At 36.8% G+C, this 57671-nt stretch carries 50 protein-coding genes (2 of these 50 only partly in view); 27 read left to right on the top strand and 23 right to left on the bottom strand.

The window, feature by feature from the left end:
• The 4 genes from PHU20_RS04750 to PHU20_RS04765 all read right to left on the bottom strand — a co-directional run.
• Positions 1 to 519 carry the 5' portion of a sensor histidine kinase gene (locus tag PHU20_RS04750; RefSeq protein WP_274824196.1) on the bottom strand. 513 nt of this gene lie to the left of the window's left edge, so only the first 519 of its 1032 coding nucleotides appear in the window; its start codon is at positions 517 to 519; the stop codon falls past the left edge of the window.
• 14 nt (positions 520 to 533) lie between these two features.
• A complete protein-coding gene (locus PHU20_RS04755; RefSeq protein ID WP_274824197.1) occupies positions 534 to 878 on the bottom strand; it encodes a DUF4907 domain-containing protein in 345 nt (114 codons plus the stop codon).
• A gap of 485 nt (positions 879 to 1363) precedes the next feature.
• The gene (locus tag PHU20_RS04760; RefSeq protein WP_274824198.1) at positions 1364 to 2380 is read right to left on the bottom strand and encodes a Kelch repeat-containing protein; all 1017 of its coding nucleotides are present in this window, start codon (positions 2378 to 2380) and stop codon (positions 1364 to 1366) included.
• 11 nt (positions 2381 to 2391) lie between these two features.
• Positions 2392 to 3291: a hypothetical protein gene (locus PHU20_RS04765; RefSeq protein ID WP_274824199.1), complete on the bottom strand. Its 900-nt coding sequence runs from the start codon at positions 3289 to 3291 to the stop codon at positions 2392 to 2394.
• Between the two features lie 273 nt (positions 3292 to 3564).
• Here PHU20_RS04765 and PHU20_RS04770 point away from each other — a divergent pair, with 273 nt between their 5' ends.
• Together PHU20_RS04770 and bamG are read left to right on the top strand one after the other, a co-directional pair.
• Positions 3565 to 4809 (top strand): DUF4270 family protein, encoded by a 1245-nt coding sequence (locus tag PHU20_RS04770; protein ID WP_274824200.1) that lies wholly within the window; start codon positions 3565 to 3567, stop codon positions 4807 to 4809.
• On the top strand, positions 4796 to 6040 hold the full coding sequence (bamG, locus tag PHU20_RS04775; RefSeq protein ID WP_274824201.1) for a BamG family beta-barrel-assembly machinery protein: 1245 nt from the start codon (positions 4796 to 4798) through the stop codon (positions 6038 to 6040). Before PHU20_RS04770 ends, bamG begins: the two co-directional genes overlap by 14 nt.
• Positions 6041 to 6147: 107 nt before the next feature.
• Here the strand turns inward: bamG and PHU20_RS04780 are convergent, their stop codons facing one another.
• On the bottom strand, positions 6148 to 6468 hold the full coding sequence (locus PHU20_RS04780) for a helix-turn-helix domain-containing protein (protein ID WP_274824202.1): 321 nt from the start codon (positions 6466 to 6468) through the stop codon (positions 6148 to 6150).
• A 702-nt stretch (positions 6469 to 7170) separates the two neighbouring features.
• On the opposite strand from PHU20_RS04780, the gene PHU20_RS04785 reads away from it, so the two are divergent.
• From PHU20_RS04785 to PHU20_RS04795, 3 genes are all read left to right on the top strand, one after another.
• Positions 7171 to 10227 carry a SusC/RagA family TonB-linked outer membrane protein gene (locus PHU20_RS04785; protein WP_274824203.1) on the top strand — a complete coding sequence of 1019 codons (3057 nt, stop codon included), beginning with the start codon at positions 7171 to 7173 and terminating at the stop codon, positions 10225 to 10227.
• Between the two features lie 88 nt (positions 10228 to 10315).
• Positions 10316 to 11677 carry a RagB/SusD family nutrient uptake outer membrane protein gene (locus tag PHU20_RS04790; protein WP_274824204.1) on the top strand — a complete coding sequence of 454 codons (1362 nt, stop codon included), beginning with the start codon at positions 10316 to 10318 and terminating at the stop codon, positions 11675 to 11677.
• A 71-nt stretch (positions 11678 to 11748) separates the two neighbouring features.
• Positions 11749 to 14064, top strand: coding sequence for a zinc-dependent metalloprotease (locus PHU20_RS04795; RefSeq protein ID WP_274824205.1), 2316 nt, complete (start codon positions 11749 to 11751; stop codon positions 14062 to 14064).
• 156 nt (positions 14065 to 14220) lie between these two features.
• Here the strand turns inward: PHU20_RS04795 and PHU20_RS04800 are convergent, their stop codons facing one another.
• The 4 genes from PHU20_RS04800 to PHU20_RS04815 form a co-directional block, all read right to left on the bottom strand.
• Positions 14221 to 14463 carry a DUF6520 family protein gene (locus PHU20_RS04800; protein ID WP_274824206.1) on the bottom strand — a complete coding sequence of 81 codons (243 nt, stop codon included), beginning with the start codon at positions 14461 to 14463 and terminating at the stop codon, positions 14221 to 14223.
• A 77-nt stretch (positions 14464 to 14540) separates the two neighbouring features.
• Entirely contained in the window at positions 14541 to 14972 is a 432-nt protein-coding gene (locus PHU20_RS04805) for a MauE/DoxX family redox-associated membrane protein (RefSeq protein ID WP_274824207.1), read from the bottom strand.
• Positions 14973 to 15066: 94 nt separating this feature from the next.
• On the bottom strand, positions 15067 to 16044 hold the full coding sequence (locus tag PHU20_RS04810; protein WP_274824208.1) for a helix-turn-helix domain-containing protein: 978 nt from the start codon (positions 16042 to 16044) through the stop codon (positions 15067 to 15069).
• 58 nt (positions 16045 to 16102) lie between these two features.
• The gene (locus PHU20_RS04815; RefSeq protein ID WP_274824209.1) at positions 16103 to 16474 is read right to left on the bottom strand and encodes a DUF7793 family protein; all 372 of its coding nucleotides are present in this window, start codon (positions 16472 to 16474) and stop codon (positions 16103 to 16105) included.
• A gap of 204 nt (positions 16475 to 16678) precedes the next feature.
• On the opposite strand from PHU20_RS04815, the gene PHU20_RS04820 reads away from it, so the two are divergent.
• The 5 genes from PHU20_RS04820 to PHU20_RS04840 all read left to right on the top strand — a co-directional run bounded on the left by PHU20_RS04820 (position 16679) and on the right by PHU20_RS04840 (position 21887).
• Entirely contained in the window at positions 16679 to 19081 is a 2403-nt protein-coding gene (locus PHU20_RS04820) for a bifunctional aminotransferase class I/II-fold pyridoxal phosphate-dependent enzyme/GNAT family N-acetyltransferase (RefSeq protein WP_274824210.1), read from the top strand.
• Between the two features lie 15 nt (positions 19082 to 19096).
• On the top strand, positions 19097 to 19936 hold the full coding sequence (locus PHU20_RS04825) for an RteC domain-containing protein (RefSeq protein ID WP_274824211.1): 840 nt from the start codon (positions 19097 to 19099) through the stop codon (positions 19934 to 19936).
• 273 nt (positions 19937 to 20209) lie between these two features.
• A complete protein-coding gene (locus PHU20_RS04830) occupies positions 20210 to 20494 on the top strand; it encodes a helix-turn-helix domain-containing protein (protein WP_274824212.1) in 285 nt (94 codons plus the stop codon).
• A 3-nt stretch (positions 20495 to 20497) separates the two neighbouring features.
• Positions 20498 to 21241: a hypothetical protein gene (locus tag PHU20_RS04835; protein ID WP_274824213.1), complete on the top strand. Its 744-nt coding sequence runs from the start codon at positions 20498 to 20500 to the stop codon at positions 21239 to 21241.
• Positions 21225 to 21887 (top strand): P-loop NTPase family protein, encoded by a 663-nt coding sequence (locus tag PHU20_RS04840; protein ID WP_274824214.1) that lies wholly within the window; start codon positions 21225 to 21227, stop codon positions 21885 to 21887. Before PHU20_RS04835 ends, PHU20_RS04840 begins: the two co-directional genes overlap by 17 nt.
• 110 nt (positions 21888 to 21997) lie before the next feature.
• Here the strand turns inward: PHU20_RS04840 and PHU20_RS04845 are convergent, their stop codons facing one another.
• Together PHU20_RS04845 and PHU20_RS04850 are read right to left on the bottom strand one after the other, a co-directional pair.
• Positions 21998 to 22207, bottom strand: coding sequence for a hypothetical protein (locus PHU20_RS04845; protein ID WP_274824215.1), 210 nt, complete (start codon positions 22205 to 22207; stop codon positions 21998 to 22000).
• 1066 nt (positions 22208 to 23273) lie between these two features.
• The gene (locus PHU20_RS04850) at positions 23274 to 23882 is read right to left on the bottom strand and encodes an RNA polymerase sigma factor (RefSeq protein WP_274824216.1); all 609 of its coding nucleotides are present in this window, start codon (positions 23880 to 23882) and stop codon (positions 23274 to 23276) included.
• A gap of 110 nt (positions 23883 to 23992) precedes the next feature.
• Between PHU20_RS04850 and PHU20_RS04855 the strand changes: the two genes are divergently transcribed.
• From PHU20_RS04855 to PHU20_RS04875, 5 genes are all read left to right on the top strand, one after another.
• Positions 23993 to 25162 carry a FecR family protein gene (locus tag PHU20_RS04855; RefSeq protein ID WP_274824217.1) on the top strand — a complete coding sequence of 390 codons (1170 nt, stop codon included), beginning with the start codon at positions 23993 to 23995 and terminating at the stop codon, positions 25160 to 25162.
• A 96-nt stretch (positions 25163 to 25258) separates the two neighbouring features.
• Positions 25259 to 28759: a SusC/RagA family TonB-linked outer membrane protein gene (locus tag PHU20_RS04860; protein ID WP_274824218.1), complete on the top strand. Its 3501-nt coding sequence runs from the start codon at positions 25259 to 25261 to the stop codon at positions 28757 to 28759.
• Between the two features lie 12 nt (positions 28760 to 28771).
• Complete coding sequence (locus PHU20_RS04865) at positions 28772 to 30304, top strand: SusD/RagB family nutrient-binding outer membrane lipoprotein (protein ID WP_274824219.1); 1533 nt, start codon at positions 28772 to 28774, stop codon at positions 30302 to 30304.
• Positions 30305 to 30432: 128 nt separating this feature from the next.
• Positions 30433 to 32010, top strand: a complete 1578-nt coding sequence (locus PHU20_RS04870) for a family 16 glycosylhydrolase (protein WP_274824220.1) — start codon at positions 30433 to 30435, stop codon at positions 32008 to 32010.
• Positions 32011 to 32012: 2 nt separating this feature from the next.
• Complete coding sequence (locus PHU20_RS04875; protein WP_274824221.1) at positions 32013 to 32828, top strand: metallophosphoesterase; 816 nt, start codon at positions 32013 to 32015, stop codon at positions 32826 to 32828.
• Between the two features lie 611 nt (positions 32829 to 33439).
• On the opposite strand, the gene PHU20_RS04880 is transcribed toward PHU20_RS04875, so the two are convergent.
• The 6 genes from PHU20_RS04880 to PHU20_RS04905 form a co-directional block, all read right to left on the bottom strand.
• Positions 33440 to 34051: a GNAT family N-acetyltransferase gene (locus PHU20_RS04880; protein ID WP_274824222.1), complete on the bottom strand. Its 612-nt coding sequence runs from the start codon at positions 34049 to 34051 to the stop codon at positions 33440 to 33442.
• 9 nt (positions 34052 to 34060) lie between these two features.
• A complete protein-coding gene (locus PHU20_RS04885; protein ID WP_274824223.1) occupies positions 34061 to 34216 on the bottom strand; it encodes a hypothetical protein in 156 nt (51 codons plus the stop codon).
• A gap of 1315 nt (positions 34217 to 35531) precedes the next feature.
• A complete protein-coding gene (locus PHU20_RS04890) occupies positions 35532 to 35672 on the bottom strand; it encodes a hypothetical protein (protein WP_165453867.1) in 141 nt (46 codons plus the stop codon).
• Between the two features lie 12 nt (positions 35673 to 35684).
• Positions 35685 to 36095, bottom strand: coding sequence for a ubiquitination-like system serine protease family protein (locus PHU20_RS04895; protein ID WP_274824224.1), 411 nt, complete (start codon positions 36093 to 36095; stop codon positions 35685 to 35687).
• Positions 36082 to 37257: a ThiF family adenylyltransferase gene (locus tag PHU20_RS04900; protein ID WP_274824225.1), complete on the bottom strand. Its 1176-nt coding sequence runs from the start codon at positions 37255 to 37257 to the stop codon at positions 36082 to 36084. Before PHU20_RS04900 ends, PHU20_RS04895 begins: the two co-directional genes overlap by 14 nt.
• Before the next feature lie 6 nt (positions 37258 to 37263).
• A complete protein-coding gene (locus PHU20_RS04905; protein ID WP_274824226.1) occupies positions 37264 to 37524 on the bottom strand; it encodes a multiubiquitin domain-containing protein in 261 nt (86 codons plus the stop codon).
• A gap of 134 nt (positions 37525 to 37658) precedes the next feature.
• Here PHU20_RS04905 and PHU20_RS04910 point away from each other — a divergent pair, with 134 nt between their 5' ends.
• Genes PHU20_RS04910 through PHU20_RS04920 form a run of 3 tightly spaced genes read left to right on the top strand, consistent with a single transcriptional unit; the run spans position 37659 to position 39815 of the window.
• A complete protein-coding gene (locus tag PHU20_RS04910) occupies positions 37659 to 37994 on the top strand; it encodes a helix-turn-helix domain-containing protein (protein WP_274824227.1) in 336 nt (111 codons plus the stop codon).
• Position 37995: 1 nt separating this feature from the next.
• On the top strand, positions 37996 to 38583 hold the full coding sequence (locus PHU20_RS04915) for an ImmA/IrrE family metallo-endopeptidase (RefSeq protein WP_274824228.1): 588 nt from the start codon (positions 37996 to 37998) through the stop codon (positions 38581 to 38583).
• A gap of 2 nt (positions 38584 to 38585) precedes the next feature.
• A complete protein-coding gene (locus PHU20_RS04920; RefSeq protein WP_274824229.1) occupies positions 38586 to 39815 on the top strand; it encodes a reverse transcriptase domain-containing protein in 1230 nt (409 codons plus the stop codon).
• A gap of 522 nt (positions 39816 to 40337) precedes the next feature.
• On the opposite strand, the gene PHU20_RS04925 is transcribed toward PHU20_RS04920, so the two are convergent.
• Both PHU20_RS04925 and PHU20_RS04930 read right to left on the bottom strand, forming a co-directional pair.
• The gene (locus PHU20_RS04925; protein ID WP_274824230.1) at positions 40338 to 41543 is read right to left on the bottom strand and encodes a hypothetical protein; all 1206 of its coding nucleotides are present in this window, start codon (positions 41541 to 41543) and stop codon (positions 40338 to 40340) included.
• Between the two features lie 580 nt (positions 41544 to 42123).
• A complete protein-coding gene (locus PHU20_RS04930; RefSeq protein WP_274824231.1) occupies positions 42124 to 42819 on the bottom strand; it encodes an N-acetylmuramoyl-L-alanine amidase family protein in 696 nt (231 codons plus the stop codon).
• A gap of 165 nt (positions 42820 to 42984) precedes the next feature.
• Between PHU20_RS04930 and PHU20_RS04935 the strand changes: the two genes are divergently transcribed.
• The 9 genes from PHU20_RS04935 (at position 42985) to PHU20_RS04975 (ending at position 50219) form a co-directional block, all read left to right on the top strand.
• Positions 42985 to 43272, top strand: a complete 288-nt coding sequence (locus PHU20_RS04935; RefSeq protein ID WP_274824232.1) for a hypothetical protein — start codon at positions 42985 to 42987, stop codon at positions 43270 to 43272.
• Positions 43273 to 43277: 5 nt separating this feature from the next.
• Positions 43278 to 43562 (top strand): hypothetical protein, encoded by a 285-nt coding sequence (locus PHU20_RS04940; protein WP_274824233.1) that lies wholly within the window; start codon positions 43278 to 43280, stop codon positions 43560 to 43562.
• A complete protein-coding gene (locus tag PHU20_RS04945; RefSeq protein ID WP_274824234.1) occupies positions 43549 to 45951 on the top strand; it encodes a TraG family conjugative transposon ATPase in 2403 nt (800 codons plus the stop codon). The genes PHU20_RS04940 and PHU20_RS04945 overlap by 14 nt, the downstream gene beginning before the upstream one ends.
• A gap of 35 nt (positions 45952 to 45986) precedes the next feature.
• On the top strand, positions 45987 to 46568 hold the full coding sequence (locus PHU20_RS04950) for a conjugal transfer protein (RefSeq protein WP_274824235.1): 582 nt from the start codon (positions 45987 to 45989) through the stop codon (positions 46566 to 46568).
• A 5-nt stretch (positions 46569 to 46573) separates the two neighbouring features.
• Positions 46574 to 47407, top strand: coding sequence for a hypothetical protein (locus tag PHU20_RS04955; protein WP_274824236.1), 834 nt, complete (start codon positions 46574 to 46576; stop codon positions 47405 to 47407).
• Between the two features lie 40 nt (positions 47408 to 47447).
• On the top strand, positions 47448 to 48065 hold the full coding sequence (locus PHU20_RS04960; protein ID WP_274824462.1) for a conjugal transfer protein TraK: 618 nt from the start codon (positions 47448 to 47450) through the stop codon (positions 48063 to 48065).
• A gap of 22 nt (positions 48066 to 48087) precedes the next feature.
• The gene (gene traM, locus PHU20_RS04965) at positions 48088 to 49026 is read left to right on the top strand and encodes a conjugative transposon protein TraM (RefSeq protein WP_274824237.1); all 939 of its coding nucleotides are present in this window, start codon (positions 48088 to 48090) and stop codon (positions 49024 to 49026) included.
• Positions 49023 to 49853, top strand: coding sequence for a DUF4138 domain-containing protein (locus PHU20_RS04970; RefSeq protein ID WP_274824238.1), 831 nt, complete (start codon positions 49023 to 49025; stop codon positions 49851 to 49853). Before traM ends, PHU20_RS04970 begins: the two co-directional genes overlap by 4 nt.
• A gap of 183 nt (positions 49854 to 50036) precedes the next feature.
• Positions 50037 to 50219, top strand: a complete 183-nt coding sequence (locus PHU20_RS04975) for a hypothetical protein (protein ID WP_274824239.1) — start codon at positions 50037 to 50039, stop codon at positions 50217 to 50219.
• Between the two features lie 3 nt (positions 50220 to 50222).
• Here the strand turns inward: PHU20_RS04975 and PHU20_RS04980 are convergent, their stop codons facing one another.
• The 4 genes from PHU20_RS04980 to PHU20_RS04995 all read right to left on the bottom strand — a co-directional run.
• Positions 50223 to 50369 (bottom strand): hypothetical protein, encoded by a 147-nt coding sequence (locus PHU20_RS04980; protein WP_274824240.1) that lies wholly within the window; start codon positions 50367 to 50369, stop codon positions 50223 to 50225.
• Positions 50370 to 50504: 135 nt separating this feature from the next.
• Entirely contained in the window at positions 50505 to 51272 is a 768-nt protein-coding gene (locus PHU20_RS04985) for a hypothetical protein (RefSeq protein WP_274824241.1), read from the bottom strand.
• Positions 51273 to 51351: 79 nt separating this feature from the next.
• Entirely contained in the window at positions 51352 to 56406 is a 5055-nt protein-coding gene (locus tag PHU20_RS04990) for an nSTAND1 domain-containing NTPase (protein ID WP_274824242.1), read from the bottom strand.
• Positions 56399 to 57671, bottom strand: the 3' portion of a protein-coding gene (locus tag PHU20_RS04995) for a HipA domain-containing protein (RefSeq protein ID WP_338040878.1). Its footprint extends 5 nt past the window's final position; only the last 1273 of its 1278 coding nucleotides appear in the window; the start codon falls outside the window, past its right edge; its stop codon occupies positions 56399 to 56401. The genes PHU20_RS04990 and PHU20_RS04995 overlap by 8 nt, the downstream gene beginning before the upstream one ends.

The raw sequence follows: 57671 nt of genomic DNA on the forward strand, positions 1-57671 counted from the left end.
AGTGTTAAATAAAAAGTGGGGTTTTAATTGTGTTCTTAAAAATTGAAGCTCCATTTCCTTCTGCTCCTTAACCTTTATTTTATCATTTCTTTCACGTCTATAAAAATCATTCGCTAATCCAAAAACACCACCTAACAAGAAAAAAGATAAGGAAAAAACAGTAGGGGCGATATAGCGTATATTGTGTATTTTGAGCAAACCATTTTCCGTTTGTACGGGATGATTTAAAAACCTGAAGAACGAAACACCAAAAATACTGATTATCAAATAGTTAAAAACAAGCAACAACAATATGGAAAAAACAATGTACAACCCGATTCTTTTCTTCAATAATAAATAAGGAACCAGCAAAAGGCTATTGCTATAAAATAAGATGGGATTAAAAATCAACCTTGTAATCATTTCATTGGGCACATCTCCAATTTCAATACTCGCAACACTAATGGAAAACATGGAAAAACAAATCCAAAGTAATACATGCACTAAAACCTTCTTTATATTATTCTCTAAGACCGTCATTATTATCTATTGTCCTAATTTTTATATTCTATCCTATTTTCCTCTAAGTCCTCTGCTGTGATTATTGGTCGCTTATTGTTTTTTAACTTAGTTAAAACCAATAGCCCAATTTTTTTTGCATCCTTTTTTGTTTTAAAATACTGATTTCCAATAACTCCTGGTATTATTTCCTGTATCACTATGATTTTATTGTCTTCTAATATTTCATAGCCCCAACCATGTTCGGTTTCCTTTACGATCAATTCCAAAGAGGAATCGGATTTATTCATTTCTACTTGCCTGTAAAGAAGCATACTAAAATATGTTACAACAATGGTTATCGTAAAAAACACTAATATGTATGTAATTATTCTTTTCATGTTCAACAAAAAAATGGGTCAGGTAAAGAAATTTGTAACCTTATGCTAAACCACGATAACAATATCGATACCTGACCCACACACTAACCAACCAAAATTATTTTAACTACTCAAATATTATCCGCAATCATAGCTTTCACCATATTCAAAATATAAATCCAGTGCGCTTTTGAATTAATAATGGCCCTATCGATCAATCTTTAAAAAAGAGTCTGGTATAGGAAATTATTTTATGACACAACCAATACCAGACTCAACCATCATCATCACTCAACATTAAGCATAAACAACCAAACGACTTTATCCAAGATCATTAATCCAACTATAGAATCACATAACATCATCAAATAGAGCGAGGCATTCACGATGTTAAATTCATATATGGATCCACACCACATTACCCGACTTGTAAATACAACCAAATCATATATTGAAGGGGGTATTTATAAAAACCCAATACTAGTCAGGGACGAGTCGAGCCCTTTTTAATTATCATCTTCATCTTCCCACTCAAATGGGAAAAATTCCATAGTATCATCTAAATACAAGGTACCATTCCTGCCAAGGGATACAAATGCCCGCTCCCCATTACCAAAGGAGATGGCATCCTGCCTTGCATTTCTTTCGAATGATAATTTTTGTTCCCAAGAGTTGTTTTCAGGCCTATATTCCCAAATGGTCTTCATAGCACCAGGTCTTTCCCCACAAGCGATATAGCCTCTTCCAGCCATACTAAACCCTACAGCGCTGGCTCTCATAATATCCAAATAATCATCATCATAATCATCATGGTCCAGATTTTTAAACGAACTCCATTGCTCTGTGTTAACATCAAACACCCAAAAATCTTTTACATAAACACCATTATTCACTCCGGTACACAAGTAAACCTTATCATCTATTTTGAAAGTTGCGGCCTCTCTACGTTTATCTCCCCCAAAACCTAATAATTCAGTCCACGTATCTGTTGCTGGGTCATATTTCCAAAAATCCTTTTTATCCCCATCGCCGTCATATCCAGTCCCAACATACCCATGGCTGTTTGAACTAAACCCTACCGCACCCCTTCTGGGACCACCGCCATAATCTGCTATAGGTATCCAAGTGTTACTACCCGTATCGTACTTGTAAAAGTCACTTAATTCTTCATTTATATCCCCATTATAACCGGCTCCTACAAAACCTTCATTTCCAATTGTAAAAGAAACTGCGGAACTTCTTACCATGCCCGGATAGTCAGCCAACTGCTGCCATGCATCAATATCAAAATCATACTTCCAAAAATCCCCTAGATAATCATCCCCGTCATAACCTGTCCCCATATAACCATTATTGCCAACACTAAACGCCACAGCGTTGCTTCTAGGCTCTTCATTAAAGGAGGAACGTTTCGTCCAGTTACCCAAATCATCATCATCATCATCTGATGAGCAGCTAAAAGTTAGCGATAAAAAACCAATCATTAAAAGAATAACAAGGCTTCTGTCTAATCGTTGTTTCATTATAATGTTTTTTAATTTAGTTTATATTTAACTCCAAAGTTTATGCAAAGAGATTCGGTAGATCCAAAAGAATAGATTTCTGTATCATTGGTATCCAAAATCCTTAATTCAGTATTGGGCAAATAAGAAATTCCGAAACTCACTGCCCAATAATCATCAATTATCGAATTGTAATCCATCCTAATTACCAGCGTTTTAAACTCTAGTTTACTATTTAAGATCGTGTCCGTGCCATTTATAGAAATACCCTCAGAAGTATTTGTGTAATTACCCTCAGGGTAAATCAAAATATCAAAATCATGATATTCATTCAGGCTATACCTTAAACTGCTCAAAGGAAAACCAATAGTATAATCCCAAGATTGATTTATCATATTTGAATAAGAAACAAAAGGAAATAGCTGGGGCTCCCCGAATAAAATATCGTAATAAAGACCAAAAGCCATTTTTGCCTTTCCATTGGAAATTGAAGAGTCCCACTCTTTACCAATTTGTATGTTCCCTGCCAAAATCATATCGTCACTACCCAATTCTCTTTTAAGTGTAGCGTTTAACTGTGGTGTAAAACTCAGACCGACACTCCAATTCCCATTACATTTTTGTGTGTATGTACTTGTTAAACCTATGGAATATGAGTCTTCGAAAGACCCAAACAATCGGTTCTCCCCAATATCATTAAACCTACGATTCCAGTATTCAAGACCCACTCCAAATAGTAGGGTACCTGTAGCATATGTTTTAAATACATCCATACTTATTGATTTCTTAGTCATTTCTACATCACCAACATTAGTATACAATGAATAACCACTAGTTATTGTTGATTCGCTATTTGCTTTATTCAATGGTCCTTGAGCCTTCATAAACAGCATGCTTCCAATAAAATAAAACAAACTAAAAATCCTCTTCATGAAGCAAACCTAAAACCATAAATCCAGTTTATTAAATGAAATATACCAGGGCCTCTTAACAATCTACTAATCCATAATTATGATCTGTTAATTTTTTATAGAGTGTTTTCTGTGTTTCATAGAGCTAAACCACTGCTGTGTATAATTTAATTCTTTGGGTTGCTCCCATACTTTTTATTTGCATCTAATTAATTCTTTATAATGATGAACAAGTGTATACTAATTTCGTTATTACTTTCAATAATAACCAGTTGCTCGTCCAATATGCAAGAGATGCCAACTTTGGTCGTGGGTCAAGAATTCACAAACTCCGAAGTCAGGGTAATCAGCATTGACACCTTTGATGTAGAGTTAACAACCTTTAAGTTCGATAGCATAATTACATCCAATACCAATAGGATTTTAGTAGGACAATACGAAGATGACTATTTTGGGGAAATCAAATCATCAAGCTATTTTGAACTCAATGGTTCTAACTTCAACATCGATGATGAAGCAGTCATAGATAGTGTTGGTCTAATACTAGGTTATGACAAGTATTTTTATAATGATACGACCAGGGTAAGCACAATCAATATTCATGTATTAACGGATTTTCTAGAATCTGATGACCAAGCATTTTATAATACCAGTAACGTACCTTATAGCCAAATACCTACAACAACTTTCGAATATTATCCCGAACCGAATAGTGATTCACTTTATATACCATTGCCAATAAACTTCGGAAATAATATTTTTCAGGCAATAGTTGACGAAATTGATGATAATGATGATTTAATCCAAACATTCAAGGGGATTACCCTACAACCAGGACAACAAGATGATGCTTCCATCACTGGTTTTTCCAAACGCAGTGAAAAAACATATGTCAGGTTTTATTACAAGGTGCCTCAAGAAGATGGTTCTGACGAACGCACGTTCGATCTATACATTAACCCTAACCCCATATCGTGTTTTAATAAAATCAAGAATACGGTTCCCAATCCAGATCTTGAAGATCTTACAAATCAAGAGATAAATATAAATTCAACAGCGACCAATAATATAAGTTATTACCAATCAGGCACAGGGTATACAACACGAATCAGATTCCCTACAATTCGTAATGTATTGGATATCACTGGGGAAGGCACAGTCTTAAGTGCCTTCTTACATTTGAAACCTAAAAAATCCTCGTATTCGGATTTACTTCCAATTATTGACTCACTTTCCTTATATGTAGTTGACCAAAACAATACTATTTCTGACCAAATCACACATTCCTATGGCGGGGCATATGCAATAATAAATTCCAATAATGAAGAATTCAATGAATTGTATTACAACATACCTGTATTGCGTTACATCGACCGAAAACTCTATCAAAGTCCCCTAATCGATGATGCTTTGATTCTAATACCAAAAGACAATAACTCAACCGTTAGTCGAATTCTATTCTCAGACACATATTTAAATGAAGGCTATACAACTAAACTGATAATTACTTATGCACTCTATGAAAATGAAGACGATTAACGCTACGGTAATACTAATTGCAACTTTGGGGTTCACTAACATCCATTCACAAGCAAATAATCTAACCGGTTCCCCATATTCCCTTTTCGGATTAGGGATCGAAACCAATTCCAATGTAGGAAAGAATAGTGGTTTAGGAAAATCCGGGGTTGCTTCCGATATCTACTCCAATATCAATATTCATAATCCCGCTTTATTCGCAACCATTCCTAAAAAGCGATTTTTATTTGATGTAGGTTTCTCTGCGGAAATAGACAAAGTTTCCAATGGCAAGGATAATGAAAACAGAGGTGCAGGTAATTTTTCCAATATAGCCTTGGCATTCAATACGAATGGCAAATATGGTATTGGGCTTACCTTAATGCCTGCAACGGATGTAGGTTATGCCCTAATAGGGGTTGAAACTGAAGTTGAAGGTAGCGAACAAAGCTATATAAGTAATGTTATAGGGTCCGGAGGTCTAAACACTGTACGATTGGATTACGGGACAAGCATTCTTGATAGTTTAAATGTAGGCTTCAACATTTCATACTTATTTGGTAAGATTGATGAAAATGAAACCGTACGAATAAACAATAGTATGCTTAAAATTACCAAAGAAAATTACTATAGAGGTGCCCAATTCGGAGTTGGGTTTCAATTAAAACACAACAATTATAATTGGGGGTTAGTTGTTGATGCCCCCGTAATATTAAAGGCGAGTAAGGATACGGAAATAAATAAAACTTCGGATTCAGATTACATAATCGTTGAAAACGAGTACAATGAATCCATTGATGATTTTATTCTTCCCTTAAAGGTAAAACTAGGGGTAAGCGCAGTTTATAATAAAAGTCTTACACTCAATCTTGACTATAAAAGAAGCTTTTGGGATATGACAGACCAAGAAGATAATATCGGTCGTTTTTCCGATCAAGATGTTATTGCACTTGGGGTAGAATACACAATAGACAAATACGCGTTCAACTATTGGAAACGAATCGATTTTAGGGCCGGATACAACTATGATTCAGGATATTTGAGAATAAATGATAAAAAAATCCAAGCTAATTCACTCTCATTGGGCATTGGTCTACCCATTGGGTTCAAAAACAACAATACAATCAATATTTCATATACGTATGGGAAATGGGGCTCAACAGAAGATATCTTAATTGAGCAAAACTTTAATTCAATAAATTTAAATATATCCCTATCTGATATTTGGTTTATCAAGAGAAAGATAGATTAGTTTTTCATCCAAGATCGGATTTGTAGAAAATTCCCCGGTATCGATTGATTGGACAGCAGCACTTTTCCGGATTTAAAGATTTCAAATATTAACGTATTGCAATTTTTTTATCCAAAATCCTCAGGCTTCCATTCAAACTCAAAATCGAACAGTTCTTTTGGGTGGACTCCCATGCCTGTAGAAAGTTCCAATATTGTAGACATTTGAATATTTCTTTTACCTTTCTCGATTTTACCAATATCACTATAATCAATATTACAACGGGTAGCCAATTGTCGTAAACTTAGATTTTGAGAATTTCTTAACCTTTTCAAGTTGCGACCAAAAAGTAATAAAAACTTTGTACCATGCATATCAATCTCCATATAATCTCTTGAATGTACAATGTCCCCAGTTTTCAATAAAAAAACGTGGGTATAATTACCCACTATTAATTTTTTTATTATATTTACTTATAGTTACATAAATTTGCGATTCTTCGTATAGAACATATTTGAAGCTTTCGCTTAGAGTCTCTGTTAGAAAACTGGTAATTTTTGCACCTGAGATGATAAGCAGATTGCTCACGACCCGGGCGTGGGCTCTCTTATCGGTGCACGGTATACCAGTACCTCTAACAGATAAGTTGAGTTTCACGCCCAACTATTCTTAGCGCTTTTTGAAGATTTGTTTTTAAGGGTTTCGCCAAACCATCAAGGTTGAAATGGAAAATAAATTGATTGTGCTTTTTTTTAGATTAGGGGCAATACAACTGTTCCCATCCAAATATGGGAATGAAGAAACCGTATTTGATCTCCTCTTCAAGAAAAAGCCAAAAAGTCCAATTTAATCCTTGGTAGTAGTTATGGGTTTTCTACCACATTGAATTCCGGTTGACGACATCACTTTTGCCCATAGCTGACGAGAACGAATACTTCATGGTAGCCGGCCATAAAACGCATTAAATACATTTTAACATGTTCCCTATCCAAGCCTTAACAACACTTGGACCGGACAACCTATGGGTGTTATCAAAAGGAAATGCCTTGCCATATCCATTAACCTGTGGGTTCCGAAGGGAAAATCACGTCCGTCAATTCCCTTTTTCGGGACATTGTGGGATACCAATGTCTAACAAAACAACTTGAATAATGAAGAAAAAACAACGTTTAACGAACAGTCTAAGCTTACTGCTTACCGTATATGCTTTACTCTCTCCCCTATTTAGCCTTAAACTCGAGGCCAAGTATACGAATACCCTAAAAAGTATTACGAATCAAAACCGCTTACAAACCACTATTTCCGGATTAATTACCGATACCAATGGACAACCCATTGGAGGCGTGACCATACTAGTGGAACAAACGGACAAAGGGACCATATCGGAAATGGACGGTACATACAGCATTCGTGTAGCAGGCAATGGCCAACTTATCTTTTCGGCAATGGGTTTTAAGACCCTAACGGTTACCATCAATGGCAGGGAAAAAATCAATGTAACCCTACAGGAGGACATCACCCAGTTGGACGAGGTTGTCCTTAATGCCGGGTATTACACGGTCACGGAGAAAGAACGTACCGGTAGTATCACTACGATCAAGGCAATAACCATGGAAAAACAGCCAGTGGGCAATCCTCTGGCCGCCATGCAAGGGCATTTGTCCGGTGTGAACATCATCCAATCGTCAGGGGTACCGGGGGGTGGTTTTAATGTTGAAATACGTGGTCGGAATTTTATCGATGGAGCCTCCGACCCCTTATACCTTGTTGATGGTGTACCGTACAACGCCCAATCCCTTGGTTCATCCAATGTTTCCGGTCAAATCCTTGGGGGAAACATCAGTCCCTTAAATGCCCTGAACCCAAATGACATAGAAAGCATCGAGGTATTAAAGGATGCCGATGCCACCGCAATTTACGGTTCCAGGGCAGCCAATGGAGTGGTGCTCATTACCACTAAAAAAGGAAAAATAGGTAAAACACGGTTCGACGCCCATCTAAGTACTTCCCTGGGGAGGGTATCAAATTTCTTGGACCTAATGGACGCGGAACAGTATCTGGAAATACGAAGGGAAGGAATCACGAACGATGGTTTTGGTCCGTTCTTGGAAGATCCAGCATTCGATTATATTTGGCCGGATATTAAATCTTGGGACAACGACCGTTATACGGATTGGCAAAAAAAGCTTATCGGAGGCACCGCCTATAGAAACAATGCCCAACTCTCCGTCTCCGGAGGATCCTCGGATACTCAGTTTCTGGTCAGTGGGGCCTACAACAAGGAGACCACCGTATTCCTTGGGGATGCCAATTATAAAAAAGCGACCCTTCACAGCAACCTGAACCACAGCTCCAGTAACAAGCGGTTCAAATTCAATCTTTCTACCAGCTACACCAATGAGAAAAACAGGATGCCCAGAACCGATTTTACCAGTAAGGCCTACACATTGGAACCCAATGCCCCGGAACTTTATGATGCTGAAGGTAATATCAATTGGGAAAACAATACTTGGGACAATCCTTTAGCTGCCATGGATGAAAAATTAGAGGTGACCACAAATTCCCTCATCGCCAATGCACTGGTCTCCTATGAAATCATACCCGACTTGGAACTTAAATCCAGTCTGGGTTTTAACAGCTATCGCCTGGATTCCTATAGGACCTTGCCAAGTTCGGCAAGAAACCCCAATCTGGGTTTAACACCCCAAAATTATGCCTCGTTGACCACCAATGGTTCCAAAAGGAACTCTTGGATCGTGGAACCACAGTTGCATTGGAAGAAACAATGGCAAGAGCTCAAGTTGGATTTCCTGGTCGGAACGACCTTCCAAGAGGAAAACACCGAACAGTTTATTCAAAAGGGAACAGGTTTTCCCAATGACGGACTCCTGCGGAACCTGACGGCCGCCAACACCTTGGAAGTGCTTCAGGATGCTGATAGCGAATACAGGTACAATGCCCTATTCGGGCGCCTCAACCTGAAATTTCGGGATAGATATATTCTGAATTTCACCGGACGCAGGGACGGATCCTCCCGATTCGGACCCGGAAAGCAGTTCGGGAATTTTGGTTCGGTAGGCATGGCATGGCTGTTTTCGAAAGAAAACAACCTTCAAGGGAACTCCTTATTAAGCTATGGAAAGCTACGGGGTAGTTTTGGTACCACGGGAAGCGATAACATCGGGGACTATAGGTTTTTGGACACCTATAATGTCACTGGATTCGATTATAATGGTACCACAATTTTGGAGCCAACCGGGATATACAATCCTTTGTTCGGATGGGAAGAGAACAAAAAACTGGAAGCGGCCTTGGAACTCGGTTTTTTTAAAGACCGAATCTTGATCAACAGCTCCTGGTACCGAAACCGTTCGTCGAACCAACTTATCGGAATTCCATTGGCCGCAACGACCGGCTTTTCCGAACTGACCGGGAATTTTGATGCCACCGTGGAAAATTCAGGATTCGAAGTGGATATCCGAACGGTAATTTTTCAAAAAAAGAATTTTACTTGGTCGACCACACTCAATTTGACGGTACCCAAAAATAAACTGGTGGCCTTTGAAGGATTGGAAACGTCCACGTTCGCCAACCGCCTGATCATAGGCGAACCCTTGACCATCGTAAAATTGTACAATGCCTTGGGCGTGGATCCGGAAACAGGGGTCTATCAATTCGAGGATTACAATGGGGATGGGGCGATAAGCAGTTTGGAGGACAAGCAATGGGTGGAAGACTTCGGACCCAATTTTTATGGGGGTCTGGGCAATACCATCACCTTTAACCATGTAACCTTAGACTTTTTCCTTCAGTTTAAAAAACAAAAGGCATTCAATGAAATTGCTTTTGGAGCCACTCCGGGATATAGGGGTAATTCCAGTACAGCCCTATTGGATAGATGGCAACAGCCCGGGGATAAGAATCCCATCCAAAGGGCTTCCGGCGGTCTGGCATTTGGAGAGGATACCGGTGCCCTTCAGAAAAGTAGCAATGCGGCCGTTTCCGATGCCTCTTTTATTCGATTGCGGAATATTTCGATCAATTATAAAGTACCCGATTTAGGGAATGGGCTGGACCTGAACATATACGTACAAGGGCAAAACCTCTTGACCCTAACCAACTATAAGGGACCAGATCCCGAACAACCTTCCAATACCCGATTACCACAGTTGAGACAGATTACGCTCGGACTTCAATTAGGCTTTTAACCATAATCTTGATACTATGCAATACAGGACAATTATAACAATCAGTAGAACACCCGGTACGAAACACTTTTTTAAACAAACAGGTAGGATGCCACGAATTACCCTGCTCCTACTAGTACTGGGACTTTTCAGTTGCTCGGACTTTGTTGAAGTGGGACCCCCTAAAAATATTTTGGTTTCCGAAACGGTCTTCAATGATGCGGCGACAGTGGAGTCCGCTTTGGCGAATATCTATTTTAAGATGCGGGAACAGGGCATGGTTTCCGGTAATTTCGGCCTGACCACAGGGTTGGGCATCTACGGCGACGAATTGGATTATTATGGGTTCGATACCGGATATTCACAATTGTACCTTCATAACGTTTTACCTAGTAATGACGTTATCACGGGTTGGTGGAGCCAGGGGTATAACCTCATATACAGCGCCAATGATGTAATCAAAGGGGTCGAGAACTCAAGTAGGCTGACCGCAATGGAACAAGACCAATACAAGGGACAGGCGCTATTGGTTAGATGTTATATGCACAGCCTTTTAGTATTCCTATTCGGCGATATCCCCTACATCATCACCACCGACTATTTGGACAACAACATTGCGGTACGCAACACCGAGACAACGGTAATGGATAACATCCTATCCGACCTCACTTTGGCCGTGGACCTGTTGGAACGCACCGATAGTACTTCCGAAGAACGGGTGCTACCGGATCAATGGGCTGCCAAGGCCTTGTTGGCCCGGATGCACTTATATGCTGAAAACTGGGAACAAGCAGCATCGATCGCAACCGAACTCATTGACAATTTTATGTTGGAAGCGGACCTGGAGAACGTTTTCCTAAAGGAATCCCCCGAAACCATATGGCAGCTCAAAGACGGGGAGAACCCAAAGAATACCCAAGTGGCCAACCAACTGGTCATCCGATTCATTCCCGGCCAGACCTACAGTTTGACCGATGACCTATCACAGGCCTTTGAAACCGGTGATCTACGACAGACCCATTGGACCGATACCTTATCCGATACGGACAACACCGTTACCCTACGGTTTGCCCATAAATACAAGGCCACCTTGATCGAAACGGAATCCTTGGAATATTCCATTCTGTTCCGATTGGCGGAACAATACCTGATCCGTGCGGAAGCAAGGGCACGATCTGGGGATATTTCGGGTGCACTACAGGACCTGAATTCCATCAGAAATAGGGCTGGATTACCGGATACCACTGTCGGTACGGTAGCGGATGTATTGGACGCCATATTTCAAGAACGGCGTGTCGAACTTTTTACCGAGCAAGGATTACGCTGGTTCGACCTCCAAAGGACGGGTGCTGCTGGAGAAGTCCTCGGGGGTTTGAAGACGAACTGGAAACCAACGGATGTACTGCTTCCTATTCCCGAAACGGAACTGGAAATCAATCCAAATCTTTTACCACAAAACCCCGGATATTAAAATTATCCGATATCATACATACTATACGCTATAGCCTTAAAAAAGGCTACGCACTTTAAATATTCAACACAATGAAAAAAAATATAATCCTTCAACTTTTGTTCCTGTTGATCTTTTGGAATCCATCCCATTCCAGAACGAGGACCATGGACAATTTAGCCGATGCAAAACCCATTAAAAGCCTTTTTTTAAGCTCTTTTATCACGGGGGACCAACTCTACTTGAATATCCCTGAACCTATATTGGACAAACCAATGCTGTTCGTTCGATACGAAGGAAATTACAGACGCAAACACATGCAGGTGGTCTGGTCAAGGCATCAGGATAAAATAGTACTCAAGCCCCAAAGCATAAAATCCACGGCAGGAATCATCATTCCCTTTAAACGAAAAGTTCCCCTAATGGAAAATATCCTCGCCATATTCCCAGTAGAAAATAAAGAAGGTAGCCCGAATAGCTATTGCATCAACATCACTGATCTTGTATTGCACCTTGATATAGAATGGCCCCAATTCCCTGGAGGATTTTCCGGAAATGCCATTCCCCAGATTTCCCTACTTCTTGGAGCTAAGGATTTTGAGGATCAGGTCTTGATCAAGACCAGTCGTGGAACCCTGAAAGATGGGTCAAAGGTCTCCTCCCCTATTTTCTTAAGTTTCTGCGCCTTGGGGGAACCTATGAAAGCCAGACGCCATGATTATCGGATGGGGTATTATAACGAGGAAGTTTTTGGTATCGGTTACGGAATCGATACCGAAGGTACACAAAACGACATTGCCAATATTAGTCGATGGCGCCTTGAAAAGAAATATAAGGACCAAAAAATAAGTGTCCCGGTCAAACCCATCACTTTCTTGTTAGCTCCCGAAATTCCAAAAGTATGGAGACCTTATGTCATAGCTGGAATCAGGGAGTGGCTCCCGGCTTTCGAGGCCGCAGGATTCAAGGATGCCATTGTGGTCAAGGAAACCGATCGTTTAAGTGATTGGGACAGGCATAACATCCATAATAACATTGTATACTGGTCACCCAGAAAATATTTTAGGGGTAACGAAAAAGAGGATGATGCAGGTAAGGCTTCCTTTATCAAAGATTACAGAACCGGAGAAATCCTAAGGAGCGATATTATCTTAGGCGCCGCGCGCCATACCTTCGAGAACTTCTACTTTACCAGAGCCGCACCATTGGATAAAAGAGCACAAAAATTGCCGTTTCCCGACAGCCTATTAGGAGAGCTGTTCCAACAACTGACCGCACACGAAACGGGACATGCCCTAGGGATAATGGACAATAACTATGGGGAGGCCCAGTATCCCGTTAAGAAGATGAACGATATCGCTTGGCTGAAAACCATGGGGTTTACCCCAAGTGTGATGAACTCTACCAGGGCCAACAACATTCCCCAACCCGAGGATAGTATACCTCCTGACTTCCTAATATCAAAAGTGGGACCAACGGATGTATACGCGATTCAATGGGGCTACTCGGAATTTACCGAAGGATTGGATGAGAAAACCGCTTTGGAGCGCATCGTCAGACTTCAGGATTCCATTCCATGGTATCGCTACAATACCAGTCCTCTAGAAGTGGTCGGTCCCGCTAATACCAATGAAGTTGTGGAAACCAATGACCCGATTAGAAGTACACAGTTGGCCATGAAAAATTTAAAAAGGACCATTGCACTATTACCCCAAGCATGCTCCAACACAAAGGACAATGTAAGACTGGAAGACCTTTACAAAAAATGTATGGAATTATGGTATTTACAGATGCGCCAAGTAGTTTCCTTGATAGGTGGCTATGACATCCAGTACAAATCCTTGGACCAACCTGGAAAAATATACACCCCAATGGCACTGAAGTCTCAGAAAGAGGCCCTTGCCTATATCCTCACCAATGCTTTCGACCCTCCAGAATGGTTAACGAATCCGGCTTTTAGCACCAGAATCAACTATAGTAGTTATCCAGATTATATAGTATCGTACCAGCAAAAATTACTGCACGAACTCTTAAGGCCCCAAAGGTTCAAGCGTTTCGAATATTTAGAAACCGTAAATGGCTATCAGAAATCGCTGATCAACTATCTGACAGCACTGCAATCAGGGATATTCAGTGAAATACAGAAAGATCCGGTGCCTATTGGACGTAGAAAGCAGGAAATTCAAATGACCTACTTGGATAAGATAAAGGCTATACTGGAACAAGAACGAATAAACGTTGATCCTGACAGGAAAGCCATGGACTATACCGATTATTCCAAGGGGCTACTGCTACAACAATTGGTTTCCTTAAGGAAGGAAATCGAAAATCACATAAAAAAAAGTGAAAAAGTCCCTTCGTCAGGTCATTGGAAATTAAGCTTGAAAAAAATAAAGGACATATTATAACTAAACTGCCAGGCCTTTGTTCCAGGGCAGTGAAAAGTATCCATGGATCCAGAAACTAAATATTTTCTGACATGGTGATTTGTAATTTTGAATTAGCTAAAAAAGGTGCCTTTTAATGAGGCACCTTTTCTTTTGACATCTGTGTCAAACTAAGGCTCAGTCCTTACGTAATTCAGTGGTCAACGCGGGTTCCGCATACAATTGGTGCCCGTTGAATTGACATGAAATTTCACTGCCTTGCCCACATTCATTCTCAACCATGGTGGACTGCACCCCAAGGATGGGATGGTTGTAATAGGCTATTCGACTAACCGTTTCGGCTTCTGATGCAAAGGCAAAGCCAAGGGCCATGACAATGGCGAGAGCCGGTAACATGAACTTAAAAAATTTAGTTTTCATACGATAATAATTAAAGATTACTGCCTACTCTTTTTTACAGGTTTTCGGCTTATCCTGTCCCTACGTAGTATTTTTGTTTATTCTGATGCTATGTTTTTGGAATAAAAGATTCCAAGCGCTGTAAGTGCCAGTAAAGCAATATTGAATAGGATGTGATCCTTCCATCCCAAAGCGGGAATGACCCCTACACAGGAACAGGGTACAACATCACTAAAATTCAAGATCAATAGGATATAGGTGGTAAAGAGGACTATCAAGCCGAAACTGGCAAAAAGGGCCTGAAGCCTGAATGTTTTAAAGAAAAGTAAGACCGAGACTACAAGTTCGGCTACCGGTACCATCCAGGCCATGATATCTGTATAGCCCCTTAATATAGTAGGTTGGGCCAATTGTAAACTGAATTCCCGATAATTCAAAAGCTTGGTCGTAGCCGCATATAAAAACAGGGTAGCGAGTACCATGCTTATGCTATAAGCAATGGGTTGCTTGAACTTCTCTATGTGAATCATATCGTTTGTATTGATATGATAAAAATAGAGGGTCCTATTTACTCATAAAGGATCGTTTAATATCCGTTAGGTAGTAATTGGAATATTTTACAGATCAAGGGTCTTTTCTAGATATTTTCCGCAATTCACTTGGCGCATAACCATACGTTTTCTTGTAGACCCTTGAAAAATGTGGGATGCTCTTGAACCCTGTTTTATAAGCAATCGTCTTTATGGTGAAATCAGTATACTGAATCAACATTTTGGCTTTTCGAAGCCGCTCCTGTAACAAAAACCGATAGACACTGGTTCCGAAAAGCTCCTTAAAACCATATTTAAGCTTGAATTCATTAGTCCCCAATTGTAGGGCAAAATCCCGTAACGAGGGCAAATCTTTCTCAAGATTGTTAAGGATAAGATTTCTTCCTTCCCTGATTTTTCGAATATCCTCAAAACTCAATTTGGGACGGTTCTTTGTGGTCTTCCGTTCATTGCCTGAACCTGTTGTCTCCTTCTCCTTATAGGATATGATATCTTGCCTTTGAAGCTCGTCCCTTTCTTTCCGATCCTTGGAAAAAAGAACGACAGTAACCCAAATCCCATTATCCTGGTTGTGCTGGCCTTCACAGGAACCAATGTGACAGGTATGCGGCAGTAATAGGCCTTCCCTTGAAACAAACGTAAGTTCCATTGAAGTTTCATAAAACCCTTTCTTACCTATTTTTTTAAGAAATTTGGTCCATCTTTTTTTGGACTTTGCGTTGAGTAATGCATCAAAAGGTTTCTTGAGCAAATCTTCATGTAGGTAGGACAAGGTCAAACAAGTGCTTTTATTCACCCCTTTAATGACGCCTTGCATATCCAACAAAAAATTCAATTGGATCAATTGGTTTACGATACCATTCAAATTTGCATATCCTTGGTGAATCAATATTTCCTGGATTTCTTCGGCCAACATATTCAAAACAAGGATTATGGACTCCAAGCTGTCATGGTTGCCAGTGCGCTCCAATCTATAGAAAAAATTGCCACTGGCCATTTCCATCAACATCCTGTTGATCTTGTTCAGGTCCATTTTTCTCAATTTATCCATGATCGGTTTTCTGTTTTCAATGAAATGTTCACATTCCTAAACCATTTAGTTTACCCTGTCATTTTGTAAGAAGAAATAGTTTGGCAGCTTCAATATCAAAAAAGACCCTTGAAGGTATGGGTGGATTACTGATTCGTAAATAAAACGCTGATAGCGCTTTTGAAATCGTAGGCTCAACAACATAAGCTACAACGATTACCAGGACAGACCCTTCAATGGCCAAATAGTCCCTAGCGGATTTGTCCACTGCATAGAGTCCTCTTATATCACATAGGACTTTATAGGACAGACCTTCTTGTAATTTAAGGCGATCTTCTACTATACGTAGGGCTGCCGGCAAATCGATAGTCACCCCTGATTTATATACGATATACAAGATACCATCTTGAATATGGTAGGAGGCATATTCATTTTCTTTAAAAAAAGACATTGTAATAGAAAACTGGTTAATTGTCTAAAGTTAGTAAATCGTCAACTCTTTAATTGACTATAGTTTTACTATTCGTTGATTAATAAAGAATGAAATCTTATTTGTTAAGGATTAACACTTGACTCTCAAGGATTTTAAAATATCAAAAAAGGATATTTTCCTACAAATACTATTACATTTTACTTCACTTTAAAATTTAGTAGTATGGCAAAGATCAAACATCATAATTTTTTAAACACGGTCCATGAGGTATTTACGGATGCCAAACAAGAAGGCGTCTTACATTTGTACGCAGAAGGTGATTCATTTTCCGGAAGGAAGATAAAGGTCAAAAATCGGGACCTATTCCATTTTGGAACAACTGGATATCTTGGGCTTGAACAAGATCACCGACTCAAAAGAGCCGCTATTCAGGCCATTGAAAATTACGGGACACAGTTTCCTTTATCAAAATCCTATATCTCAAATCCCTTATATAAAGAACTTGAAGAGCTCGTGACGCAAATGTATCAAGCACCGATCATCATTACCAAAAACAGCACGCTTGGCCATCTAGGGGTCATTCCAAGCGCCGTCGATGATGATGACGTCATCATTTTGGACCACCAAGTACATTGGAGCGTACAGAATGCTGCCAAGATGTTAAAGACACGTAGTGTTCCTATCGAAATGATTCGGCATAACAACCTGGAAATGCTTGAGGATAAACTGAAAAAATATACACACTCCAAAAAGCATATATGGTACATGGCCGATGGAATCTATTCCATGTATGGGGACTTTGCCCCGGTCAATGATTTAATGGAACTGGGTAAAAAATATCCACAGTTACGATTCTATTTCGACGATGTCCATGGCATGAGCTGGGTCGGACAAAATGGAACAGGGTATGTTTTGAGCCAATTGGGGGAACTACCACCAAATGTCTTGCTATTTGGAACCTTGAGTAAAACTTTTGGGGCCAGCGGTGCCCTATTGGCATGTTCCGATTCGGAACTATACAAAAAGATCAAGACCTTTGGGGGTCCCTTGACATTTTCGGCCCAATTGGAACCTGCATCCGTAGCTGCAGCAATCGCATCGGCCAAAATCCATTTGTCCGCTGATATATACGTCCTACAAGATGAACTGAAAGAGCGAATCGATTACTTCAACGAATTTCTGGCTAAGACCTATCTACCACTGATAGATCATAATGAATCTCCTGTATTCTACATCGGAACAGGAATGCCAAAAACCGGATACAATTTTGTCAATCGGTTGATGAAGGAAGGATTCTATGTGAACCTAGGGATTTTTCCTGCCGTGCCCGTAAAGAATACGGGTGTCCGAATAACCATATCCAGACATAATCATAAGGAGGAAATCAAAGCATTGGTAGCTGCTATGGAATATCATTATCCTAAAGCACTAGAAGATACCCGAACGACCCCTGAGCGTGTTTTTCATGCTTTTGACCTTCAGCCAAAAGTCCTAAGTGGGAAGGTTGTGAACGTTGACCTTCAAATTGACATGATGGAAACGATCGAAGAAGTCGATAAAAACCAATGGAATAATCTAATGATAGGTAAAGGAGTCTATGACTGGGATGGATTAAAATTTCTTGAAAATGTATTCCAAGGTAATACTCGTAAAGAATTCAATTGGGACTTTCGCTATGTGTTCATCAAAGATGGAAATGACAAAATTATCTTGGCAACCTTTTTGACCCATACCTTGTGGAAAGATGATATGTTGGCCAACGAAAATGTTTCACGGGCGATAGAAGCGGAACGCAATGACGACCCGTATCATTTGACTTCCATGGTAGTCTCGATGGGATCCTTATTTACGGAAGGAGATCATATGTATTGGGACGGGAAACATCCTAAGGCCAACGCCGCTATGGATTCCTTGATCCGACTTTTGGAAGACCTACAGCACGACCTTGGCGCAAAAATGATAGTACTCCGTGATTTTGAAAGGGGAACACCCTGGCATCGAAACCTTCAGGGGAATGGCTTTGTCCGGGTCCAAATGCCAAATTCCTGTGTCGTGGACCTAAAGGGCGTAGTAAACCTCAAGGATTATCTTGCCAAGTTATCCAGTCGAAACCGAAAGCATTATCGTAAGGACATTAGGCCTAATTTGGATAAGGTTAAAGTAAATATAGCTAAGAAGGCTACTCCCTCAGAAATAGCACAGATCAAGAAGTTGTACGGCAACGTGCACAGGAACAACCAAGGACTCAATACGTTCTCATTCCCGGAAAAACTCTTTGACCATATGGACGAACATCCGCAGTGGGAATTTATTATGATACGTCCTTCTGACCAACCCGAAACTGTAATCGGCGTAATGCTTTGTTATAAGAATCCAGGACAGGTCTACGTACCTGCATTCATTGGAATGGACTACGACTACCTTACTGAATTCAGTACCTACAGACTACTGTTATTAATGACCATTGAACAGGCCATTGCGTTAGGGTACTCCAAAATTGATATGGGTATGACGGCTTCGTTCGAAAAAAAGAAATTGGGAGCCCAGGTCATCGAAAAATATGCATACTTACAGACCGCTGACAATTACAACTTGGAACTACTTGGAATAATGGAAGGTCAGTGAGAAATCCGACGACACATGAAATACCAAAAACTGCTAACGGAATTCGAGGCCCAACTGGATAAATTGGAAAATGGACAAGGGGATATACTATTCAAGGCTGAAACAGGTATTGTACAAGTAGAAAAATACATCAGAAAACTACATATGGGGATTGAGAAAAAAACTTTCACGACCCAAGAGGATGAGATCTATTTCTTTAAACATGTAAAACCCCAAATTTTTAGCAAACTCATTTATTACGGTAAGCTATTTACCATTGAAAGCAAGAGACCGAGAGGCAATAATACATCCCAGATCAAGTATTTGAAACATCAAATAGACAAGCTCCAGATATTCTTTAATGATAATCTGGAGTTTTACAATTACTACCGTCGCGGTGCCATGTCGTTAGATGAGCATTATTTCATTCGAGGCAACCGAGATTTAAGACTTCCCCTTGAATCCTTTCATTTTTTTATTGATGACCAATTCTCAACATGTCAAGATGGTACGGTAGCGACCATTATGGCCTATGATATGCTAATCGTATACTTACAGCGGGAAGTGGATCATTTGGACAAAATCATTGAAACACCTGAAAATATGCCTATGCAAAAACCATCAAAACTTTTTTGGACCGGGAGTAAGACCGATCTAATAGAGTTGCTATATGCCCTCCATGTCAGTAATTCAATCAATAGCGGAACTGTGGACATCAAGGAACTGGCCTCCCATTTCGAACATTTCTATAATGTTGACCTAGGTAATTATTACCACACCTTTATTGAAATAAGGTCAAGGAAAACCAGTAGGACGAAGTTCTTGGACAAACTCATCGAAATGCTGAACCAACGCATGGAATCTTTGGATGAATAAGCATACCATCGGTACCCAACTATGACCCAAGATGGGTTATTCTGAATTGGCCCCTCCCCCTATCCTAAAATAATGGAATGGTCGAAACAGACGATATGAATTACGGGCAAAAATCCTTAAACTAAATGACAAAAAAAACCTACCCACCTCTGTCATAGCTATGGAAATAGTTCTAAAAAACCGAAGCAGCTTTGTAGAACGAAAGTCAAATCATTGCAAAGCCGTCATCAAAAAACGATAACCCTGACGGCTTTGTTTTTAAACTTATTTCATATGGCAACAAATATTATAACTACAGACGATCTACGCGATTTCAAAATGGAATTGCTCGACGACATTAAAAACCTTCTTACCACACAGGCTTCGGGAAGAATTAAAAAATACATGAAATCATCAGAGGTCATGGATTTACTTCAAGTAAGCCCAGGAACCCTTCAAAACCTCCGTATCAATGGAACACTCCCTTACACAAAAGTGGGCGGTATCATCTACTACGATTCCGATGAAATCCAAAAAGTAATGGATGCCAACCGCATACACCATGGCTTAAATTCCTAAGCTATGAACTATATAAAGCTACTGAATACGGCTTTTGAAAAATTTTATTTTGATGAACGTCTAAACCCAACCCACATCAGCTTGTATATGGCGCTGTTCCAAGAATGGAACAGCTACCGCTTTGCAGATGTGTTTTATGTGAACCGCAGGGACTTAATGAAAGCATCAAAAATCGGTTCCAAATCAACCTATCATCGCTGTGTAAAAGACTTGGATTCTTGGCTCTACCTTTCTTATTTCCCATCCAACAATCCCTACAAAGGCAGCAAAATCAAGATGTCCATAATCGATTCAAGTGATGAACCAGATATGGACCGATACGACCCTGTATTAGAACAACTTGCGGAACAGCACTGTCCCATTCGTGAACCCGTTGTGGGACAGCACTATCCCATAAATGGACAAGCTATAAACACACACCGTCCCACCAGTGGACAAGCCTTGGTATCCAATATAAACAATATCAAACAAGAAAACCATATAAAACAACCAAAGGGCAGGCAGGCGGTTATTCGTTTTTTTGAGGAAAATGGTTTTGATCGAGATGAAGGGAAAAAGTTTTTTACGCATTATAAAACTCGAAACTGGCAAACAAGCGATGGTGAGCAAATTAGAGATTGGCGGGCTCTAGCCACAAACTGGATGGATAGAACGGATTTATTTGAATCTAAAAACAAAGAACAACCATCCCTAAACCAAGACAACTTGCGAACCACAAAAACGAAAGACTATGGACAACCCCTCTAAAATGACAGTAAGTGGTGTGGAATATTCGCTTGGGCACTTTGACGGAAAAAGCGTTCTCTACGATTTCGACAAGATTCTTATTTACCTGAATGCAAAAGGAAAATTACTTTTTGGCAAACACTTCAGGATTTACGAGGAAGACGCGATAATCATTCGTAAACTATGCCACTATTTCATCAAGGACAAAGAAAATTGTAAAAAGAACAATATAGACCCGGACAAGGGCATTCTTCTTTCAGGCCCGGTAGGATGTGGAAAGACAACTTTAATGAAACTACTACGACATATGGTACCAATGCAACGTCCCTACGAGATGATTCCTTGCCGGAATGTAACCTTCAGTTTTAATCATCTTGGTTTTAAAACCATCGAGGCATATGGAAACACGAAATTTTTCTGTTTCGATGACTTAGGTATAGAACCTCCTGGACGATTTTACGGAAAGGATCTTAATGTTATGGGCGAAGTATTGTTGTCAAGATATGAACTTTACCTGCAGACCAAACACAAAATCAAAACCCACGCCACGACAAACCTCAATGCCGAGGAATTGGAAGAACGCTATGGCAATCGGGTTCGAAGCCGCATGCGGGAACTGTTTAATTTGATTGCTTTTGATAAGGGAGCTGCGGATAAGCGTAAATAAGACGATATAAATATTAAACTTTGGCAAATTTAATATTATTTGCCCAATCTTAATTAAAGCGATTGCTTTTGACAAAGGCACTGGGGACAAGAGGAAGTAAAATTCATCCGTTATTTGGACTTTAATCGATTATAATTATCAATCAATGCTTCCGACACGATTTTGGCTTTTTCATTACTGATACAGTCAAAAGTGATTTTTTGGGTTGTTATATATTCTTGCATTAGGATTTCAACATCTTTGCTGTTCAGGTATCCATTATCCTTTAAGTTGCCAAGGATAGCACTATATCTGTCCGAACTGAACCCTTCTTCTAACATATTCTTTATTTGAACTTAATGTGACGGCAACAAGTGGCGAGTTCCCAATCTACCTTATACACCACAGTTGTTCTCCGTTTGTTATTTTAGATAAAAGGAAATCGGTTAAAATAAAAAGGGTCTCAATACATTTTTATGACCTGTTACTGCCTAAGTAGGTTCTGTGAAACAATTCCACTGTCATTCCTTGATTGGCCTCGGGAATACCTCCCCCTTGGATCCATTCATCCTCGACCAGTTTCCTTCCTGCTTTGAAGGTTAAACTCCGTTATAAGGCAAACCAAGGCTTCCCCTTTGGTTTTTTGGTCCTTTCCTTTGTATAATCCTCTAATATTGTCGATCATGGTCGGTTTTCGCTAATGCTAAATATATTCCAAATTTGGAACTATAGAAAGTTAAATCGTTGTATGGGATGATTTCTTTTGAACTCATCCATTATTTGAACTTTTCAGTAAGATAGTTAGAGTCCTCCTGAATACTAAACTCTTTGCACAGGTTGGACCGAAAAGGGAAAGCTTAAGAAAAGGAATTTTAAAAAAACTACTGACTCATTTTTTTATAAATGAAAAATCTTTCAATGTGTCACTGTTTGACTGAAACAGGTGGCACCATCACTACGAAATAGCCATTTTCAAAGTTTGCACCAGTAGCGCACCGAATCGAACTTGTATTTAATATGAACTTGTTTGTATGTAAAATTTAATTGATTGTCAAGAATCGTTATCGGAATGATTCTTAGCTATCCTAAATTCTACATGTCGTAAAGGTCAAAAAGGTAATATTACCCTAAATCTTGTGTGAGTTGTTAAAATTACTCTTATCGATTTAAAGGAGATAATTTGTGAGCAATCGTGTCCATGAATATGTCTGTCAAAATGTCCACAGACCAACTCTTTTTTGGATCCAGTTTTACCGGATGCACCGCTTGTGAAAATCTGTCTAATGCTTGAACTCTCCTGATGTAATACAGAAATTATGAGGACAAGTAAGTTTTTAGCAAACTAGCAGAGTTAAAATAAGGTAAAGGACAACGTTGTTGCGTTAAACTCAGAACCTTACTTATAAACTAATGGTGAGGTATTTTATTACTACTAGAATTGAGTTCAATCAGTAGAAACATTATGGGCATGATCTTATCCTTCAATTTTCCCCGAAGTATCCTGAATGCCTTATTCATTTGAACTTCTACGGTCCTTCTGGAAACTTTCATGAAATCCGCAATTTCAATATTAGTCAAACCCTCTTGTTTGCTTAATAAGAATGTTTGCTTACATCTTGGAGGTAGGTTTTGAACTTCGCACCGGACCAGTTCAATCTGTTTTTTTAAAAGTTCCTCATTTTCATTTTCAACGATTTGCTCCAAGGCTTCAAAATGTATTCTCTCAATAGTCAACATTCTTTTGTCCTTTCTCCATTGATCGATAAAGCCATTATAGACCGACTTGTACAAAAAACTTTTTATAGACTTTATTGATCGTATATTACGTCTTTTCTCCCATAAACTAATAAATACATTCTGAACTAGATCTTGGGCTCCCTCATAATCATTTGAAAGACTGTAGACATACAAACAAAGGGAATGATGATAGGTATTCATCAAATACACCAACGCTTGATGGTTTCCCTTTTCAAGTTCATCCTTGAGTACTCCGTCATTGGAAAAATCAGTATTCATTTTGCGAAATCTACAAATATTGTGGGGTAAATATATAAAAAACAAAAAATATTTTGCAGAAATATAAGTAATGTTCCAATGTGATTCGTCTTACTAAAAAGAGTTCCTTAATGTTGAACGACAAAATAGAGGCCATAATAATCAAATACTTTACCAAATCTGTCTCGATCCCCGAATTGATCAAGTTGACAGAATGGATGAGTGAGCCATCCAACGCTTTGATTTTTCAGGACTATGTAAAAACCAATTATCTAATAGATTCCAATATGCTTGACTTTGATACGGAAGCCGAAAAAGAAAAAATATTACAAAAAATAAGGGAGGATGAAAAAAACATCCGCAATAATAAATTTAAGGATTTGCTTAAGTATGCGGCAATATTCATTGGTGCTATTGGCCTTGGATTCTTTCTTCTGACTGATGATTTTTCTTTTACGAAAGAACAAGATATCATCACCAATATTAAAACTGAAATACAGCCTGGAAAGAACAAGGCTATCCTAACATTGGAAAACGGCTCAGATATAGATTTGGAAAACAGTGAAAACTTAAAATTGACAGGGCGTTCAATTTATGGCGAAAAACTGGTTTATGATACCAAGGCAGAAACCAAGAACAATAGTATCCAATATAATTATCTGGCGATTCCAAAGGGAGGGCAGTTTTTCGTGCAATTGTCAGATGGCACAAGGGTATGGTTGAATTCAGATTCGAAACTAAAATACCCGGTCAATTTTATTAGAGGGCAAGCAAGAAAAGTTGAATTGCTCTACGGTGAGGCCTATTTTGATGTATCACCAAGCACTGATCATAATGGGGATACCTTTCAAGTCCAAACCAGAATTCAAGAAATCGAAGTTTTAGGGACTGAGTTCAACATAAAAGCTTATCAAGATGAAAAAGAGATTGTTTCCACATTAGTTGAAGGAAGGGTAAAAATCACCAGTGGCACTGAAACAAACGTTCTCAGACCGTCGGAGCAAGCACTCCTATATACTGGGGGTCAAAGTATGACCATTCGCAAAGTCGATAAACTGTTCGATGAAATTGCCTGGAAGGATGGATACTTCAGTTTTAAACATAAGTCTATGAAGGATATTATGAAAATTTTGTCCAGATGGTACGATATGGACTATGTCTTTAAAAATTCGGAAAAAGAAAACAAGCGCTTTACAGGAGTATTGGATAGAGAAAGTACCATTAATGAAATATTAAACTATATACAAAAAACCAATGAAATAAGTTATGAGATAAAAAACAAGACCGTAATTATAGACTAAGTAAAAAGGAACAAAGTCGCTACCTCCTAAAGTGTTGACTTCATTCCCTCTACGTAAGATTAATCAAATTGATCAACTAATCCGAAATACTAATTTATGAAAATTAACTTTACCAATGTTATTCTCCATAAATGGGGAAAACTTCTACGAACCATTATGAGAACATTTATTTTTCTGTTTTTCACATCAGTCTTTAGTATTACCCCAAATAATTCGTTCTCTCAAAATGCCAAAATCAAAATCGATTCTGATATGACAATATCGGTAGCTCAGATTTTTGAACTCGTTCAGCAACAAGCCGGTTATAAATTTGTTTATAGCGACGACCTGATTGCTGATGCTCCAAAAGTTGAATTGAAGAAGGGTGTGATCCCTGCAAAAAGACTTATAAGAAAAGGATTGTCACCTATAGGATGTTCCTTCGAGTTTACTAACAACGAAACAATTATTGTAAAAAAAGATTTGAATCCACCTTTAGTGGAAAGTACCATTAGTTTGGAACAACAACGGACAATAATGGGAAACATTAAGGATGAAAATGGTGGGCCACTACCTGGTGCTTCGATTGTTGAAAAAGGTACTACCAATGGAATATCAACCGATTTTAATGGTGATTTTTCTTTGGATATTACCTCAGATCCGGCTATTCTGATAGTTTCCTATTTGGGTTTCCTAACCAAGGAAGTGGCCGTCGGTGCTTCAGATTTCGTGAGTATAACCCTTCTCCCAGATACGGAAAGCCTAGAAGAGGTTGTGGTAACCGCTTTGGGTATTAGGCGGGAGGAAAAAGCCTTGGGTTACGCCGTTCAAGAAATCTCAGGAGAAAGTTTGCAAAAGGTATCCGGCGTGGATGTCGGTACTTCACTAACCGGTAAAGTCGCAGGTCTTTTGGTCAAGAACTCAACAGATTTTAATGTTGCACCTGAAATTACCATTCGAGGTGAGGAACCCCTATTGGTGATTGATGGTATTGCTTATGCCAATAAAACGCTAAGCGACGTATCTTCAGAGGATATAGAATCAATGAGCGTATTAAAAGGAGCAACAGCTTCCTCACTTTATGGATTTCGTGGAGCAAATGGCGCAATTCTGATTACTACAAAAAATGGTAGTACTGGTAAAAGTGGATTATCTGTTGACCTAACAACCAACACAATGTTTTCTGCCGGGTTTTTAGCAATTCCTGAAAAGCAAAGTATTTATGGGCGTGGCACAAATAATACTTATGATATTAATACAGATCAATCATGGGGTCAGGTTATGGATGGATCGATACAAACGCAATGGGACCCTATTTTAAAGGAGTTTAGGGATTTTGAATACCTACCAATAGGCAAGGACAATTTCAAAAACTTTTTAGAACAAGGGTATATAACAAATAATAATGTTAATGTGGCGTATAGAGAGGGGAATGTTGCCTTAAGGAGTTCCATAAACTGGACAGAAAATAAGGGACAGTACCCAAATTCCACTTTAGACAAATACACGTATACCTTAGGCGGGGATATTGATTTGGACAAGTTTCAATTGACTTCAAATTTATCGTATGCCAGAAGAGAATCCCCGAATATGGGTTCTAACGGCTATACTTCCTATGACCCAATGTACACTTTATTGATTTGGGGACCTGTCGATTACAATGTTCTCGATTATAAAGATAATTATTGGATCATCCCGGACGTACTCCAAAACAACCATTATGGATATGATTATGAAGAAAATAGATATAGGGGAAAAAGCCAAAATAGCCCGTATTTTGACCGATATGAAAAAACAAATGAAGTATCGCGAGATATCTTTAATGCAGACCTCTCCATGAGCTATGATATAGCTGATTGGTTAAAAGCAACTGTTCGTTCAGGATTGGATTTTTATGTGGATCGCGGACAGTTAAGGGTTTCCCAAGGCTCTTATGTATCAACCGGTAACACAGCTATTCCTGGAAATCTGTATACTTGGAATGGTACTAGGACAGGAGCCTATGTAACAGGTAAAACACAAGGCTTTAGTACAAACAGTGATCTGTTGCTTACAGGTAATAAAACTTTTGACAAATTTGAAATGGAATACCTTGTTGGGGGGACAATATATTATAAAAGAGATGATAATATCAATGCCCAAACAGTAGGTGGTATTTCAATTCCCGGTTTTTTCTCTTTAAATGCATCAGTAGAACCAGCAGCTGTTTCAGAAACCACATATGCACAGCAGGTTAACTCCGCATTTGGTCGCTTTGCCTTGTCATGGAACAAATTAATATACTTTGAAGTCACTGGGAGAAATGACTGGAGCTCTACATTGGCAGGGCCCAATGTATCAGATTCAAAAAGGTCTTATTTCTACCCCTCGACTTCAAGTAGTTTAATAATTTCGGAATTGCTACCTGAATCCACTAAAAGTTGGCTTGATCTATTAAAGATCAGAAATTCTTGGACACAATCAAAAACACCTGCGGGGATCTATGAAATAAATAGCGTTTTTACTACTACAACAGGTCTCTGGAATAATGTTAATGGGGCTAGTGCCCCCAGTAGTTTATATGATTTAAATAGTATTCGACCTCAAAGTGCCGATACCTATGAGGTTGGTTTGCAAGGGATTTTGTTTAAAAAACGCCTAACATTTGATGTATCCTACTATACAAAAGACATGTACAACTTATTAAAATACGCCCCTGTAACTGCCGCTTCAGGGTATACCAGTAACTATATTAATACCGATGAGGAAAGAGCACGCAGGGGGTGGGAAGTAGCACTTACTGCTAGGCCAATTGATAAAGAGGATTGGCAATGGGATTTAAGTATGAATTGGTCAACGTATAAGGAAGTATATACAAAATTAGACCCCCTATATTCTACTGAAAAACCTTGGATAAAAGAAAATGCAAGGGTTGATGCTTATGTAGGAAAAGAATTTTTAAAAGTTCCTGAAACAGGAGAAAATATCTATAGTAATGGACGGATCCAAAGAAGTGCCTATAGTACAGTATTCGGTTATTCCGATCCTGATTGGTTATGGGGGGTGAACTCTACCTTACAATATAAAAATCTAAGTCTATTCGTTTCAATGGATGGTGTTGTCGGCGGTTTAATGAATACAAGGACAGAGAGTTATATGTGGCAATCTGGTGGCCATCCCGATTCAGTTACAGAGGAAAGAGCTTTGGACGTTGCCACACCGGGCTCAGAAAATTATATTGGAGATGGTGTAATGGTCGTATCAGGGGATGTTAGTTTCGATACGGATGGTAATATATTGGAAGATACGCGTGCTTTTGCACCAAATGATGTACCGACCACATATCTAAGAGCCGTAAAGGATTTACACAACAGTAGTGCTTGGGGAGGTTCGGGAACTACGGCCGATGCCTATGAAAAAACCTTCTTTAAGCTGCGAGAAGTATCTTTAACATATAACGTTCCAAACCGTGTGTTGGAAGGTTGGGGACCTATTAAAAATGCGTCCATTAGTTTCATAGGACAAAACGTACTGTTATGGGCAAAAGATTTTAAATATTCCGATCCAGATGGCGGTAGGGAGGATTTTTCCGATCCCTCTGTTAGATATCTCGGAGCTAATATTAAACTTTCATTTTAATAGACAAAAAACATGAAAAATTTAAAATATACTATCATAACGATCATTTCTTCCATCGTTGCATTTTCGTGCAGCAATTTTGAAGATATAAATACAGACCCGGATAAATCAACCACTGTTGCTCCGGAAATGCTTGCTACACAGGTATTGGTAAATACATATAGATTGTCAAATACTAGTGCTGATGTTTATACCCAGGTCAATCTGTTCAACAAACATACCGCAGTTCTTAAATCCAGCCCAGATCCAAACCAATACTATTTTTCATATTGGCCTTTTGGTAGTTTTGGTAAATACAAAAATCTGACCGACCTTAAAAGAATGGTTGAATTTTCTGAGGGGGCACTATATGAATCCTCATTTAAGGGCTTAGCCTTGTTTCTCAAAGCTTCTTACGGTTTTTCGGCAACATTGGATGTGGGGGATGTCCCTTATTCTGAAGCAGGAATGGCCGAAGAAGAAATTACAAGGCCAAAATATGATAAACAAGCTGAAGTATTTGCACAGATATTGCTTGACCTTCAACAAGCGGAATCATATTTTGCGGAAGGAGCTGATTTTGGGGGTGACATCATGTTTGATGGAGACGTTACCAAATGGCGTAAGCTTTGTAATGCCATGCAGCTTAAAGTTATCCAAACTATAAGTAAAAAAGCTACTACGGACCAAAAAAACCGTTTTTCCGCCATTGTAAATGCCGGTAATTTGATGGAAGGCAATGATGACAATTTAAAATTGGTTTATTCTGAAAATCCAAACGCGACATTTCCTTTTTGGAATGGTGAAAATCAAAGAATTGACGAAGGTGTATCAAAATTAGTAGTTGATGCTTTAAAGAATTTCAATGATCGAAGACTGTTTTATTTCGCTGAACCTGCTCAAGCCCAGATTGATGGGGGTCAACTGGAATCCGAGTTTGATGCCTATGTGGGGGCCCCCACAGCACTGGCAGCAGAACAACTATCTTTGAATAATCAAGCTGGTATATATTCTTTGGTAAATAAACGTTATGTGGAATTTATGGATGGTGACCCCATGCTACTTTTTACCTATTCCGAACAATGTTTTATTATTGCTGAAGCCATTGAGGAAGGTTGGGTGAGTGGTAATGCTCAGGAGTATTATGAAAAGGGGGTAAAAGCCATGTTGGAATATTATATGAACCTCAACCATACTGAAGGGTGGGTTCATGGTATGGCTATTGACCAAGAATATATCGATAATTATTTTACAGGTGCTGCTGCCTATGCGTCTACAGGTTCCAAAGAAGATCGTTTGGAGCAAATATTGACTCAAAGATGGTTGATAGATTTCTTTCAAGGGAATGGTGGCAATTACCCACAATTTCTGCGTACAGGTTATCCTGAATATCCTTTGGACCCCGCAACCAGTTTAAATCCTGATGATCCAACGGTTTATCCAAAACGATGGAAATATCCTGAAAACGAACAAACGACTAATCCTGAAAACTATCAGAAAGCCATTGATGTACAATATGGCGGTTTTGATGGAATTAACCAAGTTCCCTGGTACTTAAAGGATTAACTGAATAAAGTATTGATTATTTCATATTGTTTAAGTTGTTAGTTTAGTTGCATTGATCTAAGGGCATCTTCTGCATGCCCTTAGATTATTATTGATTTACATTATTTTCTTATTTAAAATACAAATCCATGCGTTTCTTATTTGTTATACTATTTCTTACAAGTTTAAATTCTTGTAAAAACTTAAATCCGAATGATGAAATTACATTTGCTGATAATGTTGTTATAGCCCATCGTGGTGCTTGGAAACAGCATGGTCTTCCTGAAAACTCAATAGCTTCGTTGAAACACGCTATAGCCTTAAACTGTACCGGCTCTGAATTCGATGTACGGATGACAGCCGATGATGTTTTGATCCTCAACCATGATAATGTTTACCACGAACTCCTTATAGAAGAAACCAATTACGAAGAATTGGCAAAGTTCAGACTTTCGAATGGAGAGGTATTGCCGACCTTAAGGGATTTTATACTTGCTGGGATCAAGGATAATACAACAACGGGATTGGTCTGTGAAATAAAAACATCAAAATCCAAAGAGCGGGGGCAGCTTATTGCCAAGAAAGTGGTCGAATTGGTTAATGAACTGAATGCTGGACAGTTTGTTGCTTCATATATCAGCTTTGACTATGACATTTTAAAGAGAATCATTGAATTGGAACCACAAGCGAAGACACAATACTTGAACGGTACTAAAACCCCTGAAGAATTACATGTGGATGGTATTTCTGGTTTGGATTATGAGCGCCATGTACTGCTTGACCATCCTGAATGGATACAAAGTGCTAAGGAGTTAGGTTTGACCTTAAATGTCTGGACTGTCAATAACCAAGAGGATATGGATGTATTCCTGGCAAACGGTTTTGATTTCATTTCTACCAACGAACCGGAGTTGTTATTTGAAAGAGCAAGTGCAAGTCCTCTAAACAGTGGATATAAATTAGTGTGGAGCGATGAATTCAACTATAATGGTAAGCCAGATCCTACCAAATGGACCTATGATTATGGATTTGTCGCCAATCAGGAAAAACAGTACTATGTTGATAGCTTAAAAAATGCAAGGGTCGATAATGGTCACCTGATTATTGAGGCCCATAAGGAAAAAGTGGCCAATAAGGATTATAAAAACGCAGAAATCAAAGGTTGGGTAAAATACAAGGCAGAAATTGATACTGCACAGTATACTTCTTCAAGACTAAAGACCGAAGGTCTTGTTGAATGGAAATACGGTCGCATAGAAGTAAGGGCAAAACTTCCCAAAGGTCGAGGCATGTGGCCCGCCATATGGATGTTGGGTGAAAACAGGAAAGAGATAGGATGGCCCGAATGTGGTGAAATTGATATTATGGAACATGTAGGTTATGATAATGACACCATACACGGCACCATACATACAAAGGCATACAACCATATAATCGGTACCCAAAAAGGTAAAACTATTTTCATTGAAAATCCAAATGAAGAATTTCATGTATTTGTAATAGAATGGACACCCGGGAAAATCGATTTTTTATTGGATGGCGTTGTGTATAATCACATAGAAAATGAACATAAAACTACTGCTGAATGGCCTTTTGATCAAAATTTCTATCTTATATTGAATGTTGCCGTTGGTGGTGGTTGGGGAGGTAGAAAAGGAATTGACGATAGCATTTTCCCGCAACAAATGATTGTTGATTATGTACGGGTGTATCAAAAACTGAATTAGCAATGTCCAATAGAGTCCTTTATAAAAATAGTTATATTATAGCTTTTTTCCTTTTATTCCTCTTGTCTTGCAGTGGAAGACCAGAACCATTTACTTTTGTACAAATGTGCGATACCCAATTGGGATTTGGAGGTTATGATCACGACTTGAAATCGTTCAAAACAGCTGTAAATCAAATCAACACTCTTAACCCTGATTTCGTGGTTATATGTGGTGACCTTGTTGAAGAACCTAACGATACTTCATATAAAGATTTCAAAAAGGTGATGGAAGACTTTAATATGCCATGTTATCTGGCTTCAGGGAATCATGATATTGGGAATATCCCCAATGATAGCACACTCAATTATTATAGAAATGCCATAGGTAAGGATTATTATAAATTCGAGCACAATGGATATTCATTCGTAGTCACCAATACCCAATTATGGAAAGTAGATATTGGGGGTGAATCTAAAAAACATGATAGTTGGTTTAAAAAAACGTTGAGGATTGATAAGGCTCATAATCACCAGACCTTTGTGATTGGTCATTATCCATTGTTTTTAAAAACAATAAATGAAGATGAGGAATATTTTAATTTACCTTTAACAAAAAGGAAAGAATTGATAGAACTGTTTGAACAAAACAATGTATTAGCTTACTTATCTGGCCACACACATAAGACTGTGATAAACCATTATAAAAATATCCAATTTATAAGTGGAGAGACCACTAGTAAAAATTTTGACAATAACCCTTTTGGGTTTAGGCTTTGGACAGTTGGTGATACAATAAACCAGCAGTTTGTTCCATTAATGACCAAAGATTTGAATTAATTGAAAAAGTTAATTTCTTAGTAACCTTTTAACCAGATGTTTTTTTTAATTTTTAATTTTGACATTGGTGGCATGCGGGGAGGTGAAAAAGAATTGACCATAGTTTTTACGCACAACAAATGGTTGTAGATTATGTGCGGGTTTATCAATTAGAAGAATAGTTTTTAAACCAACCTCACTACTAAGTAATTTAGCTTTTTCTTGGCGCACCATATTGGCTTGCAAGAGGTTATGTATAGGAATCGATTTGGTGAAAGAACAAAAGCAAAATTCAAAAAATATGTTTGTGAGAATTGTCCCATAAATCAACTCCAGAATTTCAATAACTATCGAAGCTAGTGGAGAAGAAACTTGCAACTAACTAATTACATCGTTTTTTTTAACTTTATTTAGAATCTAGAAGTAGCAAAACAACAACTATTACGGAAACTACCGATGAGGCTATTATCCAAAAAGAATGCACATTATTTGGATTGGATAAAAACGACCTTATTTACTTTTCCTCTTTTTCATCTCACATCAATTTTGTTTTTTAAGTAAAATACATATTTAACCTTCACATCGTAAAAGAACTGTACAGTTTATCCTTTATTTGAACTTTCAATCGTGGATTATCCTTTTGCCAATACAATTAAATCAAAAAACATAAGTCTTGTGGATAATGATGCCTCATTGGGTAAGCCTGTAAATTTTTTTTCTTGTTCTTCAGAAGAAAAAAGACTTTCGAAGCCATTTTTAGCATAATATCTTAGTGCTCTTGGCTCATTATAAGAATCAACAACAATAAACCTACAACCTGTTTTATTAGCACCATCAATAAACCAAGACTTAATGAAATCCATTAGTTGTTTCCCTGTATTATCTACTTCGCCTTCAATATTTCTATAATCTTTATGAACACCCAATCTTCCAATAAGAACAGCAGGATAGCTTCTCATGTGCTTTTGTCTTGGAATCTCTTTGATTACCTTCTTCTTTCTTGAATTTGGTAAATGTGTTGTTTTTATACTATCGTTAGAAATAGTAAATGCACATACAATCACAGCAGGGTCCTCATCTAAAGTGAAACAATATGTCTTACCCAAAAGTTCTGCAGAATAATTATCTACATCATTGGTGAAAAAATCATTTAAATCTTCATGGTCGCAATCAAAAGGATTACAACTATCTAATATTTCTTGATTATAAGGTTTTAGGGTGCAATTATCAAGTAGAAAACCCAAAGCAAATATTTATAATTTTGCCTTAGCTAAAATCTTTGAAGCAACAGAAGTTTGTTTGGAAAAATCAATAGAAGATTTCTTAGCATTATTTTCAGCTATCTTAGAGTTAAAGTGAGCTGCTGCTTTATCTTTTAATACTGGTATTGATTTAATTGTAATTGCCATTATTCTTAAATATAGAACAAAATTATATAATTTATTAAACTTAAAACAATTTTTATACCAAAAACTATATTTAGTTACTTAAATATCTTATTTAACTTAAATACTTAAACGGGTTATTCTTTTACATATTTTAAATCTTTATTTAATTGTTTCTTTTAAAAACTCATAAATCTTAACCATTGCTAAGGTATCTAATTGGCAATAGTCTAAAAGTTTTTTCTCCTAGCTTCTATATCATCCTTTATTTGAACTTTTCAGGAAGACACTAAGAGTCCCCCAAAATAATAATTTCCTTGCCAAAGATGCGCTCTGTAAAGTGTATAGATCTGATTGTTGTTAAACTACGTACTCAATTAAAACACTTACAAGCGGTTAAAATAACGGCAAGAAATATTATAGCCCTTGGAAGGAAGCAACAAGTAAAACCTAATCCCTACTAAAATGAGTAAAACCTCAAAGCTGTTAAGCTAGTTTGACATAAGAAAAATTATAGTACAAATGTATTGTGTGCAGTTTCCGTATAGCTGTGCTATTTTATATAATTGTAGATATGATTGCCTTTAGGCTCATATCGTCAACAATTATGTAAAAGGAAACCAATACGCTATACTTAAATAATTGTTCTCCATTCGTTAACTATAATTGCATTATGTAAAATATCCCAGAAGCATTTGTTTTCATTAGAATAATTGGAACTTGGGTCATTAAACTATTAAGTGGTTTGCTTCACAGCGTTTAAAAACATTTGCATCTATAATTAGCCGTTATGTAAAATAGCCGCTACTAAGCGCTCGATTGTTTTATAAAATCAAATTGCTCTGGCAATTTATTTTACACGCAATTATCCAACGCTTGCCAACGCCAAAATAAAAGCTAACTTTTTTGCTCTTATTAAAAATCGCGGATTCGATAAAATGTACGTCATAAAAAATTTTAGACGATTCTCGTAAGCTTGCCACAAGAGCATAAATTTTAAGAAAAATAAAATTCTATACACTTGTTAACTATAGAACTTCAATTAATCTTTTTTCGTGTTTCATTATCTTTTGTCTTGAAACAAAAGAAACAAAAATTCAAGGCTGCATATAATTTTGGAAACTATTAACGGCTCATTAGCTATATTTAAGGAAACATCGGAACTCGTTAAGATTGCTTTGAAATTCATTGATTAATTGAAACTCTTAAGAAACTGAATTACTAAACCCCTAAAATATGCACGCTCATTTCTCCTATTGTTTTGACCAAAATTTTATGAGGCCAAGGTAAATACCGAGATTCTAATTTACATAATATTTAAAAACTCAACTATTTGTAATTAGTCACCTTTTTTGTGCTTATGCTTTTTTAATGGTGGGTAATCTTTCTTTTTATCTGGTGAAACTCTTCTTCTTTTGTCCAGTGAACCATCATCTTTTCTCGGTTTAGGACCTGGTTTAATTGCTTCAATTGTAATCATAATATTTGTTTATTAATTTGATAATAGCATTAAAAACCAATCTAAAACTCTTCTAAAAATTGATTTTCTCACCTGTTTTGATTCTAAATCATCATAATAGGCTTTTCTTTTTCTTGCTTCTGCTTCACGTCCTGCTATGATTTCCTCTTCACTCCAATCATGTGACCATTCAATATTTCCATTAGTAATCCAATAATGTGACCTACATGGTAATTGCCAATTACCTATAGAAGGATATAAAGTTGGTTTATTTTTAACTTCTTTAAACGACCATTCGGATGGCTCAATTGGAGTCATTATTTTATTTTCACAACCACATGGGCACAAATGACCTGCAATACCAAATTCTTCAGAAACATATAAAATTCCTTGCTCAAGGACTTTTGGTAAATATTCAACTTTCAGCAATTTAATTTTTTCCATTCTCCCCTACTAAATTTACCCCATCAACATTAAATAACATATGGAAATATGAATTGTCATCCAAATAAAAACCTCTCATTTGTTTATATTTAATAACCGCTAAACAAGCATTTAAGGCATTAAGTTCTGAAATTTGAATATTACTTTTATAAACATCATCGGGAATATCACTTAATGGAGCTAGCCTTTTATTAATAGTACTTTGTGCTGATTCGACAGGGAAATATGTAGTTCGAAGTGTGCCACTTATTAAGCCAGTATCTTTGTCTAATCCCATACCTAAATCTATAAATGGTATTTTTAGTTTTACTAGTAAATCAAATATTTCACCACGAGCAGCTCCGCTATCAACACAAACAAAAGCAAAAGTTACGCCAGTCAAATCTTCTTCTGAATCACAAGTAATATAATTAGAATAAATATTTACATTATCACGGAAATTTTGATAACGATTGTTATATACTTCTGTTTTTCTTTTACCTAGTTCTTCTTCATTTAATTTTCCAGGAGAACGGAATGCATTATGAACATGATACCAATCTCCATCAAATCCTTTGATTTCTTTTACTGGAGTTTTAACTAAAAAATCTAAAAGGTATGAACCAGTCCCACCAAGTCCGATAATCGCAATTGTATCTTCTTCAAGTTTAGCACTTAACTCTCCTATTCCCGCCCTACTTGTTAACGTATCCCTAAATTTAAACACAGATTTAGTATTTTCATCAGCTACTCTAAAAGTATAAGGGTTCGCATCAAATTTATCAATTGCTGGTCCAGAAATTATAGTAATATAATTTTCAATTTTTTCGAACCAATCTTTAAATTTTCCACTTGGAGGCTTGTTAGAAAAAGACCTTTGTACAACCAAATCTTTTGAAGCCAAATGGACTGATGTTGCACCACCACCAAGATTTCTAATTGGTTTTCCGTTTAATTCATGAGGATGACTACCACAAAAGAATATTTGATGGTCTCTCATGCCCATTTTATTCTGGCTAATAAAATTTACTATTGAAACTATTGCTCCAATTTGAAGGTTTCCGTTATTGTCTAGATAAGGGATATCTCTAACAACAAGATGATTGCTATCTATTGCCAATGCATATCCCTTTTTTAATAATCTATCAATATCCTCATTATTCTCTGCTAAACTTACTATCATTTCTATTTAAGATTGTCCCGTATGTTTAACTTTAAAAATCATTCCTTCTTTTACTCTAACTTTTCCACCTGGAGATAAAATTCCAGTTGGTTTGTTTCCATTTCCTCTTTCGTAAGTAACAGAATAGGTTCTTTCTGGGTGTTGAGGAAAATCTGGAAAAGCAAGCGTAACCACTTCGTCATAAGTTATTTCATTTTTCTCTTCTTCATGAGGTGTACCATTAACTATAATAGTTACCAATTTTTTTTTGTCTTCTTTCTTAATCATGATAATTAAATTTAAATTACTATATTTGTCTCACACATAAGATTATGTTGCATCAAAGATACGTTATGTTGACTGTCTTACAAGTGAAACAATGTCTTACTTATTAACAACTTTTTAATTTTATTAACATTTAGATGAATTCTGAATTAAATACAAGCCTTTTAGCAGGCATGCTTAAAACAAAAAGAGGTAGTACTGGATTAAGAGATACAGCTGCCCAAATAGGAGATATTAGCTCCGCAACACTTTCAAGAATAGAACAAGGGAAACTTCCTGATGTAGAAACTTTTATCAAAATTTGTAAATGGCTTGAAGTAACTACAGAAACTTTTATCATTTCGAACAAAGAACAAAAAGTAACGTCCTCAAAAGACAAAATATTAGCTCATTTACGCGCTGATAGAGAATTAGACCCAGATACGATGAGAATGTTAACTCAAGTAATAGACTTGGCTTATAATAAGAAGTGATTTGGCAAAAAAGAATTATTTGAAAAGAGGTTTTAAGGCAAAAGCAGAAAGAATTTCAAATAAATTCAGAGCTGAATTAGGTCTAGAGTTTAATCAGCCATTATGTGGGTTTGAACTTGCTAAACATCTTAATATTGAAGTTATGTCTCCAGAAATTTTGGGTTTAGATAATCAACAACTTGATGTTTTAATGGGTAATAGCAAAGAAAGTTCAGGTTGGTCGGCTTTGACTATGACCAATTATAATGACAAAAAAATTATTATTCATAATACAAGAGCAAGTGAAGCCAGACAGCAAAGTGATTTAATGCATGAGTTAGCGCATATAATATGTGAGCATGAAATCGTTGTTCCAAAAGGAGTGGTCCTTCCAAGTTATATGAGATATTACGATAGAAATCAAGAAGCAGAAGCTGAATATCTTGGTTCAGCTTTACAATTACCTAGAGAGTGTTTGGTTTGGGCTTTAACTACTGGTAATATGTCTAAAAAAGAGATATCAACTAATTATTCTGCTAGCTTACAAATGGTTAATTATAGAATTAATACAACTGGTATTAGAAAACAGATAAAATATATTAGAGCTTAAGTTTGACACTACTAGAGGAATTATCAAATAAAGATTTCTTATTTGAGGCATGGAACCAATTAAAGAAAGAGAATGAAGATTCCCATGGATTATCTGGGCTTACAATAAAAGAGTTTCAAGAAAATCTTACTACTAATATTTTCAATATTAGACGCTTTCTAAAAAAAGGAAGCTATAATTTTTCCCCGAATAGAGCGGCTGTAATAAAAAAAGAAAATGGGAAGTACAGACCATTACAAATACCAGAAATTCGAGATAGAGTTGTTCTTAAAGCGTTAGCCATCCTTCTTGAAGAAAATCTCAAAGAATTACTTAAAGACAGCGAAGGCATAAGTTATGCATATCAAAAAGGGAAAGGTGTAAAGCAAGCCGTACTTCAAATGAAAAGCGTTTTTGACCAAGGAAAGCAAATAATACTTAAAGCTGATATTGTTAACTTTTTTGAAGAAGTTGATAAAGATTCACTTTTAAAGAATAAAATATTTCCGAACCTTAAAGATAAAACAATAAATTTTTTAATAATAAACGCTCTTAATCAAAAGCTTGGAGGATTAAAACGCCTTGGCAAAAAGCATAAAGAATTGTTTAAAAATGCAGGAAAAGGTATTCCTCAAGGTAATCCACTTTCTCCATTGCTCTCAAATGTTTATTTGGCGGACTTTGATAGTTACATGAAAAATGAAAACCATCCAATGGTGAGATATGCAGATGACTTCATTGTTTTGTTTGATAATCTCGAGAATGCAGAAGATGGATATAATCATATTTCTGAATACTTAACTAATGAACTTGGATTAGAAATTCATGAGTTAGATGAGAAAGATATGGGAAAAACCACTATTGTAAATCCGTTTAATCAAACTTTATCCTTTCTATCTATACGTTTTGATGGCAAAAAATTATTACCGCCACGAAATTCTATTCCATATCTAAAAAGCAAAATTGCTAAAGAAGTTAAGAGAGGTGAGCTTAATGAAGACACTTTTAATTCAGTTTATACAATTATTACAAATTGGATTGCTTTATACTCGTATTTGGAAATAGACATATATTTTGATGCGATTGATAATTATTTTGTAACAGTATTGAAGAAAAAATTTGGTTATGAAAAGATTAAAACCACTAACTGTAAGAAATTAAAAGCTAGATATTTTAAGGAAAGAAGTAAAAAAAATAAAGCTCCTTTTTGGAAAAAAATATTACCTTCTTTCTCAAACTCAAAAAGTATATAAAGTAACCATTCCACACACATTATGCTTCCCTCCTACGTCGTCGCATAAAAAGTGTTCCATTAACATTGTAGAAGAAACTTTTAGAATAATTTTTTTAAAGAAACTGTAGTAACAACTATCGCTTTTAACCAAAGCACAAGTTGCATAACGCGGTATATTATAATACATTTTGTATTATTGGTTTAGCCAGTGGCTGAAGCAATAATCAAGAAAGCTGGTGCGTTGTCATAATTTGAACAAGGTTTAATCCACCTGTAGCCTTACCCAATAATATGAGCAAGCCAAACATTTTTTTCTTCTTTTCCGACAAAACAACTTTAAGCCTATTAATTCCCGTTTTGGAGATTTCTGTTAGCATATTAAGCAATATATATTTAAATATTAACCTAAAATTACATTTAAACAGTGTTTATTTATAAAGTATTTAACAAATATTATCATTTCACACACATTACTCTTCCCTCTTATCAGCAGTCAGTTAATAAGGATTCTATTATAATTTAACCAAGAGTGCCGTTCGTTTTAATTTTTTGAATTTTCATCTTCAAGCTTTATGCTAAAGCCTCCTACAAACCTTATCGAGAAAAGGAACTGAGTGTCTGTAAGCCCTTCGACATCATTTCTACCTGCTCCACCTATCATTGGCATTGAAAACTCCGCGATAATATTGTTTAACCTAAAACCAAATGAAGGTTCAATACCACTAAAACTTGTGTCAGTCGTTCCCAAAAATTGATTTCTTATTAAATTGTTTGTTGGAGATGAGATATCACCAGTCAATTCTCTAAAAGTATAATTTAAACCCAGCCTTACACTGTATTTTCTCCTATTTTTAACATCACGAATTTTATTATTTGGCAAAAATTCGTGAAACAGTCCAAACCTTAAATTCACCGCACCTGCATATCTGCTTTTGTCTACCTCCTCATCGGCAAAGTTCCAAAGAACATTCGATGCATTAATTCTAAAATTTGCACCACTTATCCATTTTGTAATCCATCCACCCTTTACCCACAATAATTCTGGGTTAAAGTAAACATCAGAATTTATGAAAACTGATTGTTTAGAACTTACCGGGTTTAAAACATAATTGCCGAATAATCTTGTATTAGACACATTGCCATCGTCTAAGATAGCCTCAAGCGAATCAACACTTGATGCAACATTTATATAAGCTTCCATGTCTAAACTCTCAAAAAACCTTTTGAAATTCTTATCTATGGTCATATTCTTCGTTGCATTACTTATTGTAATTTTTTCTTTTTCAAGCTCTTTTTTCTCTTCTTCTAGTTCTTTTTGTCTATCTACTAAATCAGAAGAGCTATTTTCTATTTTAATTTTTTTGCCTATTTTTTCGATTTTGACCTTTAAACGTTTTAGCTCTCTTTCTAAATTATTTTTCTTTTTTAACTTTAGAAATAGTTCCTTATCCTGATAAAACAATTCCTTTTGTTCTTCACTCTTGTTTAAAAAGTATCTTTCAAAAATGACTCCCAAACCAGCCGATCCCTGAACTTCATCAGTTGCCTCGCTAAGATTTGCCTGTAAATTTGCTGTACCAACAAAATCAATATAGAATTGGTTAGGTCCGTTTGTTGGAATGGATTTTTTGTCAATCTCTGTTATATTTTCATTCAAATAACCATTTGAAGAATCTTGAAAATATGCATTGGATTGCTGAAGAGAAATAAAACTCATCAAAAACATAAGTGTGATTTTACTTTTCATAATAATAATTTTAGTTAGTCAAAATTCAATTCTAAAAACATAATGAATATCCCCCTTTTAAGGGTATATCTGAAGGCGCTTAAATTGTGGGGGGAAGTAAAATGTAGGAAGTCAATTATCTGGAGATCAACAAGTTATTAAATATATATAACAAGATAATGTACAAAAACCATATAAATTCCGAGGTTTTTCTACCATTTCATACACTTTTTCTTACAAAACTTGGTGTTTTTAAAAAAGCTGTTCAGATAAAAATTTAAATAAAAGAGAAAGGTAAAATATGCCTGCGCACCAACACGCTAAAAAAAACAAAGATTCCCAATCTTTACTTTTTATGCCGTGCCCAAAGCAAAGTGTTATAACCTAAGACATTATAGGTAATTCCACTCTATTACTAAAACATATATAGTTAACATGTTATTTCACAACTCTTTGCATTACGCCTTTCGGAAATATTTTTAAGGTTGCAATTGCAACTTCCTGCAATATGTATCAAAAAAGAAGAACTCTTTACATAATACTCTTTTTGCAAAGCGTCTTACATAATTCCAACACGATATTCTTTATGACCTTCATTATTTCAATCCCTAATTCTTTCATAACTATTTAATTTTTTAAATAAAATCCGAAAAATGACCAAGGCCAATGCTTTAAGACTTGCTGTATTTTGATAATATTCACTTTCATCATTATTACTCAAAAACCCCAATTCCAAAAGCACGGACGAACAATAATCAACTGTTTCCCGCAATACCTGAAAATTCTTGAACTTCACACCCCTACTCTCTAACCGCAGCTTCTTCTTCAAACCATCTTGTAGTTGAAAGCCTAACCAAATGGACCTGTCAGAATATTTGGTTTTCCGATGGGCCACATAAACTTCAATGCCTCTTGCATTTGGATTATCCGAATGATTACAATGTAAGGACACAAACAAATCAGCTTTAAGAGCTTTGGCCAGCTTTGTTCTATCCGATAAAGAAATAAGTGTATCGCTATATCTTGTTAAATAAATATCCAAGGGTTTATCTAATTCATTATTTAACCTTAACATCTCCATGGCAATATGCAGTACCACCTCATTTTCCTTAATTCCATTTAACCCTATGGCACCAGAATCCTTTCCTCCATGTCCTGGATCGATTACCACTACTTTTTGCTGACCAAAAATTGTTTGGCACTGGAACAGTAAAATCACCAAACATAGAGCCAGGCAAAGTCGAAATCTGACGTTTTTGGGCTTTACCCCTTTCCGAAATTTTAGAGTTATCAACATAGGCCATTCCATTTCCCATATGATTTGATGCCAATTCCCATTAAACAAAAACAATCCATATCAATTAATATTTTATTCACAATTATTTGATTATCAATATATTGAATTACAATATACAGTAATTTTCGAATAAAGAAATCAGTCTAATTTTAAATCCATTTTAACATGAAAAAATCACTGTATCCAACCCTTCTGTTTTTGCTTATTACGAATTCCATTTTTGCCCAAATCGGTGGTATCGAAGATTCGGTCAATGATGTTTCCGATACGATAAGAACCATTTTTCCCATTATTCTGGGTGTCATCTTCCTGATAGGCTTCCTGTTTAATGCAGGTCATTTCTTTGGCGAAAACGCAGACCTTAAAAAAGGAATAACCCGTGTATTGGTCTTTGTACTAATCGCAGGAGCGGTCGTTGGTATCTTCACCTATCTCATAGGCATTGTAGTATAATCCTTATGAAGAAATTCGAAGTTTATAAGAACATTAGAAAGCGGGCAATGATATTTGGGCTTCCGGTATCGTTGTTTTCCCTCATGATGGTTTCAATTGTGGCATCTCTTTTGGTCATCATCTTTTCATTTGGTCCGGGCATCATATTAGGCGCCTTCATATTGAATAGTTGTCTCTATATCGTTCTTATCCGATTGGCCAAAAATCCACAACCTATCCAGCTTACATATCCCTTTCCCAAAATTATCACCAACAAAAAAGTAACGTTATTCGACTATGAGGAAGATTAATCTGGCATCGAACCATCCTATCGCGGACATTCGCAAAAACATATTCTTTGCCAACAATGGTAATGTGGTGCTTTGCTACAAAGTGGATTTGCCCGAAATCCATTCCCTTTCAGAAAAGGATTTTGAGGATCTCCATGGTGCCTGGTTTCAGGCCATAAAATCCCTTCCTGTCGGTACCGTCGTTCACAAACAGGATATCTATCTAAAAAAACCATATACCTCTAAACAACTTCCCTCCTGTACTTTCTTGGCAAAAGCAACCTCCGAATATTTCAAAGGGAGGGAATATATGGAACATCAATGTTACCTGTTCTTTGTCCTGACCAAAAACAAGGCACTTAACAATCCTAAATATGTCAATCCGTTTAAAATAGTCCCTAATTCCTTTCCCAAGGAACTGGATGATACCCTTAACCGATTCCTTGGTGCTGTAAACGATTCTGTTTCTTTTATAAACAATAGCCGAAAAATTTTAATTACCTCTCTGGTGCCCGATGAAATACTAGGGCTTACGCATACATATTTCAATGGTTTCAATGATGGTTTTGATACCGATATTCTTCTAGATAAAGATCAAATCAATATCGGTGAAAACCATTTTGATGTTCTGGCCGTCAATAGTGAATCTTGTTTTGGCAAAAACGTACTCAGCAGTAAGACCAATGAAGGTTTTACTTCTGACGATTTTGTTTTCCATCAAGGATTTATCGACGGTCTCGGTCTGACCTTGGACGAAAACCATATCGTCAACCAAATCCTATATCTGGATAATAAACAGAAATGGCGTAAACTACTGGACAGGAAAATTGAAGAACTGAAGAAGAGCTCCAACTTCGGTTCCCAGAACAAGGTAATACTGGGAAAAACCCAGCACATACTTGATAAGATTAATGCTGATGATACCTCGCGGGTCATACGTGGTCAGCTCAATATCCTCTATTGGCATAAAGAGCCTAAAAAATTAGAGGGTATCACTTCCCGAATCAAGGCGGAGTTCAAGGAACTGGATATTATTCCTTACTACCCTAGGGGGCAAGAATGTTCAAATTATTTTTTAAATAGTTTTTGTGCCTTCTCCTCTCATTTTTCCAACGAGGATTTGTATGTCACAGACTTGAAACATGCCCTATGCCTGCTTATCAATAACACCACTTATAAATCAGACGAAAAGGGCATCATTTTTAATGATAGGGTATACAATGTACCTGTTTTAAAAGATGTTTGGGATGAGCGAAAGAGACGTATCAAGGCTAGGAACTTTGCCATTTTCGCACCCACCGGCGAAGGAAAGTCCTTTCTGGCCAACAACATCCTACGTCAATATTTCGAGAGCGGTGTACGTATGATCATTATCGACCTTGGGGGGTCCTACTCCAAATTCGCCAAACTTTATCCCAAAAAATACACCATACTCCGATATGAAAGCGGCCAGAATTTGGGCATCAACCCATTCTTCATAAGCCATAAAAATGACCTAACCCCAGAACGGTTAGAAGACTTATCGGTTTTCCTTTTAGAGCTCTTCGCTTCCGACCTGGACGTAACCAAGGCACAATCAGTCTCTATCAAGAAAATCCTACGCTACTATTACAAACAATCCGCAATTGGTCATTCGCTCAGTAGCTTTTATTTTTTCATAGAGGAACATAAGAAAACACTGCTCAAAACCCTTAAAATCCATCCCGATTACTTCAACATCACCAACTTTCTGCACATTATGTCGGAGTATGTCGGAGATGGTCTATATAGCTTTCTTTTTGACGTTAGCGAAGACCAGACCTATAAAATCGAGGACAAGCGACTTATCGTCTTTGAACTCGATGAAGTAAAGGACAACAAGGAAATCCTTTCCGTGATGTTGAAGCTTATAAAAACGGCCATTCAACGGACGATATGGAAGAACCGATCCGAAAAGGGCATTATCCTATTCGACGAGTTTGCCAAGCAACTGAAGTTCGACAACGTACTGGAGAGTGTGGAATTTTATTATCAGGCCATCCGGAAACAAAACGGTGCCATCGGCATCATTCTACAATCCATCAATCAGTTACCAAACAATTCGACTTCGGCAAGCATTCTTGAAAATACACAGGTCATCTACAGCCTAAACAACGAAAAGGGATATGACGAAATCGTGAAACGGTTGAATCTTTCCTCCCACGATCTGAATCAATTAAAATCCATTAAGAACAACTTGACCGGAACACGGAAGTACACCGAAATGTTCATTAAAATAGGTAAAGAGAGTAACATTTTCCGATTGGAAGTGCCGTCAGAAGTATATGCGGCCTACTTGACCGACGGTAAAGATAACGACGCCATAATGGCACTTTATAAAAAGACGGGCTCCATGGAAGGGGCCATCAAAGAATTTATCAAGCAGTTGTAGACTGCATTTAATATTAACAACCAAAAATCAAGAAAATGAAACACATCATTAAAAAAATAATGCTATCCGTATTAGTTGCCATTGTAGTGAATGGCCATGCTATGGCCCAAGGGATGCCGGTATATGATAATACCAATTTCATCAGTTTGACCAAATCCCTTATTGAAACTGCAAAACAGACCTCGCAACTTCTAAAGACTGTAGATTTTCTAAAACAACAAAAAGAGAACATTGACAAGGTGAACAATGTGATCAAACAATTGAAAGCGATAAGGGAACTCGCCAAGAACAACCAACGGCTATACGAAGTTGTTCAAAATGATTTAAGGCAAATCCTGAACTCCCCTTTTATAAAACCTGATGAAGTTACCCGTATATCGGATTCTTTCGATGCCATTCTTCAAAACTCTATAGAGGGTATGGAATATATCGACCAAATATTGTCCAGTGATAATTTGAAGATGACAGATGCGGAGCGTGCCGAAGTCCTTAAAGAACAGGAATTACAATCCAAGGAAATGGTAGCGGAAATTGAGGCAAAGACCAGACGCTACCGAGAGATAATTGCATTTCGAGAGATGCAACACACAATCAATAATAGAGAAACCAATTACTAACAACCATGATTTTTTTGGGTATGGGACTGGAATATGTGGACACCGTTTTTCAAACGATAAAAAACAGTGATTTCTCGCAGTACACCATTGCCGGGATGAAAACGCTGGCAGTATTGTTCTTTTTGATCAATATCCTAAAAAAATATAATGAGGGTGTTGCCAATAACGAGGGTTATACTTGGGGGCTTACGCCATCCGAGCTTGCCAAGAACTTTGCAATCGTACTATTGGTTATTTTCTCCACACAGGTTTTGGGTGTTTTCGATGCCTTGCTGGTGGCCATCGAGAGTCAATACCGGGACACGGCACCCGCACTCCTCCCATTGCAGATGATGGATATCGACATCGAACAGGATGTAGGTGCCCTGGAAGCCACAAAAAAAGCGATGGCGATGCTCTATGAGGCCCTCGTCACCCCCTTGTATGGCCTGAAGATACTCTCCTTTATCATTGGGGTTTTCCTGTGGTTATTGGATCTGTTTATCTACCCCTTGTTTCTAGCGGAACGCTTTTTCCTTTTGGGCATTATGCAGGCCTTTTTTCCGTTGGTCATCAGCTTGGCCGTCTTTGAAAGGTTCAGATCATTGGCCTATACATTTTTCAAACTCTATGCAGGGGTCTATATGTTGGTACCGGCTTTTTTTCTGGTCAATGTATTCGTGAACAATCTCTATACGGAAATCAACACCAATTTTTGGAGTGACCTTTTTGGAACGGATTGGGGGAGTAATTTATTCGCTCCGCTTTTACAATTAGGATCCATCGGATTTATCGTACTGTTGAAATTCAAACTGTACAAACGGGCAACCTCATTCACTTTTAAACTCTTTACAGGCTGAATGCCTAAAGCACATTAAGTAATAATATCGCTACATGAATATGAAAACACCCTATAAAAATATTTACATCATCTTAAAACAAAATCGCTTTATTGTATTGACGGTCATTATCGGAGCTGTCCTGACATGTATCGTTTCTGTTCTGATGGTCATAAAACTATATAAAGAAACGACCAACAATGCCTTTGTAGTCAATTCAGACGGTAGTGTAATTCCCTTGAAATTAGTGTCCCAACAAGAAAATTTAAAAGTTGAGGCATTAGCCAATCTAGAACTTTTCCACACGTATTTCTATAACATTGATGCCAGCAATTATGAAAAGAATTTGGAAAAGGCCCTATGGTTGGGTAATAGTTCTGTAGATGCTTTGTACCGCCAGAAAAAAGCTGATGGTGTTTATAACCGCTTACTGCAATATTCCCTGCTCCAGAAAGTATTGCGTATAGAATCAAAAGTAGATATACAAAATGAACCCTACAGATTTGAAACGAAAACCATTTTTGAAATCAACCGGGGTACAGTTACTGACACTTATGAATTAACTACTACGGGAAAGTTGATTCAAATCGACAGAAACTTTCCAAAGAATACCCATGGATTGTTGATTACCGATTTTTTTGAAAACACTTTAAAGAAAATCAATGATGAAAGCCCATAATGGGCAACTAAAAAAAAACAGTATGAAAATAGAAAAGAACAAATTAGTTTTTTCCATGGTATTGGCCTGTATTCTACTTTTTCTAGTAGGCTATGCAATGCTGGTATGGGGAGAGGATAAGGAACCTACTACAGACAATAATCAGATTCCCGTACCGGAACTAGAGGATAACCTAAAGGAATACGACTCTAAATTAGATGCCCTTAATGACCTTAAAGAGGTTAAGCAAACCAATGCCCCAAGTATCTATGATGAACGACTGTTGGACTCCACAGGGGTCTACGATGCCCAATTATTGGACAAGGAAAAGATGAGGGTGGTCGACAGCATCTACCAGCATGGTCAAATTCGATATTCAGGCCAATCGTATGAAAATATCAACCCGAAGGACAACACTACCAAATCCATAAAGAAAATGGCAAAAGACACCATTAAAATTGATGATAAGGAAACGGAAGTCGCTTCCAAGGAACTGGCCTTGGAGCATCAACTCTTTTTCGCTTCCCATCCCATAACAAATGAAGCTTTGAATGCGAAAAATACTGATGAATCCATCTATGTGCGTGTAGATGGAACGCAGACCCTGAAAGCTAATTATCGCTTACAGATGCGATTAACAAACGATGCTATCCTATATGGAAAACGAATACCCAAAAACACACTAATCTATGGCTTTATCAGTTTTAAGCCCAATCGCACAATCATAGACATTGAGCATATAAATCATCAACCAGTCAAACTAAAGGCTTATGATTACCAAGACGGTACGGAAGGAATTTATGTAGAGAATAGTTTCCAGGAAGAAGCAACAAGAGAAGTGCTGGATGATGTCATCAGCGATTTCAATATTCCTAGTGTTCCACAAGTGGGCGGACTTACACAAGTATTTCGGCATTCTAACCGAAGAGTAAAAGTAACCATACTGAACAATTATAAACTTATTCTAAAACCAAAATTATGAGAACCATAATCCTTATATTGATTGTGTCTATTTCTACTTTTGCTAAAGCGCAAACAAACATAGTCCTTGATACCATTTATGCAAACGACACCAAGAATGTAGCGCTATTTTTTCCAGAACCTATTCGACAGGGCATCACAGGAGCCTCTAATTTTGTATTCACATACAACCGTGAAAAAGAACAATATTTTGGATTATTACAGGCAAAGCCAGGAAAGGAAAGTAATTTACTGGTCATCAATAATTCTGGTTCGGTTTTCTCCTATATTATAAAATATAAGGAGCGGTTAGCAAAACTGAATTATTTTATCCCGATATATAGTAATATTGGGAATGAAAAACCAATTGAAACTGATTCGGTTCTGGTTAAAACTTCTGAAAAGGATATTGATTACAGAACCTATTACTATCAAAAATTCTGCACTTATCTTCTTGACAGAAAGCAACGTATTGGTAGAATTATGAAGCGATACGAAAACATTGTTCTGAGTGTGGAGAATATTGTTTTTGATAAAGGTGAACTATACTTCGTGATTCGCATTGAGAACAAATCGACACTTGATTACGATTTGAACTTCTTGAGCTTTTCGGTGGAGACCAGACAAAAGGAAAAGAAAAAATCTTTACAGAGTCTGTATCTAGAACCTATTTACAAACACCATCTGCCTTCAAAAATTGCAGAGGGTAAGATGATGCGATTCGTTTATGTGTTGCCCAAATTTTCATTATCTAATGACCGCAGGGTAATTTTGGAATTGAACGAGAAGGATGGCGAACGGATTCTAAAGCTGAATATATCCCATAGATATATCAATAACCCAAATTAATAATATGAAAAAATTAGTTATTTGCTCACTCGTACTTCAATTCATTTCTGTTCAGGAAATAAGAATATGTCCCACACAGAAACCGCAGAAATTGTTGCGAAAAGCTTTTTTTTTAAAGATGAATCAGCTCTTAAGTAGCACACTACATCAGAAGGATATGCCAGTTTGATCGCGGTTCAAAATATGCTTCCAGATTCCGATAAAGAAATCAAAGCAGAAATCCTAGATGAAGCCATTGATGGTGAAATTACTTGGGTAGGATACAAAACGTCTTATGATGGAAAGACGGGCATCTTTAAACTGGTTAAAGAGAATGACCAATGGAAAGTGACTAACAAAGGGCCGAGAGAAAAAGGGTCATTTTAATAGTTAGTCTTTCAATTCAACACTAACATAATCAAAATCGATTTTTAATTTTTTCTTTACGAAATTCAAATAATCACTTTCATCTTGGTTAGGTGGGTACTGTCCAGCAATGAACAATAATTTTGTTCTATTGTCATCGTCCTTTTGCATATATGAAATTATTTGACCTAGTCCTTCTCAAATGCAATCAGAGACAAAGGCCGATGACTTTACTTCGTAGAAATGAATTTCATTTTCTAATTTAACTTTTACATCAACGTAATTTTCCTCCAGCACAACGTTGTCCTATCCGTATTTCTTTTCTAGTCTTTTTTGTAATACCTCTTGAATCTTATTGTGTTTCTGCTCTGCAACGTAACTAGCACTTCCTTTTCTTTTTTGTTTTGTAAAGTTTCTCGAAGTGGCTCCCTTTCTCTTAGTTTTTCTCTTCTTTCCGGTATTAGTTGTTTTTCCATTATCTCGACCATATTTCTCGTACATAAAATCAGCAAACTGATATATTGATAAATGAGATGGTTTATTAGCTATAATTATTTTCTGAATTTCAGAAGCTCTGGTTTTTCTCGTAACAGTCAAGCCATAATGTTCAGCAATTTTATGTAGTACAGCTTTCTTAAAAATTGGAATTAATCTTTCGTTTGAATAGAGATAAGCAATTTTCCATTTTATAAAAAGAGTTAAGTGCAAATCATCAATTTTTTCAAAGTCTCCCTTTTCAGAATAGTCAATAATTTTTAAAACTTCAGCTTTTACATTTTCAAACGCTTCTTTTTTATTTTCTCCATAGTACCGTTGCCAGGAATAAAGGTTATCATTTATTAAGTTTTTTGGTTTTGCATTTATATCACTACGTTTATAAATACCAAACTTGCTGGAATTTATACCCTTAATACTTCCTAAAGCTCTGGTTTTGGTTTCTAGCCATTGACAAAATGTATCTTTTTTCCCAACCGAAACATATTGTTCCAATTTCATAGACTTGATTGCTTCAATATCCCATCGTCCATGAAATTCACTAAGGATTTCCCTTGACAATTCAGTATTATTTTCCAATTCAATTTATTGTATTAGTTAATTTAAATGAATGGGCTGTACTTAAAATAAGGTGATTGTAATTGCTTAGCAGAAAAAACTAAACTTCCGTTTTATATACAAAAACATTTTCGCGAATTAAATAAGCTTCAGTAGAACCCGAATCAATCATCAAACCTAAAATATGTAGATACGCATTGACTAAATCCTGCCTATTTTTAATGATACTTATATTATTAAAAAATAGCTTTTTAACCAAAGTTTTACCATCTTTCCCCATTAAGTCAGCTATATTGCCAGGGTGCTCATCAATCAATTCGTTTAAAATCAAAAGGCCTTCTGGTAGAAACACTTTTTCTCCAAATGTTGAAAAAACGGTAATAACAGAGGAAAGTTTTCTTGTACCAAAATAAGCTACCATATTAAGGTATTGTTCCTTGTAACTAAAAAACCCTTTCCAATCTTCTAGGGACTTCAAAAACCTATTATCTAATAGTAATTTATCGCTAAAATAATAACTGTCGCTCTCCTTTAGTTTATTAAATAAATACTCCCACAACTGCCAGAATCTTGTACCATATTCTTGTAATTCTTCTTCGGTATTGTCACGTACAATATCATACATTATAGTAATGCAAAAGTCTAATGTACTAGCTACGAACTTGAACAAATCTTGAATATTTTCATCTCTTTCATTAAATTCCTGTAGGAATGGCAAAACTAAAATATCTACAAATTTTTGTCCATAATCTACTTCACTACTATAAAGAAAGAGTTGCCCGAGAAATAATTGCATATCTGTCTGTATGGTGTAATCAAAACTTTGGTTACTTCTTCTCCAAGTGTCTCCTTCAACGGTAGTATGTTGACCAACAAATTCGCCTATCACTTTTATTACATAATCAACTTCTGTTGGATTACAATTCTTCGTGGACATCATTAGCATTGCTCTAACGAGAAAATGCTTTTCGTATAATAAGTAATCAATAGTCTTCGAATCAATCTCAGTAGGCGCATCCATAGATGTTCTAATGAAATATTTAAAACTCTTTTCATATGCAACTAATTCTTCTTTTGTTGCTCTATAGTAAGGACTTGGGTTTTCTTTCTCAAATTTTGCAAAGGATACCACCATCTTGGTTAAGTCAGTAGCAGTATCTGGGCAGTTCTTGATAAATTTATCTCTAAAATACATTAGAAATTGTCTTAAGTCATAATCGTCTAATGGACATAAGACCAGTCTTCCAAGAAGTATCCGACAATCAGTTTTCACTTTATCTGTAGCAGCATACTTCGGTAGTAAATGTATAGCGTGAAGAATTGTCTTTTTCTCCAATAAACTATATTTCATACTTAGATTATGGTCATTTTTGTATTTGTCCGTTATCAGCGCATCAACGGCTTTAAAAATTGTATAGAAACACCAAGAAACCTGTTGCTCGTTTAATTGAGCAGAAAATGAATCAAGTCCAATCTTAGAGAGTGATACTGGCATATCAAACATACCGTGCTGAAAATCTACTGCTGTGTAGTAATTGTAGATTTCTAGCCATTGCTCAAAAGTTATTTCTACCTCATTTTCTATCGCTTTACGCAGCATATTACTATAAGAGGCATCGAAGTGATTATCCTTAAAACCCTCTTCAATTGCAGTAATTGTTTCCGAAATTTCTTCAGAATAAGATGGCACCAACTCCACCGTACCTGCTTCTTCATTTACTTTACCCGGTTTAAGTTTACGAACATCCATTTCTGTAACCGTTTTAATCCACATATGGTCATCCGCAAAGTCTTTGTGAAATTTATCAAAAATCTTAAAAAGCTCTTCATTAAGCTTGCCATAGTTAATTTGATAATGAAACATAAAAGCCCTCAATCCTTGATGATATTTTCTGCGGTGAGGCAATGCATTGGAATCCATCCTTTCTTTTTGTGCATATGGTATTTTATTGTCTTCTGGTGCCATACTATGATACTCACTTATAGACCTCTGTAAATCCCAATCATAGAATTGTCTTAAACCAAAAATTGGTAGTATAGCATCTGTAAATGCTTTTGGGTTTGACATAAAAACACTCGCAAAAACAGAGGTTAAAGCAACATTATTGGAAAATTGAAGTATATATTTACAATGTTCTTCTAGTAGCTTTTTAGCTAAATCATTATCGACTGATGCCAACTGAAGTAAGTAACGTTCTAAAGACATCAATAACGATTCAATAAGGGTATGTACTCTAGTTGCTAAACCTCTATATGCAATCCATAAATCTAAATCACCATATTGTATTCTTTCCTTTCCGTCTTGGAATTGCAATGTCAACTTTTCCAGAGGATGCTCTTTTGCATAATCAGACTGCATAAAGAAGTCAACACTATAGTTAATAAAGTTTGTTACAAACGAAATCGCTTTAATTGGGTGGGTTGAAAACAAACCAGCAGCAAATGTTTTATAAATTCCAGAAGGGTAATAATCAAACTTTGAATCTTCTATTCCCCAAGATTCTTCTTTTTCGGGTCTTGGTTTAGGTAAAAAACTTGATATGCTTCTGCGTCCATCGATTTTCACTTCTTCGACTTCTTCCTTTGGGTGTACTTTCCAATTTTTATCTGTTAAAGAAATAAGCAATTCTGGAAATTCTTTTATAAGGCTTTGGTTTCGTATACCACCAAGTGCTATTTTAATAGCTATCTCATAGAATTGTTGTACTCTCCAAGCCACGCCGTCTTTAGAGTTTGCTCTATTAAGAAAATCTTGAAGTTCAGGTTTAGCAAAAGGTGCTAGACCAAAGAATAGGTATACCAACTCTTGTATCGTATATTTTTCACGAGAAAGCTTATTTAACCAGAAATTATCTTCAGACTCAATCTGCTGAATAAACTGGGTAACAATACTTTTACAAGCCTCAATTTCCTCATAGGATGAATTATCAGAATCGAGTAAAAATCTTAGCTCCCAATCTAATAATAACATAAAAATTGACTCACGTAAATTTGACAATGCCGTTATATTTTCTGCTATAAACACAAGTAAATCTCTCCAAACGCTACCAATAGGAAATAGTATAGATTTATTCTTTTCAGAACCAAAACCATATTCTTTACAAGCAGTTCTGGTCAACATAATGCAACGGGCTAAAAAAGAAGCATTATTAGCAATCAAATCAGCTTTAAAACTCTCAAAAAAGGGTGTCGCATCGTTAGAACGAAAAACAGCAATCAGAATCTCGTCTATCCAGTATTTTTCAATTGTATCGTTATTAATTGTACTTGCGATTATTCGCACAATAGCATCAGTATCTTCAATCAGATAATCTTCTACCCATAACCTAAAGGCTCTTCTAAAAGCAGGTTGGTTGCCTATTTGATTAAAAAAGTTTTCTATGGTTGGTGCGTCGGCTTTTAGTTTTGATAGGTGCTTTACAAGCGCCCAATCTTCAAGAATATCGTGTGAAGGTGAAAATTGATATTCATTTCTACTTTTGTACAAAATATGGTCATCAAGTAAAGCTTCTACCGCTGCTTCATCAACTCCCTCGTCTGGTTCAACAAAAAGTCGCATAGACTGTGCTCTTTTAATGGCTACATTTGAAAATGCTTTTCCTCGCTTTCTAGCCATACCACTGCCTGTCATGGTTGATTTTTCAATTATATGATTCCATAGTTTTGTTTTGAAATCGATTATAGATAAATCCTCTACTTGAAATCCGCTTACTCCAATTGTATTTACTGCAAACTGAAGATATTTAGGGCTTCTTAGTATTTCTTTTATGCCGGGGTTTTCAAAATATAGCTTTAAACTGGGGAAATGTAGTTGTGCTAAATCTAGTTCATCATTCGACATAAGTTTTACCTCTATAACTTCTAAATCTGTAAAGTGATATTTTTGAAGAATTAGGTTAACTGCATAGGCTCTTGAAGTAAAAATCACTTTTACATCTTTGAAGGATTTTATCTTAGCCAAAAATTGTTGAAAGGCATTTTCAGGATTCGCTTCTAGCAATTTCTCCAAACTATCTATTACAATCAGTTTTTCTTTCAGATACCCTATGGAATTGACAATATTACTAATGGAATGTGTGACACCAAGTTTAGTAAATACATGTGATAGTGTACTTTCATTAAATTGTTCTGCCTTGAAAACAAAAACATTTGTATTGTCGTGATATATTTCTATAAAGTCTTTTAATAATGCAGACTTACCAGCACCAGCACTTCCTGTTACTATTGTAAATTGATGTCTCTTTGATACCTCTAAAAGCTTTTCTAACGTATCCGAACGGTCCAAGTGAAAATCTTCAATAGAGCTAGTGAAAGGCTCTATTATGATATTGCTATCTTCTTTAAGTTTAGATACAGAAGTATAAGTGCTATCAAATACAGAAGGGTTAAAGCATTTGTACATATCTAATTTGATGCAGTCGTCATAAGATATTGTTCCACCATTAAGATTATAATGAGCAACTAAAGACAATAAGTTATTCCATATTTGATTGCCCGCTAGTTCACAATCTGTAGCTTTAGTTAATGTGATAATATTTAAAACATTATTATACGCAGTACTGGTCTCGGTTGTAAAGTCGTACCCAAGAAGTGCCATACACCTGAGAAACATCCAAATGTCTTTTTTGGGTACATCCTTATCATCGTTAGCCATTTTGAGTAAATTTTCAAAGATGTTAAGATGCTGCTTCTTTATAGCGATTCTTTCCACTTCTTTATAAAAGTCAACTTCATTATTATGTGTCGATGCCCAATCTAGAAGTACGTTAAAATGTTTTTTATCGTTGTTGGTCAAATTAGATTTTATCAATAAAAGCCTATCGGTACTTTTATCAAATTTGGTGTTATTGAAATCTTTCCAAAAGGCTGTTATTACTTCGTTAAAAGTTTCATTAGCTTCTGTAAGAGCTATATTATATTTGATTTGACCTAAAATCTTCTTCTTTGCCCCTGAACCTATATCTGCCTTTACCAAGAAATCATCTGTTGCATAACCTTTACTGGTTGTTTGAAAAGCGACTTCTGATATTTTGCCCTTAGTAACCAGAGGTATCTCAATCTGTAATAACATAGCAAGTAAATAAGCTGCTTGTACATTATGTTCATAGGTAGCTCCTCCACTTCCCATTGAAAATACACTTCCAGTTTTAGTCATACTTATTGTTTTTTAATTCTGTTTTAAAAGCACTAGACATCGATTCCACTTCACTTCTTTTTATTCCTATTTCTTCTGCAATACGTTTCCAATTTTTGACCACAGCCAATACTTCAGAAAGTATGGTTTCCATTTCAATTTCGCTTAACCTATAATATTCGCCAACACTTTTAGCTAAATCAAAATCGAGGGCATTATCATCCATATCTATATGTAGAGACAAACCATCTTTTTCTATCGAGGGGTTTAAATCATAGGCGGGCGATAAAATCCAACCTTTTTCGGTTAATATAAATCCGTGATTCCGCAAATGGTCATCTGTATTGGAAATCGCTATATTAAATACGATACGACGCCAAAGTTGATGTAAATTAGCTTCAACATCCACACCATAATTCTCTATGAATTCGACAATTTCAAGATAGCTCGGCGAGGTATCCCTTATTGAATCTTCAGTATTACCGGTCATTGTCATTGCCGAGGCAAAGTGTATCCGTTTATTTTTTTCCCTATCGAATCTTTTGGTCAGAAAGGTATGGTGTTGCCCACTGATTTTTTTAACTTCGGATTCCGCCATTTCTATTCCCGAAGCTATAGCCAATCGATAGGCCAAAAACTCCCAAAGAGCTTTGTCAATGGTATCGGTTTTCGATGGAAACTTGGCAATCCACAAATTCTTTTGCGAGTCGAAAACATTGGCTTTGGGCCTTGCACCACCCAAAGATGAACCAGGTGCAATTAAAACGGCGATCCATTTCCTGATAGCTTCACTTTGGTCATCCCTTTCCAGTTGTTCAGCTGCTTCCTGCAAATCCCCTAACGATGACCAAGGCGGTGTAGGGGTTTGGGCATCATTGTCTAAAAAAGACCCATCCAAATCCGTTTTAAAACGCAAGGCTCCCATACGGCTTTCGTCGAACACGCCTAGTAGATAATCAATCTCATAAAGGGTCTTCGGTTTTTCTTTATTTGCCTTTGCATCTTGTACTACCCTACGCTTCATCAAGGTTTTACCCCAAGTGTCCGGCATACTGTCAAGGAAAATTCCAAAATTCTCTTTGTTGGCAGGATATTGTGGTCCGGAATAAAATTCAATATCTGGATCCAAAAGCCGTTGTGCATCAGTTTTTAACCAATTTTTGTCATATTCAAAACTGAAGGCCTTCTTTCCCTTGGCAAAATGAGCAGATAGCGTACCTATGAGGGCCGGACTTTCCATGCCTGCCCAGTCTGCGAAAACATATATGTCAAATTTACCCTCTGCC

The organism is Maribacter polysaccharolyticus, assembly GCF_028882255.1.
GTDB classification, from domain to species: domain Bacteria; phylum Bacteroidota; class Bacteroidia; order Flavobacteriales; family Flavobacteriaceae; genus Maribacter_A; species Maribacter_A polysaccharolyticus.

Coding starts and splice junctions, on each gene's coding strand:
- PHU20_RS04755 (WP_274824197.1), bottom strand. CDS start 878: ATGAAAAGAATAATTACATACATATTAGTGTTTTTTACGATAACCATT.
- PHU20_RS04760 (WP_274824198.1), bottom strand. CDS start 2,380: ATGAAACAACGATTAGACAGAAGCCTTGTTATTCTTTTAATGATTGGT.
- PHU20_RS04765 (WP_274824199.1), bottom strand. CDS start 3,291: ATGAAGAGGATTTTTAGTTTGTTTTATTTTATTGGAAGCATGCTGTTT.
- PHU20_RS04770 (WP_274824200.1), top strand. CDS start 3,565: ATGCCAACTTTGGTCGTGGGTCAAGAATTCACAAACTCCGAAGTCAGG.
- bamG (WP_274824201.1), top strand. CDS start 4,796: ATGAAGACGATTAACGCTACGGTAATACTAATTGCAACTTTGGGGTTC.
- PHU20_RS04785 (WP_274824203.1), top strand. CDS start 7,171: ATGAAGAAAAAACAACGTTTAACGAACAGTCTAAGCTTACTGCTTACC.
- PHU20_RS04790 (WP_274824204.1), top strand. CDS start 10,316: ATGCCACGAATTACCCTGCTCCTACTAGTACTGGGACTTTTCAGTTGC.
- PHU20_RS04795 (WP_274824205.1), top strand. CDS start 11,749: ATGAAAAAAAATATAATCCTTCAACTTTTGTTCCTGTTGATCTTTTGG.
- PHU20_RS04800 (WP_274824206.1), bottom strand. CDS start 14,463: ATGAAAACTAAATTTTTTAAGTTCATGTTACCGGCTCTCGCCATTGTC.
- PHU20_RS04805 (WP_274824207.1), bottom strand. CDS start 14,972: ATGATTCACATAGAGAAGTTCAAGCAACCCATTGCTTATAGCATAAGC.
- PHU20_RS04810 (WP_274824208.1), bottom strand. CDS start 16,044: ATGGATAAATTGAGAAAAATGGACCTGAACAAGATCAACAGGATGTTG.
- PHU20_RS04815 (WP_274824209.1), bottom strand. CDS start 16,474: ATGTCTTTTTTTAAAGAAAATGAATATGCCTCCTACCATATTCAAGAT.
- PHU20_RS04820 (WP_274824210.1), top strand. CDS start 16,679: ATGGCAAAGATCAAACATCATAATTTTTTAAACACGGTCCATGAGGTA.
- PHU20_RS04825 (WP_274824211.1), top strand. CDS start 19,097: ATGAAATACCAAAAACTGCTAACGGAATTCGAGGCCCAACTGGATAAA.
- PHU20_RS04830 (WP_274824212.1), top strand. CDS start 20,210: ATGGCAACAAATATTATAACTACAGACGATCTACGCGATTTCAAAATG.
- PHU20_RS04835 (WP_274824213.1), top strand. CDS start 20,498: ATGAACTATATAAAGCTACTGAATACGGCTTTTGAAAAATTTTATTTT.
- PHU20_RS04840 (WP_274824214.1), top strand. CDS start 21,225: ATGGACAACCCCTCTAAAATGACAGTAAGTGGTGTGGAATATTCGCTT.
- PHU20_RS04845 (WP_274824215.1), bottom strand. CDS start 22,207: ATGTTAGAAGAAGGGTTCAGTTCGGACAGATATAGTGCTATCCTTGGC.
- PHU20_RS04850 (WP_274824216.1), bottom strand. CDS start 23,882: ATGAATACTGATTTTTCCAATGACGGAGTACTCAAGGATGAACTTGAA.
- PHU20_RS04855 (WP_274824217.1), top strand. CDS start 23,993: ATGTTGAACGACAAAATAGAGGCCATAATAATCAAATACTTTACCAAA.
- PHU20_RS04860 (WP_274824218.1), top strand. CDS start 25,259: ATGAAAATTAACTTTACCAATGTTATTCTCCATAAATGGGGAAAACTT.
- PHU20_RS04865 (WP_274824219.1), top strand. CDS start 28,772: ATGAAAAATTTAAAATATACTATCATAACGATCATTTCTTCCATCGTT.
- PHU20_RS04870 (WP_274824220.1), top strand. CDS start 30,433: ATGCGTTTCTTATTTGTTATACTATTTCTTACAAGTTTAAATTCTTGT.
- PHU20_RS04875 (WP_274824221.1), top strand. CDS start 32,013: ATGTCCAATAGAGTCCTTTATAAAAATAGTTATATTATAGCTTTTTTC.
- PHU20_RS04885 (WP_274824223.1), bottom strand. CDS start 34,216: ATGGCAATTACAATTAAATCAATACCAGTATTAAAAGATAAAGCAGCA.
- PHU20_RS04890 (WP_165453867.1), bottom strand. CDS start 35,672: ATGATTACAATTGAAGCAATTAAACCAGGTCCTAAACCGAGAAAAGAT.
- PHU20_RS04895 (WP_274824224.1), bottom strand. CDS start 36,095: ATGGAAAAAATTAAATTGCTGAAAGTTGAATATTTACCAAAAGTCCTT.
- PHU20_RS04900 (WP_274824225.1), bottom strand. CDS start 37,257: ATGATAGTAAGTTTAGCAGAGAATAATGAGGATATTGATAGATTATTA.
- PHU20_RS04905 (WP_274824226.1), bottom strand. CDS start 37,524: ATGATTAAGAAAGAAGACAAAAAAAAATTGGTAACTATTATAGTTAAT.
- PHU20_RS04910 (WP_274824227.1), top strand. CDS start 37,659: ATGAATTCTGAATTAAATACAAGCCTTTTAGCAGGCATGCTTAAAACA.
- PHU20_RS04925 (WP_274824230.1), bottom strand. CDS start 41,543: ATGAAAAGTAAAATCACACTTATGTTTTTGATGAGTTTTATTTCTCTT.
- PHU20_RS04930 (WP_274824231.1), bottom strand. CDS start 42,819: ATGTTGATAACTCTAAAATTTCGGAAAGGGGTAAAGCCCAAAAACGTC.
- PHU20_RS04935 (WP_274824232.1), top strand. CDS start 42,985: ATGAAAAAATCACTGTATCCAACCCTTCTGTTTTTGCTTATTACGAAT.
- PHU20_RS04940 (WP_274824233.1), top strand. CDS start 43,278: ATGAAGAAATTCGAAGTTTATAAGAACATTAGAAAGCGGGCAATGATA.
- PHU20_RS04945 (WP_274824234.1), top strand. CDS start 43,549: ATGAGGAAGATTAATCTGGCATCGAACCATCCTATCGCGGACATTCGC.
- PHU20_RS04950 (WP_274824235.1), top strand. CDS start 45,987: ATGAAACACATCATTAAAAAAATAATGCTATCCGTATTAGTTGCCATT.
- PHU20_RS04955 (WP_274824236.1), top strand. CDS start 46,574: ATGATTTTTTTGGGTATGGGACTGGAATATGTGGACACCGTTTTTCAA.
- PHU20_RS04960 (WP_274824462.1), top strand. CDS start 47,448: ATGAAAACACCCTATAAAAATATTTACATCATCTTAAAACAAAATCGC.
- traM (WP_274824237.1), top strand. CDS start 48,088: ATGAAAATAGAAAAGAACAAATTAGTTTTTTCCATGGTATTGGCCTGT.
- PHU20_RS04970 (WP_274824238.1), top strand. CDS start 49,023: ATGAGAACCATAATCCTTATATTGATTGTGTCTATTTCTACTTTTGCT.
- PHU20_RS04975 (WP_274824239.1), top strand. CDS start 50,037: ATGCTTCCAGATTCCGATAAAGAAATCAAAGCAGAAATCCTAGATGAA.
- PHU20_RS04980 (WP_274824240.1), bottom strand. CDS start 50,369: ATGCAAAAGGACGATGACAATAGAACAAAATTATTGTTCATTGCTGGA.
- PHU20_RS04990 (WP_274824242.1), bottom strand. CDS start 56,406: ATGACTAAAACTGGAAGTGTATTTTCAATGGGAAGTGGAGGAGCTACC.